The organism is Kribbella sp. NPDC104740 (genome assembly GCF_055583505.1).
Genome location: NZ_JBVJNV010000003.1, coordinates 277561 through 325019, shown reverse-complemented (window position 1 = coordinate 325019; position 47459 = coordinate 277561). Strand labels below are relative to the sequence as shown.

General features: G+C 69.9%; 44 protein-coding genes (1 of these 44 running past the window's edge). 28 read left to right on the top strand and 16 right to left on the bottom strand.

Going from position 1 to position 47459, the window contains the following annotated elements:
* Nucleotides 1-215 precede the first annotated feature (215 nt).
* Entirely contained in the window at nt 216-1109 is an 894-nt protein-coding gene (locus tag ACZ6Z4_RS17675) for a lysophospholipid acyltransferase family protein (protein WP_465564757.1), read from the top strand.
* A 3-nt stretch (nt 1110-1112) separates the two neighbouring features.
* Nucleotides 1113-1871, top strand: a complete 759-nt coding sequence (locus ACZ6Z4_RS17670) for a phosphotransferase enzyme family protein (protein ID WP_465564754.1) — start codon at nt 1113-1115, stop codon at nt 1869-1871.
* Nucleotides 1872-1922: 51 nt separating this feature from the next.
* On the opposite strand, the gene ACZ6Z4_RS17665 is transcribed toward ACZ6Z4_RS17670, so the two are convergent.
* From ACZ6Z4_RS17665 to ACZ6Z4_RS17655, 3 genes are all read right to left on the bottom strand, one after another.
* Nucleotides 1923-2972, bottom strand: coding sequence for a DUF5667 domain-containing protein (locus tag ACZ6Z4_RS17665; RefSeq protein ID WP_465564748.1), 1050 nt, complete (start codon nt 2970-2972; stop codon nt 1923-1925).
* A 254-nt stretch (nt 2973-3226) separates the two neighbouring features.
* Nucleotides 3227-3799 (bottom strand): sigma-70 family RNA polymerase sigma factor, encoded by a 573-nt coding sequence (locus ACZ6Z4_RS17660; protein ID WP_238356145.1) that lies wholly within the window; start codon nt 3797-3799, stop codon nt 3227-3229.
* 14 nt (nt 3800-3813) lie between these two features.
* Entirely contained in the window at nt 3814-4701 is an 888-nt protein-coding gene (locus ACZ6Z4_RS17655; protein WP_465564742.1) for an HAD family hydrolase, read from the bottom strand.
* 37 nt (nt 4702-4738) lie between these two features.
* Here ACZ6Z4_RS17655 and ACZ6Z4_RS17650 point away from each other — a divergent pair, with 37 nt between their 5' ends.
* From ACZ6Z4_RS17650 to ACZ6Z4_RS17610, 9 genes are all read left to right on the top strand, one after another.
* Entirely contained in the window at nt 4739-6187 is a 1449-nt protein-coding gene (locus ACZ6Z4_RS17650; RefSeq protein WP_465564735.1) for a class I adenylate-forming enzyme family protein, read from the top strand.
* Entirely contained in the window at nt 6184-6426 is a 243-nt protein-coding gene (locus tag ACZ6Z4_RS17645; protein WP_363672109.1) for a glutaredoxin family protein, read from the top strand. The genes ACZ6Z4_RS17650 and ACZ6Z4_RS17645 overlap by 4 nt, the downstream gene beginning before the upstream one ends.
* 124 nt (nt 6427-6550) lie before the next feature.
* Complete coding sequence (locus ACZ6Z4_RS17640; protein ID WP_184799268.1) at nt 6551-7306, top strand: redox-sensing transcriptional repressor Rex; 756 nt, start codon at nt 6551-6553, stop codon at nt 7304-7306.
* Nucleotides 7303-8589: a glutamyl-tRNA reductase gene (locus tag ACZ6Z4_RS17635; protein ID WP_465564726.1), complete on the top strand. Its 1287-nt coding sequence runs from the start codon at nt 7303-7305 to the stop codon at nt 8587-8589. Before ACZ6Z4_RS17640 ends, ACZ6Z4_RS17635 begins: the two co-directional genes overlap by 4 nt.
* The gene (hemC, locus tag ACZ6Z4_RS17630) at nt 8586-9467 is read left to right on the top strand and encodes a hydroxymethylbilane synthase (RefSeq protein ID WP_465564723.1); all 882 of its coding nucleotides are present in this window, start codon (nt 8586-8588) and stop codon (nt 9465-9467) included. The genes ACZ6Z4_RS17635 and hemC overlap by 4 nt, the downstream gene beginning before the upstream one ends.
* A complete protein-coding gene (locus ACZ6Z4_RS17625) occupies nt 9464-11197 on the top strand; it encodes a bifunctional uroporphyrinogen-III C-methyltransferase/uroporphyrinogen-III synthase (RefSeq protein ID WP_465564720.1) in 1734 nt (577 codons plus the stop codon). The genes hemC and ACZ6Z4_RS17625 overlap by 4 nt, the downstream gene beginning before the upstream one ends.
* Before the next feature lie 3 nt (nt 11198-11200).
* Complete coding sequence (hemB, locus tag ACZ6Z4_RS17620; RefSeq protein ID WP_465564717.1) at nt 11201-12181, top strand: porphobilinogen synthase; 981 nt, start codon at nt 11201-11203, stop codon at nt 12179-12181.
* Nucleotides 12182-12294: 113 nt separating this feature from the next.
* Nucleotides 12295-12963, top strand: coding sequence for a class I SAM-dependent methyltransferase (locus ACZ6Z4_RS17615; protein WP_465564712.1), 669 nt, complete (start codon nt 12295-12297; stop codon nt 12961-12963).
* A gap of 531 nt (nt 12964-13494) precedes the next feature.
* Nucleotides 13495-13995, top strand: coding sequence for a phosphotransferase family protein (locus ACZ6Z4_RS17610; protein ID WP_465566765.1), 501 nt, complete (start codon nt 13495-13497; stop codon nt 13993-13995).
* A gap of 130 nt (nt 13996-14125) precedes the next feature.
* Here the strand turns inward: ACZ6Z4_RS17610 and ACZ6Z4_RS17605 are convergent, their stop codons facing one another.
* Nucleotides 14126-14821, bottom strand: coding sequence for a DUF2625 family protein (locus ACZ6Z4_RS17605; protein WP_465564708.1), 696 nt, complete (start codon nt 14819-14821; stop codon nt 14126-14128).
* Between the two features lie 166 nt (nt 14822-14987).
* Entirely contained in the window at nt 14988-16211 is a 1224-nt protein-coding gene (locus ACZ6Z4_RS17600; protein ID WP_465564705.1) for an MFS transporter, read from the bottom strand.
* Nucleotides 16212-16313: 102 nt separating this feature from the next.
* Here ACZ6Z4_RS17600 and ACZ6Z4_RS17595 point away from each other — a divergent pair, with 102 nt between their 5' ends.
* Entirely contained in the window at nt 16314-16970 is a 657-nt protein-coding gene (locus tag ACZ6Z4_RS17595; protein ID WP_465564701.1) for a hypothetical protein, read from the top strand.
* Nucleotides 16971-16972: 2 nt separating this feature from the next.
* Here ACZ6Z4_RS17595 and ACZ6Z4_RS17590 read toward each other — a convergent pair whose 3' ends face one another.
* Nucleotides 16973-17326 (bottom strand): STAS domain-containing protein, encoded by a 354-nt coding sequence (locus ACZ6Z4_RS17590; RefSeq protein WP_465564698.1) that lies wholly within the window; start codon nt 17324-17326, stop codon nt 16973-16975.
* A 198-nt stretch (nt 17327-17524) separates the two neighbouring features.
* Nucleotides 17525-19273, bottom strand: coding sequence for a hypothetical protein (locus tag ACZ6Z4_RS17585; protein WP_465564695.1), 1749 nt, complete (start codon nt 19271-19273; stop codon nt 17525-17527).
* Between the two features lie 177 nt (nt 19274-19450).
* Between ACZ6Z4_RS17585 and ACZ6Z4_RS17580 the strand changes: the two genes are divergently transcribed.
* Genes ACZ6Z4_RS17580 through ACZ6Z4_RS17565 form a run of 4 tightly spaced genes read left to right on the top strand, consistent with a single transcriptional unit; the run spans nt 19451 to nt 23763 of the window.
* Complete coding sequence (locus tag ACZ6Z4_RS17580; protein ID WP_465564692.1) at nt 19451-20350, top strand: carbohydrate ABC transporter permease; 900 nt, start codon at nt 19451-19453, stop codon at nt 20348-20350.
* Nucleotides 20340-21224, top strand: coding sequence for a carbohydrate ABC transporter permease (locus ACZ6Z4_RS17575; RefSeq protein WP_465564685.1), 885 nt, complete (start codon nt 20340-20342; stop codon nt 21222-21224). The genes ACZ6Z4_RS17580 and ACZ6Z4_RS17575 overlap by 11 nt, the downstream gene beginning before the upstream one ends.
* Nucleotides 21225-21250: 26 nt before the next feature.
* Nucleotides 21251-22582: an ABC transporter substrate-binding protein gene (locus tag ACZ6Z4_RS17570; protein ID WP_465564682.1), complete on the top strand. Its 1332-nt coding sequence runs from the start codon at nt 21251-21253 to the stop codon at nt 22580-22582.
* A gap of 23 nt (nt 22583-22605) precedes the next feature.
* Nucleotides 22606-23763 carry a Gfo/Idh/MocA family protein gene (locus ACZ6Z4_RS17565; protein ID WP_465564677.1) on the top strand — a complete coding sequence of 386 codons (1158 nt, stop codon included), beginning with the start codon at nt 22606-22608 and terminating at the stop codon, nt 23761-23763.
* On the opposite strand, the gene ACZ6Z4_RS17560 is transcribed toward ACZ6Z4_RS17565, so the two are convergent.
* Complete coding sequence (locus ACZ6Z4_RS17560) at nt 23755-24645, bottom strand: phosphotransferase enzyme family protein (protein WP_465564672.1); 891 nt, start codon at nt 24643-24645, stop codon at nt 23755-23757. The genes ACZ6Z4_RS17565 and ACZ6Z4_RS17560 overlap by 9 nt on opposite strands.
* A 286-nt stretch (nt 24646-24931) precedes the next feature.
* Between ACZ6Z4_RS17560 and ACZ6Z4_RS17555 the strand changes: the two genes are divergently transcribed.
* Complete coding sequence (locus ACZ6Z4_RS17555; protein ID WP_465564668.1) at nt 24932-26395, top strand: hypothetical protein; 1464 nt, start codon at nt 24932-24934, stop codon at nt 26393-26395.
* Nucleotides 26396-26437: 42 nt separating this feature from the next.
* Here ACZ6Z4_RS17555 and ACZ6Z4_RS17550 read toward each other — a convergent pair whose 3' ends face one another.
* Together ACZ6Z4_RS17550 and ACZ6Z4_RS17545 are read right to left on the bottom strand one after the other, a co-directional pair.
* Nucleotides 26438-27640: a cytochrome P450 gene (locus ACZ6Z4_RS17550; RefSeq protein ID WP_465564664.1), complete on the bottom strand. Its 1203-nt coding sequence runs from the start codon at nt 27638-27640 to the stop codon at nt 26438-26440.
* A gap of 9 nt (nt 27641-27649) precedes the next feature.
* Nucleotides 27650-28534 (bottom strand): NAD(P)-dependent oxidoreductase, encoded by an 885-nt coding sequence (locus tag ACZ6Z4_RS17545; protein ID WP_465564659.1) that lies wholly within the window; start codon nt 28532-28534, stop codon nt 27650-27652.
* 53 nt (nt 28535-28587) lie between these two features.
* On the opposite strand from ACZ6Z4_RS17545, the gene ACZ6Z4_RS17540 reads away from it, so the two are divergent.
* The gene (locus ACZ6Z4_RS17540) at nt 28588-28962 is read left to right on the top strand and encodes a MerR family transcriptional regulator (protein ID WP_465564654.1); all 375 of its coding nucleotides are present in this window, start codon (nt 28588-28590) and stop codon (nt 28960-28962) included.
* Here the strand turns inward: ACZ6Z4_RS17540 and ACZ6Z4_RS17535 are convergent.
* Both ACZ6Z4_RS17535 and ACZ6Z4_RS17530 read right to left on the bottom strand, forming a co-directional pair.
* A complete protein-coding gene (locus ACZ6Z4_RS17535; RefSeq protein ID WP_465564650.1) occupies nt 28957-29463 on the bottom strand; it encodes a GrpB family protein in 507 nt (168 codons plus the stop codon). The genes ACZ6Z4_RS17540 and ACZ6Z4_RS17535 overlap by 6 nt on opposite strands.
* The gene (locus ACZ6Z4_RS17530) at nt 29460-30149 is read right to left on the bottom strand and encodes a TetR/AcrR family transcriptional regulator (RefSeq protein WP_465564647.1); all 690 of its coding nucleotides are present in this window, start codon (nt 30147-30149) and stop codon (nt 29460-29462) included. The genes ACZ6Z4_RS17535 and ACZ6Z4_RS17530 overlap by 4 nt, the downstream gene beginning before the upstream one ends.
* A 108-nt stretch (nt 30150-30257) precedes the next feature.
* Between ACZ6Z4_RS17530 and ACZ6Z4_RS17525 the strand changes: the two genes are divergently transcribed.
* Nucleotides 30258-31418, top strand: coding sequence for an FAD-dependent monooxygenase (locus tag ACZ6Z4_RS17525; RefSeq protein WP_465564644.1), 1161 nt, complete (start codon nt 30258-30260; stop codon nt 31416-31418).
* Here ACZ6Z4_RS17525 and ACZ6Z4_RS17520 read toward each other — a convergent pair.
* Together ACZ6Z4_RS17520 and ACZ6Z4_RS17515 are read right to left on the bottom strand one after the other, a co-directional pair.
* Nucleotides 31412-32896: an alpha/beta hydrolase gene (locus ACZ6Z4_RS17520; protein ID WP_465564641.1), complete on the bottom strand. Its 1485-nt coding sequence runs from the start codon at nt 32894-32896 to the stop codon at nt 31412-31414. The two genes, ACZ6Z4_RS17525 and ACZ6Z4_RS17520, sit on opposite strands and share 7 nt — an antisense overlap.
* A 77-nt stretch (nt 32897-32973) precedes the next feature.
* The gene (locus tag ACZ6Z4_RS17515; RefSeq protein WP_465564638.1) at nt 32974-34185 is read right to left on the bottom strand and encodes an aldose epimerase family protein; all 1212 of its coding nucleotides are present in this window, start codon (nt 34183-34185) and stop codon (nt 32974-32976) included.
* A 222-nt stretch (nt 34186-34407) separates the two neighbouring features.
* Here ACZ6Z4_RS17515 and ACZ6Z4_RS17510 point away from each other — a divergent pair, with 222 nt between their 5' ends.
* The 3 genes from ACZ6Z4_RS17510 (at nt 34408) to ACZ6Z4_RS17500 (ending at nt 38335) form a co-directional block, all read left to right on the top strand.
* Nucleotides 34408-35007 (top strand): cysteine hydrolase family protein, encoded by a 600-nt coding sequence (locus ACZ6Z4_RS17510; RefSeq protein WP_465564635.1) that lies wholly within the window; start codon nt 34408-34410, stop codon nt 35005-35007.
* A gap of 7 nt (nt 35008-35014) precedes the next feature.
* Entirely contained in the window at nt 35015-35932 is a 918-nt protein-coding gene (locus ACZ6Z4_RS17505) for a GlxA family transcriptional regulator (protein WP_465564632.1), read from the top strand.
* Between the two features lie 273 nt (nt 35933-36205).
* Nucleotides 36206-38335 (top strand): MMPL family transporter, encoded by a 2130-nt coding sequence (locus ACZ6Z4_RS17500; protein WP_465564629.1) that lies wholly within the window; start codon nt 36206-36208, stop codon nt 38333-38335.
* Between the two features lie 35 nt (nt 38336-38370).
* Here the strand turns inward: ACZ6Z4_RS17500 and ACZ6Z4_RS17495 are convergent, their stop codons facing one another.
* Nucleotides 38371-41508 (bottom strand): glycoside hydrolase family 3 N-terminal domain-containing protein, encoded by a 3138-nt coding sequence (locus ACZ6Z4_RS17495; RefSeq protein ID WP_465564626.1) that lies wholly within the window; start codon nt 41506-41508, stop codon nt 38371-38373.
* Between the two features lie 223 nt (nt 41509-41731).
* Here ACZ6Z4_RS17495 and ACZ6Z4_RS17490 point away from each other — a divergent pair, with 223 nt between their 5' ends.
* From ACZ6Z4_RS17490 to ACZ6Z4_RS17470, 5 genes are all read left to right on the top strand, one after another.
* Nucleotides 41732-43189, top strand: a complete 1458-nt coding sequence (locus ACZ6Z4_RS17490; protein WP_465564622.1) for a helix-turn-helix domain-containing protein — start codon at nt 41732-41734, stop codon at nt 43187-43189.
* Entirely contained in the window at nt 43186-44127 is a 942-nt protein-coding gene (locus ACZ6Z4_RS17485; protein WP_465564618.1) for an NAD-dependent epimerase/dehydratase family protein, read from the top strand. The genes ACZ6Z4_RS17490 and ACZ6Z4_RS17485 overlap by 4 nt, the downstream gene beginning before the upstream one ends.
* 101 nt (nt 44128-44228) lie before the next feature.
* Nucleotides 44229-44489: a hypothetical protein gene (locus ACZ6Z4_RS17480; protein ID WP_465564615.1), complete on the top strand. Its 261-nt coding sequence runs from the start codon at nt 44229-44231 to the stop codon at nt 44487-44489.
* 7 nt (nt 44490-44496) lie between these two features.
* Nucleotides 44497-45312: a DNA/RNA non-specific endonuclease gene (locus ACZ6Z4_RS17475; protein WP_465564612.1), complete on the top strand. Its 816-nt coding sequence runs from the start codon at nt 44497-44499 to the stop codon at nt 45310-45312.
* Nucleotides 45309-45716, top strand: coding sequence for a hypothetical protein (locus tag ACZ6Z4_RS17470; protein WP_465564609.1), 408 nt, complete (start codon nt 45309-45311; stop codon nt 45714-45716). Before ACZ6Z4_RS17475 ends, ACZ6Z4_RS17470 begins: the two co-directional genes overlap by 4 nt.
* On the opposite strand, the gene ACZ6Z4_RS17465 is transcribed toward ACZ6Z4_RS17470, so the two are convergent.
* On the bottom strand, nt 45713-46405 hold the full coding sequence (locus tag ACZ6Z4_RS17465; RefSeq protein ID WP_465564606.1) for a hypothetical protein: 693 nt from the start codon (nt 46403-46405) through the stop codon (nt 45713-45715). The genes ACZ6Z4_RS17470 and ACZ6Z4_RS17465 overlap by 4 nt on opposite strands.
* Before the next feature lie 123 nt (nt 46406-46528).
* Between ACZ6Z4_RS17465 and ACZ6Z4_RS17460 the strand changes: the two genes are divergently transcribed.
* Nucleotides 46529-47459: the 5' portion of a TIGR03560 family F420-dependent LLM class oxidoreductase gene (locus tag ACZ6Z4_RS17460; protein ID WP_465564601.1), read on the top strand. Its footprint extends 32 nt past the window's final position; the window shows 931 of its 963 coding nt (coding positions 1-931); the start codon lies at nt 46529-46531; its stop codon lies beyond the right edge, outside the window.

Here is a 47459-nt window from a genome sequence, read left to right as displayed (position 1 = left end):
TCTCCCCCCAGCGGTTTGGGTCGCCTTCTTTCCCGACAACGAACCCCCCCCCCCTCCCCCCCGCCCCCCCCCCCCCCCCGCCCACCCCCCCCCCCCCCCCCCCCCCCCCCCCCCCGCGCTCGCTGGCGGGGAAGAAGAACAAGAAGATCGAGTCTGAGGTTCAGGCCGAAGAAGATCCTCAGATCTCTGTGGACAACTCTGTACCTGATCAGTCTGTGGATGCCTCAGCTCCTGACTTCGTCGCGTTCGAGCGGATGGTGCGGGACCTCTTCGGCGCGGCCGGGGAGCAGAAGGTCGCGGAGTGGCTGGCGTTCCTGCGCCGGCGGCTGACCGGCCAGTACGAGGTCGACGAGTTCGGCTACGACGCCGAGCTGACCGACCAGGTGCTGCTCGCCGGGCTACGCCCGCTGGCCGAGAAGTGGTTCCGGGTCGAGGTGCGCGGGATCGAGAACATCCCCGACACCGGCAGCGCGCTGATCGTCGCGAACCACTCCGGCACGATGCCGCTGGACGGCCTGATCACCCAGCTGATCGTCGCCGACCACACCAACCGCCCGCTGCGCACGCTCGCCGCGGATCTGGTCTTCCGGACGCCGTTCGTCGGCGAGCTGGCCCGCAAGGGTGGCGCGACGCTGGCGAGCAACGACGACGCCGAGCGGCTGCTCCGAGAGGGGAACCTGGTCGGCGTCTGGCCGGAAGGTTTCAAGGGTCTCGGCAAACCGTTCAGCGAGCGCTACAAGCTGCAGCGGTTCGGCCGCGGCGGCTTCGTCAGCGCGGCGATGCGGACCGGCGTACCGATCGTGCCGTGCTCGATCGTCGGCGCGGAGGAGATCTACCCGCTGGTCGGCAACATCGCGTCGCTGGCCCGGCTGCTCGGCGTCCCGTACATCCCGGTGACCCCGTTCTTCCCGCTGCTCGGCCCGCTCGGCATGGTCCCGCTGCCGTCGAAGTGGCTGATCGAGTTCGGCGAGCCGATCCGCACCGACGACTTCCCGGACGGCGCCGCCGACGACCCGATGCTGGTCTTCAACGTCACCGACCAGGTCCGCGAGACCATCCAGCAGACCCTGTACGCCCTGCTGATGCAGCGCCGCAGCGTCTTCTTCTGAGCGTTGAGCGAGGTCGAGGAGCCGCTGCACGGCGGCAACGTCGCCGACGCGGTCGTTCGCGTCGGTACGACGGTCCGCAAACCGGTCACCGCCTCCACGCCGGCCGTCGAGGCCGTCCTCGACCACCTGCACCAGGCGGGGTTCCCGGCCGCGCCGCGCACGCTGGGGCGCGACGAGAAGGGCCGGCACGTTCTGGAGTACGTGCCCGGCAGCACCGCCATGGAGCTCCCGGCGCTCACGCTCGACGAGTTGGGCCGGCTCGGTCGGCTGATCCGCGACCTGCACGACACGATGGCGACGTTCACCCCACCCGCTGACGCGCACTGGTACCAGCCGATCCCGGACCCTGCGGGCGGCCGGCTGATCTGTCACAACGATCTCGCGCCGTGGAACCTGGTGATCGACGGCGATCGCTGGGTCTTCATCGACTGGGACGGCGTGGGCCCGGCCTCGCGCTCCTGGGATCTCGCCTACACGGCGCAGAGCTTCGTACCGCTGCACGCCGGCGGCGTCCCGGCCGAGAACGCGCCGCGTCTGCGGGCGCTGGTCGACGGCTACGGACTGGCGGATGCCGAGCGGCGCGAGTTCCCGCGGGCGATCGCCGCGCACACCCGCGGGATGTTCGAGCTGCTGGTCCGCGGTGCCGAGACCGGCGAGCAGCCGTGGTCTCGCCTGCACGCGGAAGGCCACGCCGACTACTGGGGACCGGCCGCGGAGTACATCGAGCAGCACCACGACGCCTGGCTCAAAGCAGTGCAATAAAGAGAAGAGCCCCCGGCGACACTGTCGCCGGGGGCTCTTTCACTTCAGGTGCTACTTCCAGGGAGGCAGCAGAGTCTGGATCACGCCGGGGAGGTTGATCGTCGGCAGTGGCAGGCTCAGGGTCGGGAACGGCCAGGGCCAGCTCGGCGTTCCGGGGGTGGGCAGGCTCGGGAGCGGGGTGCCGGACGGTGTCGACGTCGGCGTCCCGGACGGCTGGTTGCCGGGCGGGGTGAGCAGCTTGGTCGGCGGCTTCGTGTTCCGCTCCTCCACCTTGGTGGTGTCGGGCACCTCGGTCGGGGCCGTGCTCGGCTTCGCGCTCGGCTTGGCCGACGGCACCGTCGGGCCGGACTTGACCGGGTCCTCGGGGTCGTTCGGCTGCGCGTTCGGCTGTTCCGTGCTCGGCTCGGTGACGTTCTTGGCCGGCTTCGGCTGGTCGCACTTGGGGCAGGCCAGCTTGGTGTGCCGGGTCAGCTCGTCGATCGTGGTGACCGCCTCGACGGCGGCCTTCAGCGAGTCGGGCGGCAACTTCGGAGCGAGCTCACCCATGGCCTGGCGGGCGCTGGTGATGAACGTCGTGATCGCCGTGATCGAGCCGGGGTCGTCGTCTTGCTGGTACGACGCCACGAGCCGGGACACGCCCTTGCGGGCCTGGTCGTTGAACAGGCCGAGCGTGCTGTTGATGACGGCCACGTCGCCGCCGTTCGACACCAGCGCGTCCACCTCGGACAGCCTGGTCATCGCGTGCTCGAGGTCCCGCCGGCCGCGGGAGTCGTCCCCGACGCTGACGTTGGTCGAGACGTTCTCGATGCTGCGCTTCATCCCGTACAGCGTGTCGCCGGGCATCGCCTGCTGGGCGGCGGCAGCGGAACCGATGCCACCTCCGAGCAGTACGAGCGCGGCGGTGCTCGCCACCAGCCGGATCCTCCGGCCGGGGCGATGACGGATCGGTGTCACGGACGCCTCGTCGTCCTCGCGGGGCGGCAAGTCCTCCTCGCTGTCCGGTGAGCTGTGCACAACGGTCGGAGTCGTCGCCGCCCTGGCGGCCGCCTGCTCCAGCAGACGGTGCCTCAGCTCGGCACTGAACTCCGGTCGCGGTGCCACTGCCCCGGCGGTCCTCAGCCGCCCGGCCAGTTCCACAGCTTCCAGCAACTCAGGGTCATCGCTCAGTCGCGAAGAGTGACGGGGCCCGTGATCGACGGCGTGCGCGAAGGCATCCGCGCGCGCTCGAGCCCTGGTTAGGTCACTCATGAGTTCTCGTTCTCCTCAATGGTCCAGTCGGGGTCACCGACAGGTCCTCACCAGGCAAACGAAGAAACTCCCTGACTGGTTACGGAAGACCTTGGTTGTCATCCGCCTCACCTCAAGTCCTTCGGGATTACCTTCGCCAAGTGCCTGACGGCCCTCAACTGCAGTTGCTTGACCGCGCCTTCGGACTTCTCCAGCGCCTTGGCCGTCTCGGCGATCGACAGACCGGCGAAGAATCGCATGGTCAGGCAGTCGCGCTGCTCGTCCGGCAAGGCCGCGACGGCGTCCCGGAGCACCTCGGCGGTCGCGGCGGCCAGGACGTCGACCTCCGGCCCCTCGGTCTGCCGGTCGTGCGTCTCGATCTCGTCGGTGACCACCTCGAGCCGGACCCGGCCCGACTTGTAGTGGTCGGTGATCAGGTTGCGGGCGATCGTCACCAGCCAGGCACCGAAGTCCCGGCCCTGCCAGCGGAACGAGTCCAGCGCGCGCAGCGCCCGGACGAACGTCTCGCTGGTCAGGTCCTCGGCCAGGGCCGAGGACGACACCCGCGCGTAGATGTAGCGATAGACGGTGAGCGAGTACTCGTCGTACAGCTCACCGAATGCACCGACGTCTCCAGCCTGGGCGCGATCGACGAGCTCCGCACGTCTCATCCCGTCCGGGCTCGGCTCCGGCGTCGTCAAGATCTCTCCCCGTTTCAACTGACACGTCTACGACTGGCACATCCGCGACTGAGACATCGTTGGATGGCCACAGCGGCTGAGACAGCACCGAGCGTTACGCCTGAAGCACCCGCTGTCAACAGGGCGAGGCGCGTCGCCTTGCGTCCGGTCCGGTAGTCCCGGACCTGCCAGCCGGCCGTCCGGGCATGCCGCCGCAGCCTGCTGTCAGGGTTGATCGCCCACGGATTCCCCACCATTTCCAGCATCGGCAAGTCGTTCACCGAGTCCGAGTACGCCGAGCACGCGGTCAGGTCCAGCTCCTCGTGCTCGGCCAGTGCCCGGACGGCTTCCGCCTTGGCCGGGCCGTGCAGAATATCGCCCACAAGTACACCTGTATAGACCCCGTCACTCTGGGCTGCAACAGTTCCCAGCGCGCCGGTCAGGCCGAGCCGCCGGGCCAGCACCCGAGCCACCTCGACGGGGGCGGCGGTGACCAGCCAGACCCGCTCGCCGGCGTCCAGGTGCTGCTGCGCGAGCGCCTTCGTCCCTGGCCAGATCTTGTCGGCCATCAGCTCGTCGAAGATCTCCTCGACCAGGATCTCGACCTCGGTGACCCGGTGCCCGGCGATGAACGACAGCGCCGAGGAGCGGGCCTTGGCGACCGAGTCGGGCGTCTCGCCGCGCAGCCGGAAGGCGAGCTGCTGCCCGGCCTTGGCGGCGATCTCGGCGAACGTGAAGAACCGGCGCCGGTACAGACCACGCGCCAGGTGGTACACCGAGGCGCCCTGCAGCAGCGTGTTGTCGACGTCGAAGAAGGCGGCCGCGTGGCTCACCGAGGGGGTCGCCAGCGCGGCTTCCAGCTCGGCCGCCGCCGCGCTCGCCTCACCGGCCAGCACGGACCTGGCGCGTAGGTCCCTGGTCACTCTGAGCACCTTAACCGGAACATGACAGACTCGCGCTGTGAACTTCAACTTCGCGGATGTTCTTCGTGACACAGCGCGACGTCATGGGGAGCGTCTCGCGCTGGTCGACGGTGACCGGCGACTGACCTGGAGCGAGCTCGACGAGGCCGTCGAGCGGACCGCTCAGGGGTACGCCGGTGCCGGTCTGGTGCCCGGGTACCGGGTGGTCCTGCTGATGGCCAACAGCATCGAGTTCGTCACGGCGTACTTGGGATGTCTGCGCGCCGGACTGGTCGCCGTACCGCTGAACACCGGGCTCACCAAGCCCGAGATCGGCAACGTCGTCCGGCACTCCGGGGCGCGCCTGGCGGTCGCCGACGGCGACCTCGCGGACAAGCTCGAGGGCGTCAAGGTGGTCCGGGCCGGCGACCTCGGCGGTCACGCTCCGTTGTCGCCGCAGACCGACCCGGAGAGCCTGGCGGTCCTGCTCTACACCTCCGGCACCAGCGGCGACCCGCGCGCCGCGATGCTGACCCACCGCGCGCTGGCCGCCAACGTGGAGAACCTGGCCGGGCTCGGCGAGGACCGGATGGGCCCCGAGGACGTCGTGCTCGGCGTGCTCCCGATGTTCCACGCGTTCGGCCTGAACGCCGTCCTCGGCTGGGCGATCGCCACCGGCGCGGCGCTCGTGATCGACCAGCGGTTCGACTCGACCGGCACGGTCGACCTGATCAGCTCGTACGCCGTGACGCGGCTCCCGCTCGCGCCGCCGGCCCTGCACGCGCTGCTGGCCCGCGACGACCTCCGCGAGCGGCTGGCCTCGGTCAAGGTCGTGCTGACCGGTGCGTCGAGCCTGGACCGCGCGCTGGCCGACCGGTTCGAGCAGGTCACCGGCCTGTTCGTGCACCAGGGGTACGGGCTGACCGAAGCGTCCCCGGGCGTCACCACGACGCTCGGCGAGGAGGAGCCGAAGCCGGGTTCCGTCGGCCGCCCGCTGCCCGGTGTGGACCTGCGGATCGCCGACGAGCAGGGCGAGGACGTCGAGGGCGACGACCCGGGCGAGATCCTGGTCCGCGGCAAGAACCTTTTCTCCGGCTACTGGCCCGACGGCGCGGACGGCCCGGACGTCGACGGCTGGTACCGGACCGGCGACGTCGGGTTCCTGGACGCCGACGGCGACCTGTACCTGGTCGACCGGCTCCGCGAGCTGGTCATCGTGAGCGGCTTCAACGTGTTCCCGAGCGAGGTCGAAGAGGTCCTGGTCGGTGCTCCCGGGGTCCGCGAGGCCGCGGTGATCGGGGTCCCGTCGGAGGAGACCGGCGAGGCGGTCAAGGCGTTCGTCGTACCGGCGACCGGTGCTGCCGTCGACGTGGCCGAGGTGCTCGCGTACGCCGGGCAGCGGCTGGCTCGGTTCAAGTGCCCGGTCGAGGTCGAGGTGGTCGACCACCTGCCGCACTCGGTCACCGGCAAGGTCGCCAAGGGCCGGCTCCGGGAGGCGGACCGGTGAGCGCGCGCGTCACGCTGTACGGCAAACCCGGCTGCCACCTGTGCGAGGACGCCCAGGCGATCGTGGCCGCGGTCTGCGCCGAGCTGGGCGTGGAGTGGACCGAGATCGACATCACGCAGGACCCCGAACTGTTCCGCGAGTACGGCGAGCAGATCCCGGTCACCTTCGTCGACGGCCGCCAGCACGACTTCTGGCGGGTCGACCCCGCCCGGCTGAAGAGGGCCTTGACAACAGCGTGAGTTTCGACGTGACGTCCGTCATGGGTGTCACCGCCGATTTTGTTCTCACGTTCACAAGCTCCTAGAGTGGGGGTGTCGCCCGCCGTGAGGCGAGTGACTCGCGAACCACCTTTCCAGGAGAACTGTGACGCCTGCCCGCAGCCGTCGCCCCGGCGCGCCGACGCGAACCGAACGCGGCATTCCCGAGGCCACTGTCGCGCGCTTGCCGGTGTACCTGCGGGCCCTGACCGCGCTGTCGGACAGTGGCATCGCCACCGCGTCGAGCGAGGATCTCGCGACCGCGGCCGGCGTCAACTCGGCCAAGCTCCGCAAGGACCTGTCCTACCTCGGCTCCTACGGCACCCGCGGGGTCGGGTACGACGTGGAGTACCTGCGCTACCAGATCGCCCGCGAGATCGGCGTCACCCAGGACTGGGCCGTCGTCATCGTCGGGATCGGAAACCTGGGCCACGCGCTGGCCAACTACTCCGGTTTCGGCACCCGCGGCTTCCGGATCGTCGCGCTGCTGGACGCGGCGCCCGAGCTGGTCGGCGAGCGGATCGGCGACATGGTCGTCCGCGACTTCGCCGAGCTGGAGGAGATCGTCGCCGCCGACCGGGTCTCGATCGGTGTCATCACCACTCCCGCTGGTCCGGCCCAGGAGGTCTGCGACCGGCTGGTCGCGGCCGGGGTGACCAGCATCCTGAACTTCGCGCCGGTGGTGCTGTCCGTGCCCGACGGCGTCGACATCCGCAAGGTGGACCTCTCGATCGAGTTGCAGATCCTGGCGTACCACGAACAACGAAAGTCCGGAGAGGCGGCGCTCCCCGAGGTGCCCGAACTACCTGCGATCAACGGTCTGCCCGATCTGCCTTCCGTGGGTGGAGGTGTCGGCGCGTGAGCTACCTGGTCGTCGGCATCTCTCATCGCAGTGGTGACATCTCCGTGCTGGAGCGGGTCGCGCTGGACGCGGACGCGGCGACCAAGCTGGCGATCACCGTCCAGCACAGTCCCGCCGTCAGCGAGTCGGCCGTGCTGGCCACCTGCAACCGCACCGAGGTCTACGCATGCGTCGACCGCTTCCACGCCGGGATGGACGAGGTCACCGCGATCCTGTCCGACATCACCGGCGTCCCGCTGCTCGACCTGGCCGAGCACCTCTACGTGCACTTCGAGGAAGGCGCCGTCGCGCACCTGTTCCAGGTGTCGGTCGGGCTGGACTCCATGGTCGTCGGCGAGAGCCAGATCCTCGGCCAGGTGAAGGAGTCGCTGCGTGTCGGCCAGGACCTGGAGACGATCGGCAGCGGCCTGAACGCCCTGTTCCAGCACGCGCTGCGGACCGGTAAGCGGGCCCGCACCGAGACCGGGATCGACTCGGCCGGCCGCTCGGTGGTCACCGCCGGGCTGGACGCCGTCGGCGGCTTCGAGGGCCGCCGCGCGCTGATCGTCGGCGCCGGTTCGATGGCCTCGCTGGCCGCGCAGACCCTGATCAACGGCGGCGCCGCGAGCGTCACCATCGCGAACCGCAACCACGAGCGCGCGATCGCGCTGACCGAGCGGATCGGCGGTACGGCGATCCCGCTGGCCGGCGTACCGGACGCTCTGGCCGAGGCCGACCTGGTGGTCAGCTGCACCGGGGCCCGCGGCACCGTGCTGACCGAGGAGATGATCCGCAACGCCTCCGACGGGCGCCCGATCGGCGTCCTGGACGTGGCGCTGCCGCGTGACGTCGAGCCCGGCGTCGCCCGGATCCCCGGCGTCACCCTGGTCACCCTGGCCGACCTCGCCGGTACGGCGGGCGGCAGCGAGCACGACATCGACGAGGTCCGCCGGATCGTCGGCGAGGAGACCGGCGCCTTCGAGGCGACCCGGCGCGCCGCCTCGGTCGCGCCGACCGTCGTCGCGCTGCGCGCGATGGCCAGCGAGCTGGTCGACTCCGAGCTGGCCCGCCTGGACCGCCGGCTGCCCGGCCTCGACGAGAACCAGCGCCACGAGGTCGCCCGGACCATCCGGCGCGTCGTCGACAAGGTGCTGCACACCCCGACCGTCCGCGTGAAGGAACTGGCCGCCGATCCGGGCGGCCCGACGTACGCCGACGCGCTGCGCGAGCTGTTCGCGCTCGACCCGGCGACCGTCGACGCGGTCACCGCCCCCAAGACCACCACCGGAGGTGAGTCCGCATGATCAAGCTCGGAACCCGCCGGTCGGCGCTCGCGACCGCTCAGGCCACCCACGTCGCCGAGGCGCTGCGGGCCCTCGGGCACGAGGTCGAGCTGGTCCCGATCGTCACCACCGGCGACGTGAACCGCGCGCCGCTGGAGCAGATCGGTGGCACCGGCGTCTTCGTCAGCGCGCTGCGCGACGCCCTGGTGGCCCGCGAGATCGACATCGCCGTGCACTCGCTGAAGGACCTGCCGACCGCGCCGGTCGAGGGGCTGACCCTCGGCGCGATCCCGGTCCGCGAGGACCCGCGCGACGTGCTGGTCGCCCGCGACGGCCTGACCCTCGGCGAGCTGCAGACCGGCGCCCTGATCGGGACCGGCTCACCCCGCCGGCAGGCGCAAATCGAGGCCCTCGGGCTCGGCGTCGAGCTGACCGGAATCCGCGGCAACGTGGACACCCGGATCGGGATGGTTGCCGAAGGCAAGCTCGACGCGGTGGTGCTGGCCCGGGCCGGGCTGGCCCGGCTGGGCCGGCTGGACGAGATCACCGAGACGCTGGACCCGATCCAGGTGCTGCCGGCGCCGGGACAAGGTGCCCTGGGCATCGAGTGCCGCAGCGACGACACCGCCGTACTGGCCGCGCTGGCGCCGCTGGAGGACCCGGCCACCCGGGCCGCGGTGACCGCCGAGCGGCAGCTGCTGGCCACCCTCGAGGCCGGGTGCACCGCGCCGGTCGGGGCGCTGGCCGAGGTGGTCGAAGGTGAGGACGGGCCCGAGCTGTGGCTGCGCGGAGCGCTCGGTCAGGACGACGGGGTCCGCAGGCTGTCCGCGAACGGGTCGGTCGACGATCCACAGGCGGTCGGCCGGGCGCTGGCGTACGAGTTGCTGGAGCAGACATGACACCGGCACGGGGCACGACGACGGAAAAGACGAGCAAGACAAGGGCGAAGGCGACGGCAGACGTGAGCAGCGCGAAGACAGCAGCGGCCACCCAGACTCCGCAGAAGGTGCCGGCGAAGGCCGCGGCGACAAGCAGCACGGCCAAGCAGACCAGACCGCTCGGGCACGTCACGTTCGTCGGGGTCGGTCCGGGTGATCCAGCGCTGCTGACGATCGCCGGGCGCGACGTCCTGGCCAACGCCGACGCCGTGGTGGTCGAGGGCCCCGAGCACGACGCCTTCCTGGCCTACTGCCGGCCCGGCGTCGAGGTGATCGACGGCTCCGGCGCCGAAGGCAGCCGGGCGCTGAAGGTCGCCGCCCGGGCCCGGCTGGTGGTGAAGACCGCCAAGACCGCGGCGAACGTCGTACGACTGCTGACCGGTGACCCGTTCACCTTCTCCAGCGGCGCCGAAGAGGCCGCCGCCTGCCGCAAGGCGGGGATCAGCTTCAACGTCGTACCGGGCGTCAGCGAGGTCAGCGCCGTACCGGCGTACGCGGGAATCCCGCTGACCGTGAAGAGCGAGCGCGAGGTCACGGTCCTCGACCTGGCCGAGGCCAAGCTCGACTTCGGACGGCTGCACCCGAAGCAGACGCTGGTGCTGCTGAACGCCGTGGACGTCCTCAAGGACGTCACCGCCGCGCTGGTCGAGTCCGGCTTCGACGCCGGTACGCCGGTCTGCGCGACCGTCGGCGGCACCACCACCGCCCAGACCAGCGTGGTCGGCACCCTCGGCACGATCGTCACCGACCTGCGCGCCGCGAAGGTCACCGGCGAGGCCGTGATCGTGGTCGGCTCGGTCGTCGAGCAGCGCGAGGCGCTCAGCTGGTTCGAGACCAAGCCGCTGTTCGGCTGGCGGATCCTGGTGCCGCGCACCAAGGACCAGGCCGGCCCGCTGATGGACCGGCTGCGCCGCTACGGCGCGATGCCCGAAGAGGTCCCGACCATCTCCGTCGAGCCGCCGCGCAACCCGCAGCAGATGGACAAGGCCATCCGTGGCCTGGTCGAAGGCCGCTACGAGTGGGTCGCGTTCACCTCGGTCAACGCCGTCAAGGCGGTCCGGGAGAAGTTCGACGAGTACGGGCTGGACGCGCGCGCGTTCTCCGGGCTGAAGATCGCCGCGGTCGGCGAGAAGACCGCCGAGGCGATCGCCGCCTGGGGCATCCGCCCCGACCTGCTGCCCTCGGGCGAGCAGTCGGCCGCCGGGCTGGTCGAGGACTGGCCGCCGTTCGACGAGGTGCTCGACCCGATCAACCGGGTCTTCCTGCCCCGCGCCGACATCGCGACCGAGACGCTGGTCGCCGGTCTGACCGACCTGGGCTGGGAGGTCGACGACGTCACGGCGTACCGGACCGTCCGGGCCGCCCCGCCGCCCGCGCCGACCCGCGAGGCGATCAAGTCCGGCAAGTTCGACGCGGTGGTCTTCACCTCGTCGTCGACGGTCCGGAACCTGGTCGGCATCGCCGGCAAGCCGCACGCCTCCACGGTGATCGCGGTGATCGGCCCGGCCACCCTGAAGACCGCCGAGGAGCACGGCCTGCGCGTCGACGCGATGGCCGAGTCGCCGTCCGCCGAGGAGCTGGCCGACGCACTGGCCCGCTTCGGCGCGGACCGGCGTGACACCATGGTCGAGGCGGGGGAACCCGTCACCCGCCCGTCCGAGCGGCGCGCGGGATCGCGGAGGAAGAGCTAGCCCATGCCTGGATTCCCGGATGTCCGCCCCCGCCGCCTGCGCTCGTCGGCGGCGGTACGGCGGTTGGTGTCGGAGACGACGATCGAGCCGCGGCAGCTGATCCTGCCGATGTTCGTCCGCGAGGACATCCGGGAGCCGGTGGCGATCAGCTCGATGCCGGGCGTCTACCAGCACACGCGCGACACCGCGCGGAAGGCTGTCGCCGAGGCCGTGCAGCTGGGGCTGGGCGGGGTGATGCTGTTCGGCGTACCGGCTGAGAAGGATGCTGTCGGGTCCGGGGCGCTGGATCCTGCCGGGATTCTGAACGTCGCGATCGCCGACGCGGTCTCCGAGGCCGGCGACGATCTGCTCGTGATGTCGGACCTCTGTCTCGACGAGTTCACGTCGCACGGTCACTGCGGGGTGCTTGATTCCGCCGGCCGCGTGGACAACGACGCGACGCTGAAGATCTACGCCGAGATGGGCGTCGCGCAGGCCTCCGCCGGGGCGCATGTGGTCGGGCCGTCCGGGATGATGGACGGCCAGGTCGGCGTCGTCCGGCACGCGCTCGACGCCGCTGGGTTCACCGACACCGTGATCATGGCGTACGCCGTGAAGTACGCGTCGGCGTTCTTCGGCCCGTTCCGCGAGGCCGTCGGGTCGTCGCTGCAGGGCGATCGCAAGACGTACCAGCAGGACCCGGGCAACGGCCGCGACGCGATCCGCGAGGTCGACCTCGATGTCGCCGAGGGCGCCGACCTGGTGATGGTGAAGCCTGCGCTGGCGTACCTGGACATCATCCGTCAGGTGCGGGATCACGTGAACGTGCCGGTCGCGGCGTACAACATCTCCGGCGAGTACGCGATGGTCGAGGCGGCCGCCGCGAACGGCTGGATCGACCGCGAGCGGGCGATCATGGAGACCCTGACCAGCATCAAGCGCGCGGGTGCCGACACGATCCTCACGTACTGGGCTTCCGAGGCGGCTGAGCTCCTCCACCGGTAGTTCTATCCACCCTGGGCGCGGGCGGACGCCCTGAAGCGACTGCCGGTCGTCTCGCGGTCGCGTGCGCTCGACTCCCACCCGGCTAGACCCAAGCGTCGCCGTACTGTCGCACCATGTCTCCCGCCCTCCAGCGAGCACTGACCGCCGTAGGCCGCTTCAACGACGCCCACCCGTGGTCCCACAACGACGCCTACGCCACGCTCGTCCTCCACCACGCGCGCCGCGTCCGCGCCGCCGGCGGAACGGACGCCCTCGACGTCGGCTGCGGCACCGGCAACCTCGTCCGCCGTCTCGCCGGCGTCCTCCCCACGGTCACCGGCATCGAGCCCGACGCCCCCACCGCAGCCCAGGCTCACCGTACGACCGCAGACCTCCCCAACGTCCGCATCCTCAACGAGCCGTTCGACGACTCCCACCGGACCCGCTACGACCTCATCACCTTCGTCGCGGTCCTGCACCATCTCCCACTCCAACCCACCCTCGAACAGGCCCGCGACCTCCTCCGCCCCAACGGCCGCCTCGTCGTGATCGGCCTCAGCGGCGAATCCCGCGCAGACCTCCCGTGGTCGATCGCCTCACTCATCCTGAACCCGATCATCGGCGCCGTCGTCCACCCCCGCCGCGCAACCGAACCCCCGCCCCACATGACCGCCCCCACCGCCACGGCCACCGAACCCTTCGAGGAAATCGCCCAGGCTGCCGCACGCATCCTCCCCGGCGTCCGCATCCGACGCAGCCTGTTCTGGCGCTACACGCTGAGCTGGACCGCCCCCGCTAGCTGACCCATCTAGCGCTTGATGCGCCCTCTGCCGCCGTCTGTGTGCCGTCTCTGCCGCTAGGGTCGTGCCTTCTCTGCCGCTACCTGTGTGCGCTCTCTGCCGTTAACTCGGACCTCCGCCGGGCCGGCGTACGGCGTACAGCCCGCGCTCGGTCGCTAGGCTGCTGGTGTGCGGGAAAGCTGAAGGCGCAGGCGGCGAACGGCCGGCCGAGCGAGTGCTGGAGTGGGCAGCTGTTGGTGGTGGTGCCAGGACGCTTGAGGTCGAGGCGTTGCATGGTGATCAAGGGCCTTGGTTGCTGGGGATCGAGTGCGGTGGGCGGCTGACGAGAGTGGTGCTGCGGGCGCCGACGCCGCGGATTGATATGGCGATGGTGCGTACCGGCGCTGCGGGGCTTCAGGTTGCCGAGAGGTATGGCTTGCCGGCGCCTCGGTTGCTGGGGTTTGAAGTTTTGGACGGGGTGCCGACGACGCTCGAGAGCCTTGTCGAGGGTGCGAGCAGTTGGGCAGTGGCTTCGTTGAGGCGGTTGCGGGGGCTGTGCTTGCGCGGGTGCATGCTGTCTCGATCGAGGCATCGGTGGACTTGCCGTTTCGGCCTCGACCGATCGCGGTGGATGACTTCGCGGCGGATCGGCGTACGGGGGAGATACCCACGACCGGGCTGCGGCAGGCGGCTGATGAGGTGGTCCGAGCGCACGGGCTTCCATTGGGCGATCATGTGTTTCTTCACGGGGACGTATGGCCGGGCAATCTCGTCTGGAGCGGGGATGAGGTCACGGCGTTGATCGACTGGAAGACGGCTGGTGTCGGAGCCGGTGGGGTTGACCTCGGGGAGTTGCGGAAGCAGGTCGCGATCTCGTTCGGGGCGGCGGCGCCGGCGGCGGTGCTCGACGGGTACGAAGCCGCGACCGGATGCAAGGCCTCGGACGTCGCGTACTGGGACGCCGTGGCCGCGCTCAACACTCCGACGGAGCTGTACGACGCGACGGCGACGGCTCGGCGCGACGACTTCCTTCGCGGGGCCTGCGGTCGGCTGTAGGTGTCCGGGCCCGACGTGCACCACTGATCAAGCAGCTGTCGCAACCGAGCGCCACGCCTGGGAATCGGTGGTCAGGGGCCGCACTGGAGGGTTGATCAGTGGTGCACGTCGACCCCGGCCGCACGGTCGGCTACAAGGTGCCGAGGAAGCCTGGCGACGGGATGCCCAGCTGGCTGGTGAAGTCGGTGGCGGCGCCTAGTAGCTCGCTCATCGGTACCGGGCGGCGGCTGGTGGTGGCGATGTTGGACTGGGCTTCCTTTGACCACAGGAAGGGGTAGACGGAGAGGCCTTGGGTTGGTGTCAGGGGCTGGGCTTCGGCCTGCCAGCCGGGCCAGCGGAAGGACTCGTAGAACTTGGTGGTGGCGCCTGAGAGGAGCCAGGTCACCCACTGGCTGTGGGGGATTTCGAGGGATTCCCACGTGAGGGTGTCGGGGGCGAAGTAGCCGACGTGGCCGAGCTCGCCGGGGCGACCGGCTGCCGTGGAGTCGGGGGTGGTGAGGGCGAAGACGCCGCCCAGTACGTCGTACCCGATGATCAGGCCGTCTGCTGGTCGCCAGGTGGGGGCGGCGAGCGGCGGGAACTCGTTGACCCGGGCGATGCCGAGGCCGGGGGTGGTCGAGCCGCCGAGGACACGGATCCAGCCGTGGTCGACGAGAAGGCCGCCGGTGTTGCCGATCAGGGCGCCGAGGGCTGAGCGGTCGGTGACCTGGAGTTGGGCGAGCGCTGCTGACGCTGCGGGCTCGTCGGGGACCAGGACTTCCACCGGGACGGGGCTTTCGGCGAGGAGTTCTTGCAGCCAGGGCCAGGCAGAGTCGGTCGGGGGCACGGGGAACAGTCTGACGGAGTATCGGTGGTTGTCCGAGGTGCGGGGAGTTGTCGGACCTGACGCGGGAGACGCTGCGGCGGTTGGAGGCGGGGGAGGCTGCGCGGTGGGTTGTCGAGGACTGGCAGTGGGTTGTTGCTGGGGGCGTGGATGGCGGGTGCGGGGTGGTCTACGGCTTGTACTGGCGGAACGTTCGGGACGACAGCGTCAGGATGCCTGCGCCGATGAGGCAGGTCAGGCCGCCGAGGGCCAGGGCGGGGGCTGGGCCGAGGAGGCCGCCTAGGGTGCCGGCGCGGACGTTGCCGAGGTTGGGGCCGCCGATGCCGACCATGAGGTCGAGGGAGCTGACGCGGCCGAGGAGTTCGTCGGGGGTGTTGGCTTGGAGGATCGTGGCGCGGAAGACCGTGGTGACGATGTCGGCGGCGCCGGCTGTGGCCAGGCAGATGAGGGCCAGCCAGAGGTGGCTGGTGAGGCCGGCTGCGCCGATCGCGGTGCCCCAGAGGGCGACCGAGGCGAGCATCGCGCGGCCTTGGTGGCGGAGGTGGCCGAGTGGGCCGGAGAGGGTGGCGGCGACGATGCCGCCGACGCCGATGGCGGCGAACAGGTAGCTGACGGTTTGTGGGCCGCCGCCGAAGTGGGTGTCGGCGAGGGCGGGGAAGAGGGCCGTCGGCATCGCCAGCGCGGTGGCGTTGAGGTCGAGCAGGAAGATCATCCCGATCAGCGGGTGCCTGGTCGCGTACCGGATGCCTTCGGCAACGGAACGGAGGCTGACCGTCGAGCCGCCGCCGGCCGGGGGCATCGGCGGGAGGCGGCGTACGCCGGCCAGGGCGGCGAGGAACGTGACGGCGTCGGCGGCGTACGCGGCTCCGATGCCGATCGTCGCGATCAGTACGCCGGCCAGCAGCGGGGCGGCGATGATCGCGACCTGGAACGAGAGCTGGTTGAGGGCCGCGGCGGCGGGGAGCAGGCGCTGGGGGAGGAAGCGGGGCGGGAACGTACGGCGGGCCGAGCCGTCGACGGCGGCGAGGGCGGCGGAGGTTGCTGTGAGCAAGTAGAGGAGCCAGAGCCGGTCCCAGTGCAGGAACGCCTGTACGGCGAGGAGGATGCCGACGGCCATCAGTCCGGTGCTGGTGACGAGGACGAGGCGGCGACGGTCGACGGCGTCGGCGATCGAGCCGCCGAAGAGGCCGAGCAGGAGGGTCGGGATCAGGTTGGCGAGGCCGAGGCCGCTGACGGCGATCGAGGAGCCGGTGACGTCGTACGCCTGGATGGAGACGGCGACCATGGTCATCGTGCTGCCGATGGCGGACAGCGACTGGCCGGCCCAGAGCCAGCGGAAGTCGGTCGACTCGCGGAGCGGGGTGAGGTCGGCGAGCAGGCGGCGGCGGGGCACGAGTGTTCATCCTGGTCGGGACGAGGAGCTGGGGCAACGGGTTTGCGCCGCGGCTCGTCTACGGTGGGTGGGCCGTGGCCGACGACAGGGAGATGCTGAGCGATGAGTGAGCTGGCGGATCTGGCGCAGGGTGTCGCGAAGGCGGTGCGGGAGGCGGTGCCGCTGATGGAGAGGGTCCAGCGGGACGCTGAGGGGCTGGCGAAGCAGCTCGGCGGTGGGTCGGCAGCGCCGTTGGAGGAGGTCGATCGGCAGGTTGCCGGGCTTCGGAGCACGCTGGAGCGGGCCGGGCACGATCTGACGACGGGGTTGAAGGCGCGCGACGGGGTGGTCGCGGAGGTCGGGACGGAGACGCCGGAGCTCAAGCGGCTGGGTAATCAGCTGACGGATCTGCGGGGTGCTGTGGACAGGGCGCGGGGATCGCTCGTCGAGGGCGGGCGGCGGATCGATGAAGCGATGCGGGCCGGTGCGAGGGGGCGGGCCGCTCAGGAGGGAGCTGACGGAGTACGGGAGGTCCTTCGGAAGGCTGTCGAGACGCTCGGGCAGTCCGAGGAGAACCGGAAGCAGGCGACCGACGGGAGCCAGGCGCTCGCGCAGGGCGCGGAGGACGGGTCGCTGGTGAAGGCCGCGGACCTGGCGAAGGCGGCGAGTGCGGCGCAGAACCCGACGCCGAAGTCGCAGCAGGTCGCGCCGGGGTCGGCGTCGCGGGGGCACTCCCAGACCAATCGCTCCGAGGGACAGCTTCGAGAGCGCACCCGCTGACGTCAGCTTTCCAGAGCCTCTTCCACCGTCTCCGTGATCGTGAAGACCTTGTGGAGCTTGGTGATCCGCAAGATCTTCGCGACCCGTGGATGCGGGTTGGCCAGGATCAGCGCACCGCCCTGGACGGCGGCCTGCTGGTGGGCGCCGACCAGGACGCCCAGCCCGCTGGAGTCCATGAACTGGACCTCGGTCAGGTCGAGGACCAGCGGTTTGGTGCCGATCGTCGTCAGCACCGCGCGGAGGGTCTCGGTCAGTGCGGGGGCCGACTCGACGTCGACGTCGCCGGACAGCCGCACCAGCGGGTGCGGGCCGAGATGGTCGACCTGGACGGTCAGATCCGCGCTGTCGGCAGCCACGATCTGGATACTCCTCGGGTTGTCGGCGGCCGGTGGGGTCGCACCGGGTCCGCCGGCGGCGGGGGGCCGCGCCGGCGATGGCTCGGGGCTGAACCATCAGTCTGCGAGCAGTATCACCCGTCAGACCGACAGTTCAACCATCCACACCCTGCCGATACGCCGTTGTGCGCGGAGCGTAGCCGCCGTCTCGACGAACAGTCAGGAAGTCCGCAGCTGCAGCACCAACCGCCCGGGCGACCGCCCAGTGAGGTAGACCCGCTGCCCGTCCGGCACCAGCGAGCCGTTCAGCTGCGTGTACCGCTCACCCGGATCCATCGAAACCCGCGTGGCCCCGTTCCCCGGGCCGAACGTGATCCGGTCCGACCCCACGACGTACGAGCCAAACCCTTCCACCAACTGATAGTTGCCTGGGGCATCTAATGCCTGCACCCCGCTCAACGAGCCACCGGCCCGGAAACACAGCTCGATCGCGAACGGCACCTCCGACTCCGCCAGCTCGACCGCCAGATCGAAGCCACCCGAAACCTCGGACACCGTCACCGACGTCCGCAGCGTCCGGTACTGCTTCGGCCGGTGCGGGAAGTCCATCGACGCGTAGAACCGCCCGTCCAGCGTCAACGGGTAGTCCCCGTCGTCGCGCCGATAGCGACGCGGCAGCGGCAGGTGGTACGGCACCTTCACCTCGTCGGCCAGCCGGAACGTCCGCGACCCCGTACGCCGTAACCCGTCGCTCCGGAAATGCCCGGTGCTGAAGAACTGTGGCGACAACCGCACCGAGTCGAGGATCGCCGCACCCTTGCGCAGCTTGAAGAACGTCGGGTTGGTCGACAGCCCCGACGCGATCACCGGGATGTCGTGGAAGTCGGTCCCCCCGAACACGGTCGCGGTCCGATCCCCACGACGGATCCGCGCCAAAGCGTGCGCCGGATACTCGGCCACGAAGTCAGCAGGCGCAGCGACAAGAGGAGGCAGAACAGCAGCCAGCTCCGGCCGCTCCAGCACCTCGGCCAGGAAGTCGCCCAACTCACCCGTCCCACGCCGTTCGATGTCCTTGGCAACCGTCGCGAACCGCCCGTCCCGGTCGTGCAGCGCCAGCTCCCGGAACTGCGTCAGGTACCACCACACCTCCCGCACCCGCGTCTGGTCCTGCCGCCGCGACGCGATCGTGTCGACCTCGCCGTTCGGCTCCAGCAGATGCAGCGTCGCCTCCAGGCTCCGCCGTACGAAGCCGATCAGCTCCGGCTTGTGGCGCAGCCAAGCGATCGTCAGCAGGCTCGGGTTCGTCACCTCCGACGCGTACGTCGCCGACCGCTCGCTGTAGATCCCGTCCGGGGTCGCGTCGATGCCCTCGTTGAGCCAGTCGTCGATGCGAGCGGCGTACCGGCGGTCCGGGAACAGGTGATGGGTTCGCGCGAGCGCGGCCGAGACCTCCCAGCGGTGGTTCGGCGTGTGGACACCGCCGGAGGCCAGCGCCGGCCCGGCCTTGCGGATCACGCGTTCGAGCACCGCGCGGTGCGCGACCGTCCCGGCGCTGCCGTCCGCGTCGAGCAGTGCGTAGACCGTGCAGAAATCCTGTACGGCGAACGCGCTGTCCGGCGGCGAGTGCAGGTTGCCGACGTCGTACGTGCCGTCCTCGTGCTGGGTGCTCTCGAGTTTGTCGACCAGGAAACGTAGCGGTGCGAGCAGCGTCGCGTCGTGGTGGAAACGCGACCGGTTCCAGATGTAGCCGGAAACGAGTCGGCGTGCTTTCCGGGCGACGGTCCGGACGCTGTCGCCGGTGCTCTGGTAATTGCCGAGCACGAGCGGGATCTGGGTTTCGTTGAAGCGGGTCAGCGCGGTCAGCAGCTCCTCGTCCGCGGCGGCCGGGGCCGCGGACGCGAGCGAGGGGAGGACGGTGCCGGCGGACAGCCCGGCCAGGGATCCGGCGAGGAACGTGCGGCGGTGCATACGAGCCTCCGAAAAGCGGCGGGAAAACGATTGCCAAATGCCCAGTACTGTTCTCGGCCGCTGCCGCACTGTCAAGACTCCGCAGGTGTCCGGAACCGGTCATGCAATCGAGCCGTGAAGCCTTGTCTGAACCGGTTCGCTCCACTAGTTTGACCGGCCTGGGCAAACGCTTTCCAAATGATCGGAGGAAAGAAATTGAGTGGGCAGAAAAAGGACAACGTCGCTGCCTACCTCTTCCTGTCCCCGTGGCTGGCCGGCCTGTTCGTGATCACGGTCGGCCCGATGATCGCCTCGCTCTACCTGTCCTTCACCGACTACAACCTGATCCAGGCCCCGCAGTGGACCGGCCTGGAGAACTTCACCCGGATGCTGTCCGACCAGCGCCTGCACAACTCGCTGAAGGTCACCTTCACCTACGTGCTGGTCTCGGTCCCGCTGCAGCTCCTGGTCGCGCTGCTGCTGGCCGTCGTACTGGATCGTGGCGTCCGCGGGATGGCCTTCTACCGCTCGGTCTTCTACCTGCCGTCGCTGCTCGGTTCGAGCGTCGCGATCGCGATCCTGTGGAAGCAGGTCTTCGGCACCGACGGCCTGCTCAACCAGGTGATCGCCCCGCTCGGCTTCGACGGCAAGGGCTGGATCTCCGACCCCAGTACGGCGCTCGGCACGCTCGTCGTCCTGAACGTCTGGACCTTCGGCGCCCCGATGGTGATCTTCCTGGCCGGCCTGCGGCAGATCCCGTCGATGTACTACGAGGCCGCCGCGGTCGACGGCGCCGGCCCGCTGCGCCGCTTCGCGAGCGTCACGCTGCCGCTGCTGACGCCGATCATCTTCTTCAACCTGGTGCTGCAGATCATCCACGCGTTCCAGTCGTTCACGCAGGCCTTCGTCGTCTCCGGCGGCACCGGCGGCCCGTCCGACTCGACGATGTTCTACACGCTCTACCTGTACGACCGCGGCTTCGGCAACTTCGACATGGGCTACGCCTCGGCGATGGCGTGGTTCCTGCTCGTCATCATCGCCGTCCTCACCGCGGCGAACTTCGTCGCCTCGAAGTACTGGGTGTTCTATGACGACTGAGACCCTGACCCGCCCGGTCCCGGCCACCTCCGGTACGACGCTCGCCTGGCGGCGAGTGCGCCCCGCGCTGACGCACATCGCGCTGGCCGCGACCGCGCTGGTGATGCTCTACCCGGTGATCTGGATGGTCGTCAGCTCGCTGCGTCCCGGCAACGAGATCTTCCGCGACCCCGGCATCCTGATCCGCGACCTGCGGATCGACAACTACCGGGTCGGCTGGAACGCGCTCACCGAACCCTTCACCCGCTACCTGCTGAACTCGGCGGCCGTCGTCCTGGGCTCCATCGTCGGCAACCTGGTGTCCTGCTCGATGGCCGCGTACGCGTTCGCGCGGCTGAACTTCACCGGCAAGAAGTTCTGGTTCGCGATCATGCTGGTCACGATCATGCTGCCGATCCACGTCGTGATCGTGCCGCAGTACATCCTGTTCAGCACGGCCGGCTGGATCAACACCTTCCTGCCGCTCGTCGTACCGAAGCTGCTGGCCACCGACGCGTTCTTCGTCTTCCTGATGGTCCAGTTCATCCGCGGCATCCCGCGCGAGCTCGACGAGGCCGCCCGGATCGACGGCTGCGGCAAGGGCGGCATCTTCCTGCGGGTGATCCTGCCGCTGATGGTGCCGGCGCTGGCCACCACCACGATCTTCACCTTCATCTGGACCTGGAACGACTTCTTCAGCCAGCTGATCTACCTGACCGACCCGAAGATGTACACCGTCCCGGTCGCGCTCCGGGCCTTCGTCGACGCCACCGCCAGTACGTCGTGGGGTTCGCTGTTCGCGATGTCGGTGGTCTCCCTCGTCCCGGTCTTCCTCGCCTTCCTGCTCGGCCAGCGGTTCCTGATCAAGGGCATCGCCACCACCGGCATCAAGTAGTCCCGATCGTCAGAAAGGTTCACCCCATGAGGCCGCTACCCCGACTGACCGCACCGCCCCGCCGGCGGGTGCGGGCCCTGGCCGCCGTCGCGGCCGCCGTTGCGCTGCTGGCCACCAGCGCCTGCGGTGGCGACTCCGGCGGCGGCGGTGACTCCGCGAACGGAGAGGTCACCCTCCGGTTCAACTGGTGGGGCTCCGACACCCGGCACAAGATCACCCAGCAGGTGATCGACTCCTTCCAGAAGGAGAACCCGAACATCAAGATCAAGGGCGAGTTCGGCGAGTGGGCCGGCTACTGGGACAAGCTCGCCACCACCGTCGCCGCCAACGACGCGCCCGACGTGATCCAGATGGACGAGAAGTACCTGCGCGAGTACGCCGACCGCGGCGCGCTGCTCGACCTGAAGAAGGCCGACGGGCTGGACACCGGCAAGTTCGAGCCGGACACGCTCGGCGCCGGTGAGTTCGACGGCGGCCTGTACGGGCTGAACGCCGGGATCAACGCGTTCACGATCGTCGCGAACCCGGCCGTGTTCAAGGCCGCCGGGGTGGCGATCCCGGACGACACGAAGTGGACGTGGGACGACTACGCCAAGACGGCGGCCGAGATCAGCCAGAAGCTCAACGGCAAGGGCTGGGGTACGGCGGCGTACGGCACCAACGACGCCAGCCTGAACATGTGGGCCCGGCAGCAGGGCGAGTCGCTGTTCACCGAGGACGGCAAGCTCGGCGTCAGCAAGGACAAGCTCACGCAGTACTGGACGAACCTGCTCGCGCTGCAGGCGTCGAAGGCGACGCCGTCGGCGGAGTTCACCTCGCAGGACATGACCGCGCCGCTGGACCAGTCCGGGATGGCGACCGGCAAGCTCGCCATGAGCTACGCCTGGAGCAACCAGCTCAACGCGCTCAGCAAGGCGTCCGGCCAGCAGCTCAAGCTGCTCCGGCTGCCGAGTGCGACCGGCAAGGCGACCGAGAACGGCTCGTACTACAAGGGCTCGATGTTCTGGTCGATCTCGTCGCGCTCCAAGCACCCGAAGGAGGCCGCGAAGTTCGTCAGCTACCTGGCCAACAACGCCGCCGCCGGCAACCTGCTGCTGGCCGAGCGGGGCGTCCCGCCGAACACCGAGATCCGCGCCGCGGTGACCTCGAAGCTGCAGCCCGCCGACGCCGCCTCGGCCGCCTTCATCCAGGCGATCGCCAAGGAGCTCGGCGAGCCGTCGCCCCCGCCGCCGGTCGGTGGTGGTCAGGTCGAGAAGATCATCCAGCGCTACACCACCGAGGTGCTCTTCGGGCGTCTGCAACCGGCGGACGCGGCGCAGAAGTTCCTCGACGAGATGAACGGCGAGCTGGCCAAGTAGATGGTGCAGGAGGCAACTGCCAGATGAACCCGAGAATCGCGGTGGTGGGCGTGCACGGCCACGGCACCACGCACGTCCGCCACTGCGTCGACCTGCACACCACAGGAAGAGCTCGCTTCGTGGCAGTAGCCGACCCGCAGCTCGCCCCCAGCACAGCTGGGGGCGGGCGGGTCACCCGGGCCGAGGATCTGCCTGCGGAGACCCGGGTCTTCGCCGACCTGGCGAGCTTGCTCGCGGAGTCGGAGGTGGACATCGTCGTGATCAGCACGCCGATCCACACGCACGTTCCGCTTGCCGAGTTGGCTCTGCGGGCCGGGGCGGACGTGCTGCTGGAGAAGCCGCCGGCTGCTTCGCTCGCGGAGTTCGAGCGGTTGGTGCAGGTGGTGGAGGAGACCGGGCGGGTCTGCCAGGTCGGGTTCCAGGTGCACGGGTCGCGGGCCGCCCGGGCGATGCGCGAGTGGGTGGCCGACGGGCGGCTCGGGGAGATCCGGGGGATCGGGACGGTCGGGGCCTGGATCCGGAAGCAGGAGTACTGGCAGCGCGCGCGGTGGGCCGGGCGGCGGGAGCTGGACGGCGTCGCGGTCGTCGACGGAGCGGTGACGAACGCGTTCGCGCACGCGTCGGCGACGGCGCTGCTGGTCGACGGATCCGGTACGGCGGAGCAAGTACAAAGTGTCGAGACCGACCTCTACCGCGCGAACCCGATCGAGTCCGACGACACCTCCAGCATCCGGATCCGCACCACCCGCGGTACGACGATCGCTGCGGCGCTCACCCTTGCGGCGGAGCCGCCGGGGGCCGAGCCGCGGATCATCGTGCACGGGTCGCGCGGCCGCGCGGTGCTGACCTATCCGACCGATCACCTTGCGCTGACGGTCGACGGCATCACGACCGGTACGTCGTACGAGCGCGACGATCTGCTGGTCAACCTGATCGAGCACCGGGCGGATCCGGCGGTCGAGCTGCTGGCGCCGTTGGAGCAGCTCGGCGGGTTCACGAAGGTGCTGGAGGCGGTGCGGCTGGCCGAGGCGCCGCGGGCGATCGATCCGGCGTACGTGACTTGGTACGGCGAAGGGACACAGCGGCACCCGGGCGTTGCTGAGGTGGGGAAGTGGGCTGAGTTGGCGGCCGAGAACCTCGCCCTCTTCAGCGAGCTCGACACTCCCTGGGCCTCACAGTAGGCGCCCGGCGGCCAGGCGAAGCTCGGCCAGTTCGCCGCCCGCCCAACCCTCGCCACGCGACTCGGTGCCGTACCAGGTGGGCTTGCGGACGAGGTGGAAGTGCAGGTTCGCGATTCGCCCGGCCACGCCGAGCCGGTCGATCGCGGCGAGGTCGGCGGCGGGGATCGGGCGGTGCCGCTCGTAGCCGCTGCGGAAGGCCTGCCAGTGCGGGGTGGCGGCGACGCCGGTGAAGTCGGCGGCGAGGAAGCCCTCACCGGCGAGGTCGAAGTCGTGCAGGTTGAGCCCGTCCGGAGTGATCAGGATGTTGTCGAGTGAGACATCACCGTGTCTGACCCCACGACTCAGACCGTCGGCAACCTTTCCTTCAGCCAGAGCCTGGATCAGCTCCGCGTCGGCGCGCGCGACGAGTGGCACGATCTCGCCGACCATCCGATCCAGATCCTCGTCCGTACGCCGTACCGGCGTGAACGTCTCCGTCGCCAGATGGAACTTCGCGATCAGCTCACCGAACTCCTCGTACAACCCGTCGGTGAACGGCGGCTGCGGCTTGGACCCCTCGACGAGCGAGGTCAGCAGGTACGGCCGATCGCCTTCCGGCAGCGCCAGCGCGCCGACCGCTGACCCATCAGCCAGTGGCCGGACGGTCGGCGTCGCCACCTTCCCGAGCAGGTGCTCGCAAAGACCTGCCTCCCAACGGATGTCGGCGAGCGGGCGCCCGGCGTACAGCTTGAGGACGAACGCCTCCGTCGGCGTCGTCAGCTCGTACACGTCGTTGACCAGTGAACGCCGCAGCACGCACCCGGTGAACGGCAGCTGGTAGACCTCCGCGAGGTGGTCGCGGAGGCCGTCGGGGTGGGGCAACGATCTCAGGGTGCGGACCATGTGATGTCCTTTGCGTGACGTCGCGGGGGTGGCAGGCGTTGGAGAGTACTGAAGCAGACGATTCCGTACTCGGGCGCCGCGCAGGAAGCGGGTTTTCCTGCGGGACAGCTGGGGTCCACGGGGTAGGACGGAATCGTTGTACGGATTCACCTCCCCTGAACGCCCCAGGAACCGGTAGCCTCGTGCAGCCGCTGCAGTACTTGCCTGGGGAGGCCCAGACGGTCGCGGTACGACGACCACCACCGACGAACTGCCGGAGAGCCCAAACCGGTCAGGAGATCACGTCTTGCAGGAGAACACCAGCACCAGTTCCGGCGAACTCGCGAACGTACCCCTCACAGGTGCGGACAAGGTCGCCTACGCCTTCTACGCCACCGCGGCCACCGCCGCACTCGTCGGCCAGGTCTGGGCCGGCGTCACCCACATCCCCTGGCCCGACGAGGGCTTCTCGACGTTCCTGAAGATCGCCCTCGTCACCCCCGCCGTCGCCGTCATCGAGCTCGGCGGTGTGGCGACCGCGGCGCTCGCCGACCTGCGCCGGCGCAAGGGCGAGCAGGCCTACGCCTACCGCGCGATGTCGCTGTTCGCGGCGATCGTCGCGCTCGTCTTCAACGTGGTCGGCCACTGGCGGCCCGAGGAGCGGTTCCTGGCCTTCGGCTTCGGCGGCCTGTCCGCGTTCGCGTACGTGCTCTGGCTGATCCACAGCTCGGCCCGGCGCCGCGACGCGCTCCGGGTGTCGGGCCAGATGGCCAACACCGGTCCGGTGTACGGCGTCGTGCAGTGGCTGCGCGAGCCGCGGCTGACCTGGCAGGCCCGGTCGCTCGCGATCGAGCACGGGTACGGGATGTTCGAGAGCATCCGCGCCGCCCGCGACCACGTCCGCAACGCCGCCCGCCGGAACGCGATCGCCGGGACCGTTGCCGAGTACATCCGCTCCGAGCACCAGGACGAGCGGCTGGCCAAGATCGCCGAGACGACGTACGACGCCGACCGGCTGGCCGGGATGCTCGAGGAGCGGATCAACTACGAGGTGGTCACCAACAAGCTGACCCGGGCCATCTCGCCGCCGCCGGAGGAGCCGCCGGCCGAGGAGCGCAACGACCTGCGCGCCGCCGTCTGGGTGGTCGAGGGCAAGGCGCTGAAGGCGCAGCAGGTGCGGACCGACGGTGGCGTGAACCTGCGCGACGAGGACGCCTGGGGCGAGGCGATGACCGGTGAGCTGATGGCCATCGTCGACCCGCCGGTGAACGCCGAGGGCGTCGCCGAGGCCGAGGTGGTCGAGGACGAGTCCGAGCACGTGGTGAACGGGGTCCGCAAGCCGGTGAAGGCGTCGCCGGTGGTGCAGAAGCCGTCGGAGCCGTCGCCGTTCGCGCCGGCCGACCAGGTGTCGCGTCCCGGCGTACCGGAGCCGGTCGTCGAGACCGTGCTGCCGCCGGTCCTGCCGGAGCCGGTGCTGCCCGAGCCGGTCGTCGTCGAGCCGGTCGTCGTGACCGAGCCGGCGCCCGCGCCGAAGCCGGCGGCCAAGACGAAGGCGTCCCGTCCGGCGCCGAAGGTCGTCGCGGCCGAGGGCGAGCCGGAGCCGACCGACCTGGAGAAGCGCCGGATGCGCGCCTGGAACATGCTGTCGGACTGGCCCGAGGGTCACGAGCGCAGCGCGAAGAAGCTCGCCGAGGCGATCGGCTGCAGCGAGCCGATGGCCAGCCGCTTCATCGAGCAGTACGAGGCCGAGCTGGTCTCGTCGAAGAACTAGTAGTTGTTCTGGAGGACCCGCACCCCTTGGGTGCGGGTCCTTTCAGTTTCCGAGGTTGACCGGGAGCTCCGCGAGGCCGCTGACCAGCACCCTTCGCCACTCCAGCTCTTCGGCCGGCTTCGCCAGCGACATCTTCGGGAACCGGCGCAGCAGCGCGAGCAGCGACTCCTGCAGCTCGATCCGCGCGAGCTGAGCGCCCAGGCAGAAGTGCGGGCCGAAGCCGAACGACAGCTGCTTGTTCTCCTTCCGGTCCAGCCGCAGCTCGTCCGGGTCCTCGAACGCCCGCGGGTCCCGGTTGGCCGAGTTGAGCGCCGCCATCACGCCCTCCCCCGCCTTGATCTGTACGCCGTGCAGCTCGAGGTCCTCGACCGCGACGCGCAGCTGCCCGACCTCCGAGAACCGGTTGAACCGCAGCAGCTCCTCCACCGCCGACGGCACCAGCTCGGGCTCGGCGACGAGCCGCGCCCAGTTCTCCGGCCAGCGCAGCAGTGTCGCGACGCAGCTGGAGATCTGGTTCGCCGACGTCTCGTGCCCGGCGACCAGAAGGTTGACGCCGAAGGCAATCAACTCCTCCTGGCTCAGCCGGTCGCCTTCCTCGCGCGCCCGGACCAACTCGTCGAGCAGGTCCTCGGCGGGCTGGTCGGCGTTCGCCAGTTTCCGGTCGACGAGTTCCTCGATGTACGCCGTCAGCGACGTCATCGCGTTCTCGACCAGGTCCTTCTCGGCCATCTTCATGCTGTAGCCGAGCTCGGTCCACTCCCGGAACTGCTCGCGGTCCTCGTACGGTACGCCGAGCAGCTGGCAGATCACCTGGATCGGCAACGGCAGCGCCACCAACTCCCGGATGTCCGCGCCGTCCCCGGCCGCGGCGACGTCGTCGGCGAGCTGCGCCGACAGCTCCGCGACCCACGGCCGGGTCCGCTCGATCCGCCGGTGCGCGAATGTCGACGAAACGAGCTTGCGCAGCCGGCTGTGCTCCGGCGGGTCGGTCGTGGTCAGGCTGTTCGGCATCGGCTTGGCCAGCGCGACCCGCGGCGCGCCCTGCTTGACCACCGCCGCGCGCGAGAACCGCGGGTCGGCCAGCACGAGCTTCACGTCGTCGTACCGGGTGACCAGCCAGACCTCGGCGCCCGCGAGCGTCCGCACCCGCGCGACCGGCCGGTTCTCGCGCAGCTCCGCGAAGGTCGGCGAGGGGTCGAACCGGAACGCGTCGTCGAACGGGATGTTGAGCACGGTCTCCGTCATGGCTCGACCCTATGTACTTAGGTGACCCTTCGCTCGGCTGAGCAGTGTGTCGGTGATCCGGCTGAAGTCGTCACCTCCGTGGCCGTCGGCGATCGCTCGTCGGGCGATCGCGTGGGCGGCATCGACAGGTCCGGCGTCGACACCGTGCTGCTCGGAGACGTGGACGATGTGCTCGAGGGTGGCGGCCGCCGAGGTGATGTTCGAGAAGGTGCCTGGGTGGTTGCCGCTGTCGACGTTCGCGGCCAACTCGTCGAGGCTGGGGGAGAGCAGATCGGTGATCCCGCGCGCGAAGCCCGCGAGGTCGGCGGCCGCGATGTTCTCGGCCTTGGCGAGCGCGAAGGCGTGCATGATGCCGGTCATCGCGGTCCAGAAGATCCCGAGCAGCGCGACGTCGTACGCCGCCGCCCGGCCGGGGTCCTTGCCGAGATGGCTCGCCGTGCCGCCGAGGGCGGCGAGCGTCGGCGCGTGTTCGTCGTACAGGTGTTGCGGGCCGGAGTAGAGGAAGACGGCGCCGGGGCCGCCGATGGTGACGGTCGGGGTCATGATCGCGCCATCGAGGTAGTCGACGCCGCGCGCGGCGGCCCAGTCCGCCGTACGGCGGGCGCGGTCGGGGGAGTCGGCGGTCAGGTTGACGACGGTCCGTCCCTCCAGCTGGTCGGCCGCGGAGTAGAGGATCGCGTCGACGGCGTCGTAGTCGAGCACACAGATGACGACGAGCGGGCTCGCGGCAACGGCCTCGGCGGCGGTGGATGCTTCGGTGACATCGAGCCCGTCGGCCTTGCCCGGCGTACGGTTCCAGACGGTCGTTCGATGTCCTGCGGCAGCGAAGGCGGAAGCGAGCGCGCGACCCATCGGCCCGAGCCCGAGAACGGTGACTGCGGAATTGTCGGTCATGCCCGGCACGCTAGACATTCACATCACTGTAAGAGTCAAGCTCAGGAGACCAGATGCGCATCGGCGAACTGTCCCACCGCACCGGCGTCAGCGGCCGCCTCCTCCGCTACTACGAGGAACAAGGCCTGCTCGCCCCCACCCGCACGTCGACGGGCTACCGCATCTACGCCGAAGCCGACGTCCAGCGCGTCCGCCACATCCGCATCCTCCTCGGCGCCGGCCTCGGCACCCTCGCGATCGCCGAGCTCCTCCCCTGCATGACCGAGTCCAACGGCACCCTGGCCGCCCTCTGCCCCGAGCTCGTCCCGCAATTCGAAAAGGAACGCGACCGCATCACCGCCACCATCACCGCCCTCGAAACCGCCCGCACGGCGCTGACCACGATCATCAGCAACCCACTGCCGGAGGGCGTCTACCAGGCCTCATGACTCCCAGACCGGGACCGAGGGCAACCCGTGGCGGGCTCGGGCGGTGTCGGTGAGTTCCTGGATCAGGTCGGTCTTGGCTTTCGTGTAGTCGAAGCCGGTGAGGCCTTCGGCGGCCAGGGTGCGTTTGAGGGTGGAGTAGCGGCGGACGGCTTCGGGGGTGGCGCGGAGGTGGTCGCGGAGGAGGCGCTGGTTGAGGTGGGGCCAGGCGGGGGTGGGGAAGACGTGCAGGTTGTGGGTGAGGACGCCGTCGACCGTACGCGTGTAGGTGCGGCGGTCGGGTGGGCCGTCGGGGTTGTGCTGGAAGCCGAGGGTGGCGAGGGCCTGGTCGTCGACCGGGCGCGCGGGTGCGGCGGCGATGTCGATGACGGGTTTGGCGGCGAGGCCCGGTACGGCGGTGCTGCCGATGTGCTCGATCGGGTCGCCGAGGATCGGGTGCAGGTGGGCGGCCATCTCGGCGTACTGGGTCGGCCAGGTGGGGTCGTAGTCGGCGATCGTCGTCATGCGCGGGACTCGATCAGGACGGCGAGGCCGTCGAGGATTCGGGTGATGCCGTACTGGAGGGCGTTGCTCTGCTCGGTTGCGGCGGATTCTTCGGCGAAGGCGGCGGTGACGGCGGGGTAGGCGTGGCCGGCGGTGGTGAGGACCTCGGCCAGCTGGACGGTGTAGTCGTCGTGGGATGCGCCGGGTGGGGCCAGTTGCTCGACGAGGCTGCGGACGTGGCCGTTGAGCAGGACGATCGTGTCCAGGCGCTCGGAGCCGGTGAGGCCGGTGCCGGCCAGGCAGGTGAGGGCGGTTTCCATCCAGCCGAGTTCGTTGGGGCCGATCGGGCGTTGGCCGGTGGTGAGGTCGATCGCCCAGGGGTGGGCGCTGTAGCGGGCGTGAATCGTGTCGGCCCAGGCCTGTAGGCCCGCGCGCCAATCGGAGGAAGGCGTGGGCGGCTCACCGATCGCGGCGTCGAGCATCAGGGCGGTCAGTTCGGCCTTGCCGGGGACGTAGCGGTACAGCGACATCTTGGTGAAGCCGAGGCGTTCGGCCAGGCGCTGCATCGAGAGGTTCGTCAGGCCTTCCGCGTCGGCCAGGGCCATCGCCTCGGCGACGATCCGCTCCAGCGAGAGCGCGGGCTTCGGGCCGCGCCGGGCGCGCTGCTGGGTGCCCCAGAGCAGTTCGGTGGCGGTCGGGACCGGCATCGCGGACCTCCTCGGAAGACTGTTGACGTCGAACTGTGTCTACCATACTCTAATTCGCGTCCACCAGAAACAGATTCCATGAGACACAGTTCCCAGAAGGAGCCCGCCATGAAGGTCCTGATCTCCGGCGCGAGCATCGCCGGCCCCGCTCTCGCGTACTGGCTGCACCGGTACGGCTTCGAGGTGACCGTCGTCGAGCGGGCGCCGCACCTGCGCCCGGGCGGCCAGGCCGTCGACTTCAAGGGCGCCACCCACTTCACCGTGCTGGAGCGGATGGGCATCCTCGACGAGGTCCGCCGCCGCCGGACCGGCACCACCGACACCGTCTTCGTCGACGAGAACGACCAGGAACTGGCCGTCGCTCGCGGCGAGTTCACCGGCGGCGACCTGGAGATCCTCCGCGGCGACCTCTCCGAGATCCTGTACGAGCGCACCGCCGCGACCTGCGAGTACCTCTTCGGCGACTCGATCAGCGCGCTGCACGAGACCGCGGACGGCGTCGAGGTCTCCTTCGAGAATTCCCCCAGCCGCACCTTCGGCCTCGTGGTCGGTGCCGACGGCATCCACTCCCGGGTCCGGAAGCTTGCCTTCGGCCCCGAGCAGGACTACGTGAAGCACCTCGGCCACTACTACTGCGTGGCCGGCGCGAGCCCGTGGAGCGGCGAAGGATCACGCGAGCGACAGGTTGCCCACGGCCACAACACTCCCGGCCGCCTCGCGGTCAGCGGCGGCTCGAAGGCGCAGCAGCTCTACATGTTCGCCTCACCCGAGCTCGGCTACGGTCGCGACGACACCGAGGCCCAGCGCGAGATCGTCCGGCGCGTGTACGCCGGAGTCCGCTGGCAGGTGCCGCGGATGCTGCAGGAGATGGAGGAGTTCGACGACTTCTACCTCGACTCGATCAGCCAGGTCCGGATGGACGGCCGCTACACCAAGGGCCGCGCCGCGCTGGTCGGCGACTCGGCGTACGGGAACACCCTCGGCGGGTTCGGCACCGGGCTGGCCGTGGTCGGCGCCTACGTCCTGGCCGGCGAGCTGAAACGTGCTCAAGGCAACTACGAGCCCGCGTACGCGCAGTACGACGAGATCATGAAGCGCTACGCGAAGATCGCCGGCAACAGCAATGCCGGCCGCTTCCTCGCTCCGAGGACCGCGACCGGCATCAAGCTGCGCAACTGGTTTCTCAACTCACGGATGTTCGCGCTGATGACCAAGTACGCCGACAAGGCCGCCAACGACATCGACCTGCGCGACTACGAGGCTCACTGAGGTGCGGCGGCCGCCGCGCAGTGGTAGTCGTGCTCCGGACGCTCACCCGTGGTCAGGAACGTCGTCACCGCGTGGTTGGCACAGCGGTTCTTGCCGCCCGGGTAGACGCCGTGCCCGCCCTGGTCGGCGGTGACCATGACGGCTCGATCGCCCAGGGCCTTGCGCAGCTGCCGAGCGCCGGCCAGCGGCGTGGCGGGGTCGCGCAGGTTCTGGACCAGGAGCACGTTGGACGGTCCGTGGTCGGTGATCCGCACCGCCGGCTCGGCCGGGTCGGGCCAGTACGCGCACGGGGTGATGTTGGCTCCGGCGGCTCCGAACAGCGGGTACTTGATCCGGTCAGCGGCCACGGCGCGCTGGTACGTGCTGACCGACTTCGGCCAGTAGCCGTCGTTGCAGACCATGTAGTAGCGGCCGGAGATCAGGTTCTCCGCACCGGCCGGGTCCCCGGGGATCGGGGGCGGCGGCTGGTTGGCGTCGACGGCCTTCCAGATGCCGGCGAGCAGCGGGGCCTGGGTCGGCCCGTAGAGGAGCCCGAAGTTGAGCAGCCGGAACGCCACCGCGTCGAACGGCCCGTCCGGCGTCTGGACCGGCTTCTTCTCCAGCCGCTTGGCCAGCTCGAAGTACTTGGCCCTGACCTGCGCGGGCGTCCGGCCGAGACCGAACTCGCGGTGGTTGGCCGCGGCGAACTTCGCGAAGTCGGGGAAGCGGTCCTCGACGCCCTGCGACCAGAGCCGGTCGCTCGGGTAGTCCCAGCCGCCGGGGCCGAGATTGCTGTCGAGCACGATCCGGTCGCTGCGCTGCGGGAACAGCGTGGTGTAGACCGCGCCGAGGTGCGTGCCCCAGGAGGCGCCGGCGAACGAGATCTTCGACTCACCGAGCGCGGCGCGGATCGAGTCCATGTCGCGGGCGGTGTTGGCCGGGTTGACGTGCGGCAGCATCCAGGCGGTCTTCGAGGACGCGCACTGCTGCGCGACCTGCTTGACCTCGGCCGCCCGCGCGGCCACGTCCGCCGCGTTCTTCGCGTACGGCGGGATGTTGCCGGTCCCGAGCTGCTCGGGAGTGAGGTCGCAGGTGACCGGCGTGCTCTTGCCGATCCCGCGCGGGTCGAAGCCGATCACGTCGTACAGATCGCGCACGCTCTGCGGGAGCCCGGCCGCGACGAGGAACGCGGGGTAGTTCTGCCCGGCCGCAGGGCCGCCCGGATTGGTCAGTAGGACGCCGCGGCGCTTCTCGGGTTTCGTGCTGGGCAGCCGGGAGACGGCGATGTCGATCGTGCGGCCGTCCGGGGCGCGGTAGTCGAGCGGCACCTTCAGCGTGCCGCACTGCATGCCCTTCGGGATCGGCACCGGAGAGATGTCGGCCGGGCAGTCGGTCCAGGTGATCCCGGTGGCAAGAGGTTCGGCCTGCGACACACCAGGGACCAGGGCGGCGGTGATCGAGGCGAGGGCGACGGTCAGCGGAACGGCTGTTCTGAACATGTTTCCATCGTTGGCGTTCCCGGCCCGCTGACGCGTCCCCCTGGCGACCCTCGGGGTGCGACGAAAGGACTACCCCGTCAGTCGGTCCCGAAGGAGTAGATCGTCCGGGTCGAGTACGTCTGCCCCGGCCGCAGCACCGTCGACGGGAAGTCCGGCTGGTTCGGCGAGTCCGGGAAGTGCTGGGTCTCGAACGCGAACGCGTCGCCCTGCCGGTACGTCTTCCCGCCGATGCCCTGGAAGGTGCCGTCGAGGAAGTTGCCGCTGTAGAACTGCGCGCCGGGTTCCGCCGTACGGACCGAGACGGTCCGGCCGCTCTCGGGCTCGGTGAACCGGCCCGCGAACCGCAGCCCGTCCCGGTCGGTCTTGCCGCCGAGCACGAAGTTGTGGTCGTAGCCGCGCCCGATCACCAGCTGCGGGTGGTCGTCGCGCAGCCGCTTGCCGATCGCGGTCGGCCGCCGGAAGTCGAACGGCGTCCCGGCCACCGGCGCGATCTCACCGGTCGGGATCAGCCCGGAGTCCACCGGCGTGTACGACGGTGCGTTCAGCTCCAGCACGTGGCCCTCGATCGAGCCGCTGCCCTCGCCGGCCAGGTTGAAGTACACGTGGTTGGTCAGGTTCACCACAGTCGGCTTGCCCGCGACGGTCGCGTGGTAGTCGATCCGCAGGTCGTCGTCGAAGTCGAGCGTATAGGTGACGGTGGTGGTCAGTGTGCCGGGGAAGCCCATCTCGCCGTCCGGGCTGACGTAGGTGAACGCGACACCGACGTGCCGCCCGGTCTGGACGACCTTCGCCTTCCAGACCTTCTTGTCGAAGCCGAGCGTGCCGCCGTGCAACGCGTTCTCGCCGTCGTTGACCGGGATCTGGTACTTGTTCCCGTCGATCGAGAACTGCCCCTTCGCGATCCGGTTGCCGTAACGGCCGATGGTCGCGCCGAAGTACGGGCTGAGCGCGGCGTAGTAGGGCAGGTTGTCGAAGCCGAGGCTGATGTTCTCGGTGCGGCCCCGGCGGTCCGGGGTCTCGACCCGCTGGATGGTGGCACCCCAGGTCAGCATCGAGATCGTGACGCGACCGTTGGTGAAGGTGTACACGTCGACGCCGACCCCCTCCGGGGTGGTGCCGAACGGGTCCTTGCGGATGGACAGGCGGCCGTGGTGTGAACCCATGGACGCGACTGTAGTGGCCGCCGATACGGCGCCGGCCGGGCCGGTCAGCGCTCCGGCGGCGACAGCGCCGAGGCCGAGCGCGCCGGCGGTGCGCAGGACGTGGCGACGCGGCAGGTGGTCGGTCATGTCAGCTCCTCGATCAGGTGGGCGGTGCCGGCGAGAGCGTTCTCACACCGGCCCGGGCACTGTAAGCAGCTCGGTCCGATGTTTGGAACAGTTCGTAACCGTTCGGATTCGTCCGATGACTGGGCGGTGTGTTGGTTGAGGCCTGCGTTGGTGACCGGATCGGTCCGCCGTACGGCGTGATGGTGACTGTCGCGGGGTTCGCCGTACGGGAAGGCTGGAGGTATGACACAGACTGCGCTGATCGTGATCGACGTCCAGGAGTCCTTCCGGGTCCGGCCGAACTGGCAGGCCGTGAACCACCCCGACATCGCCGACCGGGTCGGCCGGCTGGTCGCGAGCGCGCGCGAGCGCGGCGACCTGGTGGTCTGGGTGCTGCACACCGAGCCCGGCACCGGCACCGTGTTCGACCCGGCGTCCGGCAACGTCCGGCTGATCGAAGGACTCGAGCCCCGCGCGGGTGAGCCGGTGATCAGCAAGACCTCGCACAACGCCTTCACCACCACGAATCTGCAGCAGCTGCTCACCCAGCACGGGATCCGCGAGCTGGTGATCAGCGGGATCCGCACCGAACAGTGCTGCGAGACCACCACGCGGGTCGCGTCGGATCTCGGGTACGACGTGGTGTTCGTGACCGAGGCGACCGCGACGACGCCGCTGCCGCACTGGACGCTGCCCGCCGACGCGACGCTCGAGGAGGTGCTGGCCGATCCGCGGACGCTGATGCCGTCGGTGGTTGTCGAGCGGACCGAGTACGCGCTGGCGGGACGGTTCGCCACCATCCGGACGCTCGACGAGCAGGCCGGTGTGCTTGTGGGATCCTGACCGGATCATGCGCAAGGTCGTGTTCTTCCTGGTCCCACGGCTGCACCTGCTCGATCTCGCCGGGCCGGCGCAGGTGTTCTCGACGGCCGCCGATCTCGGGTACGGCTACACGCTGCACTACGTGGCGGACGTCGAGGAGGTGTCGACCGCGCAGGGCGTGCCGGTCAAAGCTGCTGTGGACTGGCCCGCGCTCGGGCGGGACGACCTGATCGTCGTACCGGGCTGGCGGTCACCGCGACTGTCGCCGTGGCCGCCGATCTCCGCACGGACCAAGCAGATGCTGCGGACGCACCACGCCGCGGGCGGATCGGTGGCCAGCGTCTGCTCGGGCGCTGACGCTTTGGGCGCCGCGGGGTTGCTCGACGGCCGCCGCTACACCACGCACCACGACCTGACCGACGAGCTCGCCGCGCGCTACCCGAAGGCGAGCATCGTGCGCGACGTGCTCTACGTGATGGACGAGCGGGTCATCACGTCAGCCGGCATCGCGAGCGGCATCGACCTCGCCCTGCACCTGGTCGCCGTCGAACACGGCGCGGTCGCGGCCGCCCGGGTCGCCCGCGAGATGGTCGTCTACGCCCGCCGCAACGGCGACGAACTCCAGGACAGTGCAATGCTCCGCCACCGCGGCCACCTGAGCGACCTGGCCCACCGAGTCCAGGACGTCATCGACAGCCGCTACGCCGACCGCCTCCCCTTGTCCGAGCTGGCCACCTGCGCCGGCGTCAGCGAACGCACCCTCACCCGGGTCTTCACCGCCGCCACCGGCCTCACACCTTTGCGCTACCAGCAACTCCTCCGCCTAGAGCGAGCCGAACACCTGATCGCCCACGGCACAACCGTCGAGTCGGCGTCCCGCGTGGTCGGCTTCGAGGACCCGAGAATGCTCCGCCGGTTGCGTTCGAGAACCCCAGCCGCCGGCTAGCCCGCGGGGTGGTGGTTGGGTCGCCTGGGGCTCGGTGAACGAGCAGACGGTCAGGGCACTAGCTGTCTTCTTTCCGGCCGGTACCACCTCAGCCCCCCACGGCCTTCTCGGCCGCATCTCCACCGGCCTCAGCCACCGCGGGGTGGACTTTCCTCTACCTCCCACGGGGGCCTGAACCTCCTGAGATCTCCGGCGAACCCGACCAGGCTTTCAACCAGCGGGCAGGTTGCCCGGGCGGGGTTGGCGAGAGGGCAGAAGATGAGCAGGGGATCCGTGACCGTGCGGGCAGCGCGGTGGAGTGCGACCCATCCGTGGCGGGCGATCGGCCTCTGGCTGATTCTCGTCGCCGTCGCGGTCGGGTTGTCCGTGATGGTTCCGAAGCAGACCACGAAGGCCGCCGACACCTGGGTCGGGCAGTCCGGGCAGGCCGCTGAGCTGATTCACCAGGCGGGGCTGGACGGCAAGCCGAGTGAGACCGTGCTGGTCACCGACCCGGACGGCCCGCTGAACCGCGCCGAGGCGACCACCGCCCTCGCGCAGCTGCGGCAGAAGCTGTCGGCGCTGGAGTCGGTCGACACCGTCGGCGAGCCCGTCTGGGCCGAGAACGGCAAGGCCGCCCTGCTCCCGATCGAGTTGAAGGGCAGCGCCGACGACGCCTCCGACAACGTCGAGAAGCTCGTCGCCGCGACCGCCGACGTACAGAAAGAAAACCAGAGTCTGACCATCCAGCAGACCGGCGCGGCCTCGCTCGACGCCGGCATCTGGAAGCAGGTCGGCAACGATCTCGCCAAGGCCGAGAAGCTCAGCCTGCCGATCACCTTCGCGCTGATGCTGCTCGTCTTCGGCGCCCTGATCGCGGCGGGAATCCCGGTCCTGCTGGCGTTCTCCGCGGTCGGCGCGGCCCTCGGCTTCTACGCGCCGCTGTCCTACCTGTTCCCCGACGGCGGCTCGGTCGCCAACGTCGTCCTGCTGATCGGTATGGCGGTCGGCGTCGACTACTCCCTGTTCTACCTGAAGCGCGAGCGCGAGGAACGTCGCCGCGGTCAGGGCACCGTCGACGCCGTCGAGATCGCCGCGGCCACGTCGGGACACTCGGTGGTTGTCTCCGGTCTCGCGGTCATCGTCTCGATGGCCGGCCTGTACGTCGCCCAGGACCCGGTCTTCTCCTCGATGGCCACCGCCACCATCGTGGTCGTCGCGGTCGCCGTCCTGGGGTCGCTGACCGTCCTCCCGGCGCTGCTCGCCAAGCTCGGCCACCGCGTCGACCGCCCGCGCGTCCCGCTGATCTGGCGGCTCAACCGGCGGATCGGTCCCGGCGGGATCAGCCGCCGCCTGGTCGCTCCGATACTGCGCTTCCCGAAGCTCGCGCTGCTGATCTCGGCCGTCGCGGTGGTCGCGCTCGCCGTACCGGCGCTCGGGATGAAGACCGACCCGGGCGGCCTGAACACGCTGCCGTCGAGCATCCCCGAGGTGAAGACGATGCAGCAGCTGCAGGCGAACTTCCCGTCCGAGGGCATGGCGTACGACGTGGTCGCCAAGGGCGACGCCACTGTCCCGGCGTTGGAGGAGCTGCAGCGGTCGGCGGTGGCGTCGAAGCAGTTCGTCGTACCGCCTGGTCAGGCTGTGCGGACCGCGGGGGACACCTCGGTGCTGACGCTGGTGTCGGTGCTGCCGGACACGAGCGACGACGCGAAGGTCGCGCTGGACCAGCTGCGGAACGAGCTGGTCCCGGCCGCGTTCGCCGAGGTGTCGGGGGCGACCTGGGCAGTCGGTGGCGAGACCGCGAGCGGTGTCGACTACGGGCAGAACCAGCGCGACAAGCTGCCGTACGTGATCGCGTTCGTGCTCGGGCTGACCCTGCTGATGATGCTCTTCACCTTCCGCAGTCCGGCGATCGCGCTGGTCACGACGCTACTCAACCTGGCGTCGGTCGCGGTCTGCTTCGGCGCCCTGTCGCTGGTCTTCCAGCACACCTGGGCCGAGGGCCTGCTCGACTTCACCTCGCCCGGCTTCGTGATCTCGTGGATTCCGCTGTTCCTGTTCGTGATCCTGATCGGGCTCTCGATGGACTACCACGTGTTCGTGCTCGGCCGGATCCGCGAGGCCGTCCAGGACGGGCTGGCTCCGGCCGAGGCGGTACGCCGCGGGATCACCGAGTCGGCGGGCGTGGTGACGAGCGCGGCCGCGGTGATGGTCTCGGTGTTCGCACTGTTCGCGACTCTCGGCATGATCGAGATGAAGCAGATGGGCATCGGCCTCGCGGTCGCCGTCCTGGTCGACGCGACGCTGGTCCGGATCGTGATGCTGCCGGCGATCCTGGTCCTGCTCGGGCGCCGGGCCTGGTGGCCGAACAAGTTGCCTGCAGCGACACCTGGGCCAGAACGCGAGCTGGTCGCGGTGTGAACGGTGGGGCCCGGCCTGAGGCCGGGACCCACTCCTTACTTCAGCTTGTACGCCGCCGCGAGCTTCGCGATCGCACCGCCGAGATCACCGGTCAGCGCCAGGTGCTCGGCGTCCGCCGTCAGCTTGGACACCGAAGCATCCAGGTTCTGCCCGATCTGGTCCTGCGCGATCCACCGCGCCGCCGCGACCACCGCGTCGTCCTCGGCGAACCCGTCCACCCGGCTCCGCTGCAGCGCCTTGCCCGCAGCGGTCAGCGCCGCGAGCGCAGTCGTTGCCTGCGGCCCCGACCAGTCCTTCACGTGCAGCGCGACGTCGATCGAGATCGCCGCGACCAGCACGTTCGGGTCCAGCAGCCCCTTCCGCAGGAGTGCGACCTTTGCGTCGAGCAACTTCTGCCGCGCCGCCGCCTGCGTGGTCAGACCCCACCCGTACGGGTACTGCGGGTCGTACGCCGCGTCGCCGACGTTGATCGGCTGCTGCGCCTCGGACTTCGGCCAGGTGACCGGAAGCCGCCCGCTGAACGCCTTCTTGCCGAACAGCACGTCGGCGACACCCGCGCCCTCGGTGCCCGGCAGCCAGGACGCGACCAGTGCGTCGATGTCGCCGAGCTGGTCCGCGACCACCTGCGGCCGGCCGGAGACCACGAGCACGACACACTTCATCGCGGCGCAGACCTTGTCCACCGACGCCTTGTCGGCGTCGCTGAGCAGCAGGTCGTGACCGTTGCCGACGTCACCGATTCCCTCGGCGTACGGACGTTCGCCGACCACCACGACCCCGACGTCGTGACCCTCCAGCGGGGCCGAAGCGTCCTGACTGAAGGTTGCTTCAGGCACGTTCTGCTTGATGCCGTCCAGGATCGTCGTACCGGTCGTGGTCGCGCCGGAACCGCCCTGCCAGCTGATGCTCCAGCCGCCCATCTGGTTGCCCAGGTCGTTGGCGTTGCTGCCGGCAACATAGACCTTCGCCGTCGACTTCAGCGGCAGCACGTTGCCGTCGTTCTTCAGCAGCACCTGCGACTTGGCCGCGGCCTCACGACCGACCGCCCGGTGCTTCGCGCCGCCGACCTCGGTGAGCTTGCTGGTGTCGGCGTACGGCTTCTCGAACAGGCCGAGCTTGAACTTCTGCTCCAGGATCCGGCGTACCGCGTCGTCGATCCGGGACTGCGCGACGCGGCCCTCGGTCACCTCGGTGGTCAGGCCCTGGGTGAACTCCTGGTACCGGGTCGGCACCATGATCATGTCCAGCCCGGCGTTGATCGAGGTCCGGATGTCGCTGTTGTAGTCGCCCGGCAGCTGGTCGATCGCCTGCCAGTCCGAGATCACGAAGCCCTCGAAACCCATCCGGTCCTTCAGCACGCCGTTGATCAGCTCGGCGTTGCCGTGCATCTTCACCGCGGGCTTGTCGTCGCCGATGATGTCGACGCTGGAGTACGACGGCATCACGGTCCCGACGCCGAGGTCGACCGACGTCTTGAACGGGTCGAGGTGGATCGCCTCGAGCTCCTGCTTCGTCACCTCGGTGACGCCCTGGTCGATCTTGTACGAGCCGGTCGTGGACGAGCCGTACTTCGTCCCGCCGTCGCCGACGTAGTGCTTCGCGCTCGCGAGCACGTGGGTGTTCTGCTTCAGCTGGCTGCCGTCGGCCTTGCCCTGCATACCGGTGATCACGGTCGCCATCGCCTTGACCAGCGCCGGGTCCTCGCCGAAGCCCTCGTACGAGCGGCCCCAGCGGTCGTCGCGGACCACGCAGACGCACGGCGCGAAGTCCCACGGGATGCCGGTCGCGCGGACCTCGGTCGCCGCGACCTCACCGGTCCGCCGGGACAGGTCCGGGTCGCGGGTCGCGCCGATGCCGATGTTGTGCGGCAGGATCGTCGCGCCGATCACGTTGTTGTGCCCGTGCACCGCGTCGACGCCGTAGATCAGCGGGATCTGCAGGCGGGTGGCCTGCGCGTTCAGCTGGAAGCTGTCGATCATCGCGGCCCAGGAGGCCGGGGTGTTCGGGGTCGGCACTGAGCCGCCGCCGGACAGCAGCGAACCGAGCGCGTACGTCGCGATGTCGGACTTGGTCCGGACCGCGTTCCGCTCGGCCTGAGTCATCTGGCCGACCTTCTCGGCCAGCGTCATCCGCTTGAGCAGGTCGCTGACCCGGCTCTTGATCGGCAGCTTCGCGTTCAGGTACGGCAGGTCGTGCGCGTTGATCACGACGACCGGCTGGGTGGCCGGCGGCTTCGCGCCGGTCACGGTCAGCTCGACCGGGATCGTCTCGGCGGCCTCGGCCGTCTTGTCCTTGCGAGTCGTCACCTGCACGACGTGCGACGTACCGGACGGCGTACCGGCCGGGAAGGTGAACGCACCGGAGACCGGGTTGTAGTCGTCGGCCCCCGCCGTACCGGCGCCGCTGCGGAAGTCGACGGTGACCGGCTCCTCCAGCGGCGTGCTGCCGGTCGTGGCGACCGACACCTTCACCGCGGCGGTGCCGCCCTCCTTGACCGGGTAGACGCCGGCGTCGGTGACCACGCTCGCCTTGAGCGCCGGGTCGGCCTTGCCGTAGATCTCCACCTGGTCGATCGCGAACTCACCCGGCGTACCGACCGGCATCGTGAACGCGTAACCCCACATCTGGGTCAGGTTGAGGATCTGGTCGATCCCGCCGACCGGCTGGTAGTCGCCGCGGTAGTTCAGCTCGCTGAACGGGATCTCGACCAGGTGCCAGCCCTGCCAGTCGTCGGTGAAGCTGGTGTTCCACAGCTCCGACGCCTCGGCGTTCGCGCCACCGTCCTTGATCTCGAAGAAGATCCGCTTACCGGATCCCGGCGGCAGCGGCGCGGTGTTCTGCCCGTACCACCAGAACCGGATCCCCTTGTACGCCGACCAGTTCCCCGGGCTCTGGTCGAACGTCACGTCATGGCTGAACCCGCCGTACCCGCTGACGTTGTAGGTCCCGTGCAGCACCTGCTCGCCCACCGGCGCGTCGTCCCGCGCCTGGAACTCCATCGTCGGCGGATCGTCCGCGTCACTGCCCCACCCGAAGATCCCCGGGTTCGGCGGCGAGGCGAACGCCTCATCCCCCTCGAACGCCGCCAGCACGGTCGGCACCGGGTCGTCGGCCGCGGCCTGCGAAGCCACCCCCAACGGCAACAGCCCCGCCACCACCGCGAGCACCGTCACCCCCACAGTCCGACCCCGAACACGCTTCCCTGGCCACCTGGGCATGGGCGACTCCCTGACTCTCCGCACAGGCGCCTCACACCCGTGTCGGGCCCGATGCTCAGCCCTCCCCACCCCCCGGTCAAGACCCCACCGGTTCCGGAACTAGAGCGCTCTCACGGAGTAAGACCACACCCCGGTACGGCGTTGGTCGTGTATGACGACCGGCTGAGATCATGGGCCCATGGCGGCTCCCGAACCCTGGCTCCACCCGGCGAACGGGACCCAGTCACCACCCGACGGTTCGGACGTCGGTGAAGTGATCCGCTGGTACCGACGGCGCGAGGGCCTCACGCAGGAGCAGGCGGCGGCCCTGCTGAGCACGACTCAGTCGCGGTTGTCGAAGCTCGAGAAGGGCGCCCAGGCGCTGCGCGACATCGACGAGTTGCGCTTCATCGCCGCCAAGCTCGGGATCCCGCCGGAGCGGCTGGGAGTGCTGCCGGACCGGTCCGGCGACGCGCGGCCGCAGTCGGCGTCGGTCGCCGGCTCACCGGGACCGATCCAGGACAGTCAGGAGCGCTGGCGCGCCGTACGAACCGATCTCAACCGGAACCGCGCTCTGCTCGGGGACCTCGCGTCCGAGCTCTATCCCGAGTCGCAGCGGCTCCCGGGGACCACGGTGCTGTCCGTCCCCGGCTGGATCCCCGACGGCCCGGTCCCGCTCGACGACATCGCGCTGACCTGGCTCCCGGAGTCGCCGACTCCGCCGATCACCGGCCGAGCCGACGCCGCGGCGGGCGCTCGCGCACTGCGTGCCGACGGTACGCCGTACGACCGGTACTCGCGCGTCCTGCGGGACCTGGCCCGGCCGAAGTTGCTCGACAACCGGGTCAGCTACCGGCTGCTCGCCGCCGACCTCGCCGGTGCCGGGCGACTCGACTTCAACTACACGAGCTACTTCGACGTGCTCGACGTCGGTGAAGCGGTGGCCCACGAGTTCGCGGGGGCGTGGCTGGATGCGGGCCGCCGTCGTCCCAGCCTCGCCGACCTGCCGTTCCGGCGGCTGATCGAGGACCCGTTCGACCTCTCGGCGCGACCGGTACTGCCGAGCATCAACACCCTGACGATCCGTCGTGACCCGATCGACGGCCACCGGATCTACCTGCACAAGCGGGACTCGCAGTCGGTCGCGGCCGCCGGTGGCATGTACCACGTCGTACCGGCCGGGGTCTTCCAGCCGGCCGCGCTCGCCCCGGCCCACCAGGCCAACGACTTCTCCCTGTGGCGCAACATCCAGCGCGAGTTCTCCGAGGAACTGCTCGGCAACGCCGAGCACGACGGAAACGCCGTCGACCCGATCGACTACCTCACCGACGAGCCGTTCGCCGCCTTCGAGCGCGCCCGCGCCGCGGGGGACTTCCGGACCTCCGGGCTCGCCCTCGTCATCGAGCCACTGACGCTGTGGGTCGAGCTCCTGACCGTCTCCGTGATCGAGGCTCCGGTCTTCGACACCCTCTTCGCCGGGATGGTCTCGGTCAACGAGGAAGGCGTCGCCGTCACCACCGACGCGGCCCGGCCGACCGTCGGCATCCCGTTCACGACCGACACCCTGCGCCGCCTCGAACAAGAGCCACTCTCGCCGATCGCCCGGGCCTGCGTCAGCCAGGTCTGGACCCACCGCCACACCCTCCTGGGCCGATGAGAGTCCTCGTCACCGGCGCGACCGGGTTCGTGGGGCACGTCGTCGCCCGTCGCTTCGTCGAGGCCGGTCACGAGGTCCACGGTCTGACGCGCCGCGACTCCGGTCTGCCGGACGGCGTCGAGCCCGCCGAGGGCGACCTGCTCGACGAGGACTCGATCCGCAAGACGGTCGCGCGGGTCGACCCCGAGATCGTCTGCCACCTGGCGGCCGCCGTACGGGTTCGCGAGTCGCGGTCCGATCCGGTCAGGTACTGGCAGACGAACGTCGGTGGGACGCTCTCCCTGCTCGCCGCTCTCGCCGAGACGACCACACCGGCGAAGCTCATCATCGCGTCGACCTGCGCGGTGTACGGCGAACCGGAGCAGCAGCCGATCCGGGAAGATGCCCGGCCCGAACCCAGCAATCCGTACGGCGCCGGCAAGCTGGCCGCCGATCGAGCGGCGGCTGACCTGGCTGCGACGGGCGCGCTCGGGGCCGTCAGCCTGCGGTCCTTCAACGTTGCCGGTGGTCTGCCCGGGCATCCGGACCGAGACGAGTCGCGGCTGATCCCGAAGGTGGTCGCGGTGGCGCAGGGCCGCGCGCCGGAGCTGGTGGTCAACGGCGACGGTACGACGGTCCGCGACTACGTCCACGTGCTCGACATGGCCGACGCCTTCCTCGCTGCGGTCGGCGTCTGCGAACCCGGGAGCTGGCGGGCGTACAACGTCGGTGGCGGCCGCCGTACCGGGATCGTCGACGTGATCGCGGCCACCGAACGACTGACCGGCAAGCCGCTGCCCGTGCGGCACCAGGCCGGTGCCGCGGAACCGCCGGAGCTGACGGCGGACTCGACGGCTTTCCAGCGGGCCACCGACTGGTCGGCCTCCCGCTCGGGCCTCGACCGAATCATCGGCGACGCGCTGGAGGCCGGGCGGACCGGATATTCGCCGGGCGAATAGTCGGGTTGCGAATACCGGCACTTCGACTGGGGAACGACTGCCGCGGAGGTGCCGGATCGGGTGTGCTGGACGCACGTCACCAGTTCCGGAAGTGAGGCGCCATGTCGGACATCCAGGTCCTGAAGGGCCAGCTCTACCAGGTCACCACCGAGGCCAAGCAGGCCGCGGGCAGCCTGGGTGGCTTCCGCCAGAAGTTCGGTCAGCACACCGCGCAGGTGCAGACCCTGATCGCCGGCAGCGCGACCGGTGCCGACCGGGACATCGCGCAACTGCTGGACGCCGCGGGTCGTTCGCTGGACCAGGCGATCGAGTCCCTGCAGATCGCGGCCCACGGTTGCAGCCGGTACGCCGACCAGATCTGACCGCTGGATGCCGTCGGAGCTGGAGCGGGTCGCTGCCGGGTTGGTGGAGTGTCTGCAGCAGGTGCCGCAGGTCGTCGCGTACCTCCAGCGGCTGGCGCACCAGTGCCGGGAGAGTGCGGCGTTCGTCGGTGCGTTCGCGGGCGGCAGCCCGGCGGCGTTCACGGCGGCGATGCAACTGGAGGAGGCGGCTCGGCGCTGCGAGGAGGCCGCGCACTTCGCGGCTCAGACCCCGGCCAAAGCGGGGGCGTGGGCTGAGCAGATGGTCCGGTACTCCGCGCGGCCGACGGGCGAGCAGCAGCCGGAGGTTAGGCCGAGCGAGCCGGTCGTCCTGAAGCTGAGCACCGAGAAGGACGAGGACAAACCCCAGCTCGATCGACCGCCACCCAACGCGACGGTGCTGGTGGACGAGAAGTTCAGCTACCGCACGGACGAGGCGGGGCGGGTCGTCGAGGCCAGGACGACGCTCGACCTGATCGACCTGGATCACCCACGGGACAACAACGCGCAGCGGCGGCTGCGCGGCAAGCTTGACGGCGACCACGCCGGGCACCTGTTCGCGCGGATCTTCCGGGGGCCTGGCGGGACGATGAACCTGGTCCCGATGGAGGGCGTGAAGGTCAACCTCGGGCAGTACAAGACGCTGGAGAACCGGTGGCGCAAGATCATCGAGGACGGCGGCACCGTCGAGGTGTTGATCGACCTGAGCTACCCCGGGGCGAGCGTCCGCCCGGACACGATCAAGGTCAGTTACCGTCACGACGGCCAGCACAAGCGGGTGAAGATCGTGAACACCCCTCGGCAGGAGGATGAGAGCACACCATGAACGACAAGGCCCAGGAACTGCTGACCGTTGTCGCGCGATCGCTGGCTCAGGCTGGGCCGCCGGTGTGGACCCGGATGGAGCTGACGATCACGTCGGCGGGCGGGATGACCGAGACCGGCGTACGGGCGCATCAGCCGGGCGGCTCGGTGGACGGGTCGGGGGAGTTGGACGACGACGGGCTCGACGCGGCGCACGAGTTGCGGGAAGTGATGTTCGAGCCGGGCAAGGGGAGTTGGTACAACGCCCGGCTGACGCTGACGCCTGACGGGGAAGTGACGGCGGAGTTCGACTACGAGGGGGAGCCGTTCGAGGGAGACGCGGATGCGGACTTGTTGATCGCGGATCAGGAGGCATGGCCTCGGGATCCCTCGTTGCTGCCGGAGTGGCATCCGTCCAGGGGCTAGGTCGGTTGGCCGAGCGGCACCGTGGCCAAAGTCTCCGGGCGGATGTGTGGGCGGGGGCCCGGGGTGTGGCGGAAACGGACCAGTTCCGTCGTGTCGACGGTGAAGTGGCCGAGGGGGTGGTCGCGGTGGGAGGCGACCCAGTCGATCAAGGTGATGGGGGAGGGGATGGGCGCCGCGAAGTGGAGGAGGTTGAGGTACCAGATGTCGCGTTGGGTGTCGCCTTCGAGCCAGGCGTCGGGGCCTAGTGCTTCGGCGTACAGCTTCTGGAGGTGGTCGGGGTGTGGGCCGTGGGCGGTGGCGCAGGCCATGACGGTGCCTTGGGTGAGGGTCAGGCCGGTGACGGTGAAGGTCAGTGGTGGGGTTTCGGCGGCGGCTGTGCGGAGGGCTTCGGTGTAGCGCTGGATGCGGGGTTCGTCGGGGTGGACGGACTCGTGGTGGCGCTCGAGGGCTCGGACGGTGAGGTGGGCTGACCCCGACTGGCCGGTTTGGAAGTGGCCTGGGCCGGCGGCTGCGGCGGCCTCCCGAGTCAATGCGTCGAGGCGCAGCGCGACCGGGTCGGCCGGGTCCGGGCGGAGGACGGCGCTGACGGGCCAGCGGGGGTGGTTCTCCGTCGGGGGGATGTCGACGCTGTGCCGGCCCGCGGTGATCAGCGGGGCGGCGGTGGCGAAGAGGTGGTCGAACTTGTTCACGGTCTCGTACGACGTCGCCGCGGCGTCCGGAGTTCGATTGAGAAACCACGGTGCTGGGTGTGAGAAGGAATCCCGTCCGTCAGGTGGTGGACCGGTTCAGTGCGGGCGGGAAAGGATGGCGGTATGAGTACACGCTTCGGGATTTTCGTACCGCAGGGCTGGAAGATGGACCTCACCGCGATCGCCGACCCGGTGGAGCAGTGGGAGGCGATGACGGATGTCGCGAAGCGGGCCGACGCCGGTTCGTGGGACTCGATCTGGCTGTTCGACCACTTCCACACCGTTCCGGAGCCGAGTGACAACACCACCTTCGAGTGCTGGTCGGCGACCGCCGCGCTGGCCCGGGACACCCAGCGGGTGAACATCGGCCAGATGGTCGGCTGCAACGGCTACCGCAACCCGGCGCTGTACGCGAAGATCGCGTCCACCGTCGACGTGGCCAGCCACGGCCGCCTGTACGCCGGGATCGGCGCGGGCTGGTACGAGCACGAGTGGAAGGCCTACGGCTACGAGTGGACCGACGTGAAGCCGCGGATGGCGGCGTTCCGGGAGGCCACCGAGATCATCCACAAGATGTGGACCGAGGACCGGCCGGTCTACAACGGCAAGCACTACTCGATCGACGGCCCGATCAACCTGCCCAAGGGCGCGAACAACACCAAGCCGAAGTTCTGGATCGGCGGCGGTGGCCCGCAGGTCACGCTGAAGCTGGTCGCCCAGTACGCCGACGCCGCGAACATCGGCGGCGGCAACCCGGACGTGATCCGGGAGAAGGCCGCGATCCTCAAGGGCCACTGCGAGAAGGTCGGCCGCGACTACGACGAGATCGTCAAGTCGACCGGGCTGAACGTGTTCCCGATCGACGCCGGTGACGACCCGAAGAAGGCCACCGACAAGGCCCGCGGCCCGCAGGACTGGGAGAAGTTCAGCAACGACAACACGATCGCGACCGAGGACGAGATCGCCCTCAAGGTCGAGGCGGCCCTCGAGGCCGGCGCCGACTACGTGATCTTCTACGTGCCGGGCGTCGCCTACGACCTGGACCTGGTCGATC

Excerpts from the sequence above, each read along its gene's own strand:
- ACZ6Z4_RS17480 (WP_465564615.1), top strand. The coding sequence starts at position 44,229 with ATGTCGGACATCCAGGTCCTGAAGGGCCAGCTCTACCAGGTCACCACC.
- ACZ6Z4_RS17510 (WP_465564635.1), top strand. The coding sequence starts at position 34,408 with ATGACACAGACTGCGCTGATCGTGATCGACGTCCAGGAGTCCTTCCGG.
- ACZ6Z4_RS17505 (WP_465564632.1), top strand. The coding sequence starts at position 35,015 with ATGCGCAAGGTCGTGTTCTTCCTGGTCCCACGGCTGCACCTGCTCGAT.
- ACZ6Z4_RS17530 (WP_465564647.1), bottom strand. The coding sequence starts at position 30,149 with ATGCCGGTCCCGACCGCCACCGAACTGCTCTGGGGCACCCAGCAGCGC.
- ACZ6Z4_RS17545 (WP_465564659.1), bottom strand. The coding sequence starts at position 28,534 with ATGACCGACAATTCCGCAGTCACCGTTCTCGGGCTCGGGCCGATGGGT.
- ACZ6Z4_RS17595 (WP_465564701.1), top strand. The coding sequence starts at position 16,314 with ATGAGTGAGCTGGCGGATCTGGCGCAGGGTGTCGCGAAGGCGGTGCGG.
- ACZ6Z4_RS17625 (WP_465564720.1), top strand. The coding sequence starts at position 9,464 with ATGACACCGGCACGGGGCACGACGACGGAAAAGACGAGCAAGACAAGG.
- ACZ6Z4_RS17475 (WP_465564612.1), top strand. The coding sequence starts at position 44,497 with ATGCCGTCGGAGCTGGAGCGGGTCGCTGCCGGGTTGGTGGAGTGTCTG.
- ACZ6Z4_RS17565 (WP_465564677.1), top strand. The coding sequence starts at position 22,606 with ATGAACCCGAGAATCGCGGTGGTGGGCGTGCACGGCCACGGCACCACG.
- ACZ6Z4_RS17490 (WP_465564622.1), top strand. The coding sequence starts at position 41,732 with ATGGCGGCTCCCGAACCCTGGCTCCACCCGGCGAACGGGACCCAGTCA.
- ACZ6Z4_RS17470 (WP_465564609.1), top strand. The coding sequence starts at position 45,309 with ATGAACGACAAGGCCCAGGAACTGCTGACCGTTGTCGCGCGATCGCTG.
- ACZ6Z4_RS17570 (WP_465564682.1), top strand. The coding sequence starts at position 21,251 with ATGAGGCCGCTACCCCGACTGACCGCACCGCCCCGCCGGCGGGTGCGG.
- ACZ6Z4_RS17550 (WP_465564664.1), bottom strand. The coding sequence starts at position 27,640 with ATGACGGAGACCGTGCTCAACATCCCGTTCGACGACGCGTTCCGGTTC.
- ACZ6Z4_RS17560 (WP_465564672.1), bottom strand. The coding sequence starts at position 24,645 with ATGGTCCGCACCCTGAGATCGTTGCCCCACCCCGACGGCCTCCGCGAC.
- ACZ6Z4_RS17615 (WP_465564712.1), top strand. The coding sequence starts at position 12,295 with ATGTCTCCCGCCCTCCAGCGAGCACTGACCGCCGTAGGCCGCTTCAAC.
- ACZ6Z4_RS17575 (WP_465564685.1), top strand. The coding sequence starts at position 20,340 with ATGACGACTGAGACCCTGACCCGCCCGGTCCCGGCCACCTCCGGTACG.
- ACZ6Z4_RS17520 (WP_465564641.1), bottom strand. The coding sequence starts at position 32,896 with ATGTTCAGAACAGCCGTTCCGCTGACCGTCGCCCTCGCCTCGATCACC.
- hemB (WP_465564717.1), top strand. The coding sequence starts at position 11,201 with ATGCCTGGATTCCCGGATGTCCGCCCCCGCCGCCTGCGCTCGTCGGCG.
- ACZ6Z4_RS17580 (WP_465564692.1), top strand. The coding sequence starts at position 19,451 with ATGATCGGAGGAAAGAAATTGAGTGGGCAGAAAAAGGACAACGTCGCT.
- ACZ6Z4_RS17515 (WP_465564638.1), bottom strand. The coding sequence starts at position 34,185 with ATGACCGACCACCTGCCGCGTCGCCACGTCCTGCGCACCGCCGGCGCG.
- ACZ6Z4_RS17535 (WP_465564650.1), bottom strand. The coding sequence starts at position 29,463 with ATGACGACGATCGCCGACTACGACCCCACCTGGCCGACCCAGTACGCC.
- ACZ6Z4_RS17585 (WP_465564695.1), bottom strand. The coding sequence starts at position 19,273 with ATGCACCGCCGCACGTTCCTCGCCGGATCCCTGGCCGGGCTGTCCGCC.
- hemC (WP_465564723.1), top strand. The coding sequence starts at position 8,586 with ATGATCAAGCTCGGAACCCGCCGGTCGGCGCTCGCGACCGCTCAGGCC.
- ACZ6Z4_RS17525 (WP_465564644.1), top strand. The coding sequence starts at position 30,258 with ATGAAGGTCCTGATCTCCGGCGCGAGCATCGCCGGCCCCGCTCTCGCG.
- ACZ6Z4_RS17485 (WP_465564618.1), top strand. The coding sequence starts at position 43,186 with ATGAGAGTCCTCGTCACCGGCGCGACCGGGTTCGTGGGGCACGTCGTC.
- ACZ6Z4_RS17540 (WP_465564654.1), top strand. The coding sequence starts at position 28,588 with ATGCGCATCGGCGAACTGTCCCACCGCACCGGCGTCAGCGGCCGCCTC.